The 56,036-nt window shown below is 73.0% G+C and carries 51 protein-coding genes and 3 pseudogenes; 38 read left to right on the top strand and 16 right to left on the bottom strand.

Annotated features, from left to right (window positions below; genetic code table 11):
• From ACFYMP_RS30375 to ACFYMP_RS30365, 3 genes and pseudogenes are all read left to right on the top strand, one after another.
• Positions 1-791: pseudogene (locus ACFYMP_RS30375) on the top strand (hypothetical protein); the annotation flags it as partial.
• Complete coding sequence (locus ACFYMP_RS30370; RefSeq protein WP_388863562.1) at positions 788-1,573, top strand: hypothetical protein; 786 nt, start codon at positions 788-790, stop codon at positions 1,571-1,573. The pseudogene ACFYMP_RS30375 and the gene ACFYMP_RS30370, both read left to right, overlap by 4 nt.
• A 9-nt stretch (positions 1,574-1,582) precedes the next feature.
• Positions 1,583-2,209: an SMI1/KNR4 family protein gene (locus ACFYMP_RS30365; RefSeq protein ID WP_388863560.1), complete on the top strand. Its 627-nt coding sequence runs from the start codon at positions 1,583-1,585 to the stop codon at positions 2,207-2,209.
• A gap of 94 nt (positions 2,210-2,303) precedes the next feature.
• Here ACFYMP_RS30365 and ACFYMP_RS30360 read toward each other — a convergent pair.
• A pseudogene (locus ACFYMP_RS30360) lies at positions 2,304-2,633 on the bottom strand (VOC family protein); the annotation flags it as partial.
• 143 nt (positions 2,634-2,776) lie between these two features.
• On the opposite strand from ACFYMP_RS30360, the gene ACFYMP_RS30355 reads away from it, so the two are divergent.
• Positions 2,777-3,187 carry a hypothetical protein gene (locus ACFYMP_RS30355; RefSeq protein ID WP_388863558.1) on the top strand — a complete coding sequence of 137 codons (411 nt, stop codon included), beginning with the start codon at positions 2,777-2,779 and terminating at the stop codon, positions 3,185-3,187.
• A gap of 153 nt (positions 3,188-3,340) precedes the next feature.
• Here the strand turns inward: ACFYMP_RS30355 and rph are convergent, their stop codons facing one another.
• The gene (gene rph / locus ACFYMP_RS30350; RefSeq protein ID WP_388863568.1) at positions 3,341-5,989 is read right to left on the bottom strand and encodes a rifamycin-inactivating phosphotransferase; all 2,649 of its coding nucleotides are present in this window, start codon (positions 5,987-5,989) and stop codon (positions 3,341-3,343) included.
• 635 nt (positions 5,990-6,624) lie between these two features.
• Between rph and ACFYMP_RS30345 the strand changes: the two genes are divergently transcribed.
• The 4 genes from ACFYMP_RS30345 to ACFYMP_RS30330 are packed head-to-tail and all read left to right on the top strand — an operon-like array spanning position 6,625 to position 8,594.
• Positions 6,625-7,041: a sortase-dependent protein gene (locus tag ACFYMP_RS30345; RefSeq protein ID WP_388863556.1), complete on the top strand. Its 417-nt coding sequence runs from the start codon at positions 6,625-6,627 to the stop codon at positions 7,039-7,041.
• Positions 7,038-7,670, top strand: a complete 633-nt coding sequence (locus tag ACFYMP_RS30340; RefSeq protein ID WP_388863554.1) for a class F sortase — start codon at positions 7,038-7,040, stop codon at positions 7,668-7,670. Before ACFYMP_RS30345 ends, ACFYMP_RS30340 begins: the two co-directional genes overlap by 4 nt.
• Positions 7,667-8,152 (top strand): RNA polymerase sigma factor, encoded by a 486-nt coding sequence (locus ACFYMP_RS30335; protein WP_388863552.1) that lies wholly within the window; start codon positions 7,667-7,669, stop codon positions 8,150-8,152. The genes ACFYMP_RS30340 and ACFYMP_RS30335 overlap by 4 nt, the downstream gene beginning before the upstream one ends.
• Entirely contained in the window at positions 8,136-8,594 is a 459-nt protein-coding gene (locus tag ACFYMP_RS30330; protein ID WP_388863550.1) for a hypothetical protein, read from the top strand. The genes ACFYMP_RS30335 and ACFYMP_RS30330 overlap by 17 nt, the downstream gene beginning before the upstream one ends.
• A 147-nt stretch (positions 8,595-8,741) precedes the next feature.
• On the opposite strand, the gene ACFYMP_RS30325 is transcribed toward ACFYMP_RS30330, so the two are convergent.
• Positions 8,742-9,860 carry an FAD-dependent oxidoreductase gene (locus ACFYMP_RS30325; RefSeq protein ID WP_388863548.1) on the bottom strand — a complete coding sequence of 373 codons (1,119 nt, stop codon included), beginning with the start codon at positions 9,858-9,860 and terminating at the stop codon, positions 8,742-8,744.
• 171 nt (positions 9,861-10,031) lie between these two features.
• Here ACFYMP_RS30325 and ACFYMP_RS30320 point away from each other — a divergent pair, with 171 nt between their 5' ends.
• The 4 genes from ACFYMP_RS30320 to ACFYMP_RS30305 all read left to right on the top strand — a co-directional run bounded on the left by ACFYMP_RS30320 (position 10,032) and on the right by ACFYMP_RS30305 (position 13,490).
• A complete protein-coding gene (locus ACFYMP_RS30320; RefSeq protein ID WP_388863546.1) occupies positions 10,032-10,724 on the top strand; it encodes a TetR/AcrR family transcriptional regulator in 693 nt (230 codons plus the stop codon).
• Positions 10,725-10,958: 234 nt separating this feature from the next.
• Complete coding sequence (locus tag ACFYMP_RS30315) at positions 10,959-11,498, top strand: MarR family winged helix-turn-helix transcriptional regulator (RefSeq protein WP_388863544.1); 540 nt, start codon at positions 10,959-10,961, stop codon at positions 11,496-11,498.
• 382 nt (positions 11,499-11,880) lie between these two features.
• Positions 11,881-12,543, top strand: a complete 663-nt coding sequence (locus ACFYMP_RS30310) for an LUD domain-containing protein (RefSeq protein ID WP_388863542.1) — start codon at positions 11,881-11,883, stop codon at positions 12,541-12,543.
• Positions 12,544-12,563: 20 nt separating this feature from the next.
• Positions 12,564-13,490 (top strand): alcohol dehydrogenase catalytic domain-containing protein, encoded by a 927-nt coding sequence (locus tag ACFYMP_RS30305; RefSeq protein WP_388863540.1) that lies wholly within the window; start codon positions 12,564-12,566, stop codon positions 13,488-13,490.
• Between the two features lie 151 nt (positions 13,491-13,641).
• On the opposite strand, the gene ACFYMP_RS30300 is transcribed toward ACFYMP_RS30305, so the two are convergent.
• From ACFYMP_RS30300 to ACFYMP_RS30270, 7 genes are all read right to left on the bottom strand, one after another.
• A complete protein-coding gene (locus ACFYMP_RS30300) occupies positions 13,642-16,230 on the bottom strand; it encodes an ABC transporter permease (RefSeq protein WP_388863538.1) in 2,589 nt (862 codons plus the stop codon).
• Between the two features lie 55 nt (positions 16,231-16,285).
• Positions 16,286-17,074, bottom strand: a complete 789-nt coding sequence (locus ACFYMP_RS30295) for an ABC transporter ATP-binding protein (protein WP_388863536.1) — start codon at positions 17,072-17,074, stop codon at positions 16,286-16,288.
• 411 nt (positions 17,075-17,485) lie between these two features.
• The gene (locus tag ACFYMP_RS30290; RefSeq protein ID WP_388863534.1) at positions 17,486-18,190 is read right to left on the bottom strand and encodes a HutD family protein; all 705 of its coding nucleotides are present in this window, start codon (positions 18,188-18,190) and stop codon (positions 17,486-17,488) included.
• A gap of 105 nt (positions 18,191-18,295) precedes the next feature.
• Positions 18,296-19,963, bottom strand: coding sequence for a GAF domain-containing SpoIIE family protein phosphatase (locus ACFYMP_RS30285; protein ID WP_388863566.1), 1,668 nt, complete (start codon positions 19,961-19,963; stop codon positions 18,296-18,298).
• A gap of 404 nt (positions 19,964-20,367) precedes the next feature.
• Complete coding sequence (locus ACFYMP_RS30280) at positions 20,368-20,976, bottom strand: DUF4232 domain-containing protein (RefSeq protein WP_388863532.1); 609 nt, start codon at positions 20,974-20,976, stop codon at positions 20,368-20,370.
• A 235-nt stretch (positions 20,977-21,211) separates the two neighbouring features.
• Complete coding sequence (locus ACFYMP_RS30275) at positions 21,212-22,849, bottom strand: amidohydrolase family protein (protein WP_388863530.1); 1,638 nt, start codon at positions 22,847-22,849, stop codon at positions 21,212-21,214.
• An 88-nt stretch (positions 22,850-22,937) separates the two neighbouring features.
• Complete coding sequence (locus ACFYMP_RS30270; protein ID WP_388863528.1) at positions 22,938-24,248, bottom strand: amino acid deaminase; 1,311 nt, start codon at positions 24,246-24,248, stop codon at positions 22,938-22,940.
• Positions 24,249-24,560: 312 nt separating this feature from the next.
• Between ACFYMP_RS30270 and ACFYMP_RS30265 the strand changes: the two genes are divergently transcribed.
• The 6 genes from ACFYMP_RS30265 (at position 24,561) to ACFYMP_RS30240 (ending at position 30,372) form a co-directional block, all read left to right on the top strand.
• Complete coding sequence (locus tag ACFYMP_RS30265; protein ID WP_388863527.1) at positions 24,561-25,724, top strand: sugar kinase; 1,164 nt, start codon at positions 24,561-24,563, stop codon at positions 25,722-25,724.
• A complete protein-coding gene (locus ACFYMP_RS30260; protein ID WP_388863524.1) occupies positions 25,721-26,563 on the top strand; it encodes an IclR family transcriptional regulator in 843 nt (280 codons plus the stop codon). Before ACFYMP_RS30265 ends, ACFYMP_RS30260 begins: the two co-directional genes overlap by 4 nt.
• Before the next feature lie 5 nt (positions 26,564-26,568).
• A complete protein-coding gene (locus ACFYMP_RS30255; protein WP_388863522.1) occupies positions 26,569-26,985 on the top strand; it encodes a RidA family protein in 417 nt (138 codons plus the stop codon).
• 130 nt (positions 26,986-27,115) lie between these two features.
• Entirely contained in the window at positions 27,116-27,835 is a 720-nt protein-coding gene (locus ACFYMP_RS30250) for a hypothetical protein (RefSeq protein ID WP_388863520.1), read from the top strand.
• A 132-nt stretch (positions 27,836-27,967) separates the two neighbouring features.
• Positions 27,968-28,798 carry a DUF4097 domain-containing protein gene (locus tag ACFYMP_RS30245; protein ID WP_388863518.1) on the top strand — a complete coding sequence of 277 codons (831 nt, stop codon included), beginning with the start codon at positions 27,968-27,970 and terminating at the stop codon, positions 28,796-28,798.
• Positions 28,799-28,920: 122 nt separating this feature from the next.
• Positions 28,921-30,372, top strand: coding sequence for an Nramp family divalent metal transporter (locus ACFYMP_RS30240; protein ID WP_388863516.1), 1,452 nt, complete (start codon positions 28,921-28,923; stop codon positions 30,370-30,372).
• Between the two features lie 118 nt (positions 30,373-30,490).
• Here ACFYMP_RS30240 and ACFYMP_RS30235 read toward each other — a convergent pair whose 3' ends face one another.
• A complete protein-coding gene (locus ACFYMP_RS30235; protein WP_388863514.1) occupies positions 30,491-32,227 on the bottom strand; it encodes a chitinase in 1,737 nt (578 codons plus the stop codon).
• 321 nt (positions 32,228-32,548) lie between these two features.
• Between ACFYMP_RS30235 and ACFYMP_RS30230 the strand changes: the two genes are divergently transcribed.
• From ACFYMP_RS30230 to ACFYMP_RS30165, 14 genes are all read left to right on the top strand, one after another.
• Positions 32,549-33,526: a hypothetical protein gene (locus ACFYMP_RS30230; RefSeq protein WP_388863512.1), complete on the top strand. Its 978-nt coding sequence runs from the start codon at positions 32,549-32,551 to the stop codon at positions 33,524-33,526.
• A 96-nt stretch (positions 33,527-33,622) separates the two neighbouring features.
• On the top strand, positions 33,623-34,336 hold the full coding sequence (gene cpaB, locus ACFYMP_RS30225) for a Flp pilus assembly protein CpaB (protein WP_388863510.1): 714 nt from the start codon (positions 33,623-33,625) through the stop codon (positions 34,334-34,336).
• 10 nt (positions 34,337-34,346) lie between these two features.
• On the top strand, positions 34,347-35,957 hold the full coding sequence (locus ACFYMP_RS30220; RefSeq protein WP_388863508.1) for a TadE/TadG family type IV pilus assembly protein: 1,611 nt from the start codon (positions 34,347-34,349) through the stop codon (positions 35,955-35,957).
• A gap of 143 nt (positions 35,958-36,100) precedes the next feature.
• On the top strand, positions 36,101-36,442 hold the full coding sequence (locus ACFYMP_RS30215; RefSeq protein WP_388863564.1) for a TadE/TadG family type IV pilus assembly protein: 342 nt from the start codon (positions 36,101-36,103) through the stop codon (positions 36,440-36,442).
• Positions 36,439-37,812 (top strand): CpaF family protein, encoded by a 1,374-nt coding sequence (locus tag ACFYMP_RS30210; protein ID WP_388863506.1) that lies wholly within the window; start codon positions 36,439-36,441, stop codon positions 37,810-37,812. Before ACFYMP_RS30215 ends, ACFYMP_RS30210 begins: the two co-directional genes overlap by 4 nt.
• Entirely contained in the window at positions 37,809-38,753 is a 945-nt protein-coding gene (locus ACFYMP_RS30205) for a type II secretion system F family protein (RefSeq protein WP_388863504.1), read from the top strand. Before ACFYMP_RS30210 ends, ACFYMP_RS30205 begins: the two co-directional genes overlap by 4 nt.
• On the top strand, positions 38,750-39,652 hold the full coding sequence (locus ACFYMP_RS30200; protein ID WP_388863502.1) for a DUF5936 domain-containing protein: 903 nt from the start codon (positions 38,750-38,752) through the stop codon (positions 39,650-39,652). Before ACFYMP_RS30205 ends, ACFYMP_RS30200 begins: the two co-directional genes overlap by 4 nt.
• 196 nt (positions 39,653-39,848) lie before the next feature.
• Complete coding sequence (locus ACFYMP_RS30195) at positions 39,849-41,117, top strand: sensor histidine kinase (protein WP_388863500.1); 1,269 nt, start codon at positions 39,849-39,851, stop codon at positions 41,115-41,117.
• Positions 41,098-41,835 carry a response regulator gene (locus tag ACFYMP_RS30190; RefSeq protein ID WP_388863498.1) on the top strand — a complete coding sequence of 246 codons (738 nt, stop codon included), beginning with the start codon at positions 41,098-41,100 and terminating at the stop codon, positions 41,833-41,835. The genes ACFYMP_RS30195 and ACFYMP_RS30190 overlap by 20 nt, the downstream gene beginning before the upstream one ends.
• Positions 41,836-41,930: 95 nt before the next feature.
• The gene (locus ACFYMP_RS30185; protein WP_388863496.1) at positions 41,931-42,122 is read left to right on the top strand and encodes a hypothetical protein; all 192 of its coding nucleotides are present in this window, start codon (positions 41,931-41,933) and stop codon (positions 42,120-42,122) included.
• Entirely contained in the window at positions 42,122-42,721 is a 600-nt protein-coding gene (locus ACFYMP_RS30180; RefSeq protein WP_388863494.1) for a pilus assembly protein TadG-related protein, read from the top strand. The genes ACFYMP_RS30185 and ACFYMP_RS30180 overlap by 1 nt, the downstream gene beginning before the upstream one ends.
• Positions 42,722-42,728: 7 nt before the next feature.
• On the top strand, positions 42,729-43,352 hold the full coding sequence (locus ACFYMP_RS30175) for a hypothetical protein (RefSeq protein WP_388863492.1): 624 nt from the start codon (positions 42,729-42,731) through the stop codon (positions 43,350-43,352).
• Complete coding sequence (locus tag ACFYMP_RS30170; protein WP_388863490.1) at positions 43,352-43,981, top strand: OmpA family protein; 630 nt, start codon at positions 43,352-43,354, stop codon at positions 43,979-43,981. Before ACFYMP_RS30175 ends, ACFYMP_RS30170 begins: the two co-directional genes overlap by 1 nt.
• A 401-nt stretch (positions 43,982-44,382) precedes the next feature.
• Complete coding sequence (locus tag ACFYMP_RS30165) at positions 44,383-45,219, top strand: class I SAM-dependent methyltransferase (protein ID WP_388863488.1); 837 nt, start codon at positions 44,383-44,385, stop codon at positions 45,217-45,219.
• A 93-nt stretch (positions 45,220-45,312) separates the two neighbouring features.
• Here ACFYMP_RS30165 and ACFYMP_RS30160 read toward each other — a convergent pair whose 3' ends face one another.
• Positions 45,313-45,714, bottom strand: coding sequence for a DUF192 domain-containing protein (locus tag ACFYMP_RS30160; protein WP_388863486.1), 402 nt, complete (start codon positions 45,712-45,714; stop codon positions 45,313-45,315).
• Positions 45,715-46,307: 593 nt separating this feature from the next.
• Positions 46,308-47,315, bottom strand: coding sequence for an L-glyceraldehyde 3-phosphate reductase (mgrA, locus tag ACFYMP_RS30155; RefSeq protein ID WP_388863484.1), 1,008 nt, complete (start codon positions 47,313-47,315; stop codon positions 46,308-46,310).
• Between the two features lie 112 nt (positions 47,316-47,427).
• Here mgrA and ACFYMP_RS30150 point away from each other — a divergent pair, with 112 nt between their 5' ends.
• The 4 genes from ACFYMP_RS30150 (at position 47,428) to ACFYMP_RS30135 (ending at position 52,673) form a co-directional block, all read left to right on the top strand.
• Positions 47,428-48,189, top strand: coding sequence for an isoprenyl transferase (locus ACFYMP_RS30150; RefSeq protein WP_388863482.1), 762 nt, complete (start codon positions 47,428-47,430; stop codon positions 48,187-48,189).
• Between the two features lie 426 nt (positions 48,190-48,615).
• Positions 48,616-49,938, top strand: a complete 1,323-nt coding sequence (locus ACFYMP_RS30145) for a PhoH family protein (RefSeq protein ID WP_388863480.1) — start codon at positions 48,616-48,618, stop codon at positions 49,936-49,938.
• Positions 49,939-50,398: 460 nt separating this feature from the next.
• Positions 50,399-51,145 (top strand): lytic transglycosylase domain-containing protein, encoded by a 747-nt coding sequence (locus ACFYMP_RS30140; RefSeq protein ID WP_388863478.1) that lies wholly within the window; start codon positions 50,399-50,401, stop codon positions 51,143-51,145.
• Between the two features lie 121 nt (positions 51,146-51,266).
• Entirely contained in the window at positions 51,267-52,673 is a 1,407-nt protein-coding gene (locus tag ACFYMP_RS30135) for an AI-2E family transporter (RefSeq protein ID WP_388863476.1), read from the top strand.
• A 115-nt stretch (positions 52,674-52,788) separates the two neighbouring features.
• Here the strand turns inward: ACFYMP_RS30135 and ACFYMP_RS30130 are convergent, their stop codons facing one another.
• Together ACFYMP_RS30130 and ACFYMP_RS30125 are read right to left on the bottom strand one after the other, a co-directional pair.
• Entirely contained in the window at positions 52,789-53,322 is a 534-nt protein-coding gene (locus ACFYMP_RS30130) for an alkyl hydroperoxide reductase (RefSeq protein WP_388863474.1), read from the bottom strand.
• A 3-nt stretch (positions 53,323-53,325) separates the two neighbouring features.
• Complete coding sequence (locus ACFYMP_RS30125) at positions 53,326-53,880, bottom strand: peroxiredoxin (RefSeq protein WP_388863472.1); 555 nt, start codon at positions 53,878-53,880, stop codon at positions 53,326-53,328.
• 372 nt (positions 53,881-54,252) lie between these two features.
• Between ACFYMP_RS30125 and ACFYMP_RS30120 the strand changes: the two are divergent.
• Positions 54,253-54,435: pseudogene (locus ACFYMP_RS30120) on the top strand (cupin); the annotation flags it as partial.
• Positions 54,436-54,589: 154 nt separating this feature from the next.
• Positions 54,590-55,549: a LysR substrate-binding domain-containing protein gene (locus ACFYMP_RS30115; RefSeq protein WP_388863470.1), complete on the top strand. Its 960-nt coding sequence runs from the start codon at positions 54,590-54,592 to the stop codon at positions 55,547-55,549.
• 19 nt (positions 55,550-55,568) lie between these two features.
• On the opposite strand, the gene ACFYMP_RS30110 is transcribed toward ACFYMP_RS30115, so the two are convergent.
• The coding region (locus ACFYMP_RS30110; RefSeq protein ID WP_388863468.1) for an acyl-CoA dehydrogenase family protein at positions 55,569-56,036 on the bottom strand (468 nt) is incomplete at its 5' end.

Here is a 56,036-nt window from a genome sequence, read left to right as displayed (position 1 = left end):
TCGCCGCCGCCCTCGTCGTCATGGCGGACACGATACGAAAAGTCATCAACGGCGAAGCCGGCTGGAGCGACCTCATCTGGGCCGCCCTCGACTGCGTCCCCGCCACCAAAGGCTTCACCAGCCTCGCCAAACTCGGCAAACTCTGGAAAGCGGGCGGACTCCGGGCGCTGGGCGGCGGGGCACTCAAAGGCATCGGCGGCGGACTCAAGAACACCGCGAACTCTCTTCGAAGCATCGGCAACCGCGTTTCCTACGAAGGAGGAAGGTTCCTGCACGGCCTGCGGGCAGCCGCGAACGCTCCCGCGCCGGGCCTGGTGCCCGCAGGTCCGGGCGTGTTCGCGATGGCCGGAGGCGGCGGTATGGGTGTTGTTTCCCGGGTGGCCGCGTTCCAGAGCGGCACGGCGTCCTACGTGAAGGAGATCAAGCTCACCGCGAAGCGCTGGCCCGAGTCGGCCCAGCACATAGATGAGGCGCAGAACGGCACGATATGGCGCGGTAGGGTCTCGCAGGCGGGACCGGCCAAGCCGGACGTCCTCACCATTGACCGGGCTCTGGCCGACGATCACCGAGCCGATTCGCTCCGGGGGATCGCGGCGCGCGGCGCGGACGACCTGGACCGGGACGAGTACCCGCCGGCCATGTTCCGTGAGGGAGGCACGGGTGCGAGTGTGAAGTACGTCAGGTCCGGCGACAACTCGGGCGCGGGCTCCAGTATGGGCAACCGTCTCCGGGGCCTTCCTGACGGAGCGAGAGTCAAGATAACGCCCACTGATCTGCCAGGAATGCCATGAGCCGCTCTCTGCTCACCAGAGCCCGCCGCGAAGACCGTCGCACCGTCCTGCCCGATCTGGTCGCGGAGGCCACCGATCCGCTGGCCGGGGCTGAGGAGGCCGCGCACGCGGCCGCCGGTGCCGTACAGATCATGTACTGGCAGGACCAGTTCCTTGAGGCCCTCTATCTGGTCGAGACGGTGCTGCGTCTGCACGGCCGTGCGAAGCATGGCCCTGCACGGTTGAACCTCTGGCTCGACGTACCCGCCCTGGCGGCCGCTCAGTATGCGGGGATCGTCCCGCACGCGGGGATTGGGCGTCTGAGTGCCGTCACCCCGTCCGACAGTCCCCTGGCCGAGCGACTGGAGTGGCTGGCTACCGCGGTCACCGAGCGGCCCTTGCCCGAACTGCTGCCCGGTCCGCCGACCTGCCGGAAGCCGGTGGGGTCGCTCACCGACCGTGAGACGCGGCTGCTCGATTCCCCCTACAGCGCGCTCGGCCCGGCTGACCGGCGCTCACTCTGGCTGGGCCTGGAACGTGCCAACCGTTTCGACCTCGCCGCCGGGCTGCACCAACAGGACGCGCCCCGGGACTTCACGGCCGCCATGTGGCTGGCGGGTTGCTACCTCGACTGCGACGACCTGGCCGGCGCGGAGGAATCGCTCCTGTCCGCACGAGAACTGTTCACCCCGCTGGACTACTCGGACATCCTTCCGCCCGTCGCGCCGCTACAGCCCCTGCTGCGGCAGGCCCTGACCCCCCGTGTCGTGGACGCCTACCTCCACCAGCCCCTCCCTTACTAGGCTTGGTCGATGACTTCTTCCCTCGAAGAACTGCTCCGGCGGGCCCGTGGGCCGCTCGGTCCCCGCGTCGACCTCGACTTCGGCGTTGAGGAGGGCCCGCTCGCGGAACTCGCGACGCTGCTGACCCGTACCAACGGCTTCTTCGCCTTCGACGCCGGGGTCCAGGTCTTCCGCGCGGGAGAGGAGGGGCTCGGGCCCGACCTGCTCGAATGGAACGGCGAGGAGTCGTGGAAGCCGGCCTACGGGGGCCTGGCCGACGGCTTCTTCTGCTTCGGGCAGGACATCCTCGGTACGCAGTTCGCCATCGTCGGCGGGACCACGGTCGTCGCAGTCGACCCGGAGACCGCCCAGGCTGCCGCGATCGGTCCGAGCCTGGAGGACTGGAGCGCCTGGCTGCTCGCCGACCCGGCGGTCCACGCGACCGCCAACCTGGCGTACGCCTGGCAGGAGCGAAACGGACCGCTGGAGGCGGACCAACGACTGCTGCCCCTGCGGTTCTTCGTCACCGGTGGCGGATACGACTTCGACAACCTTGTCGCCCGGGACGCGGCTCAGGCAATGCGCATCCGTGGTCCGGTCGCCCAGCAGGTGCGCGACCTGCCGGACGGCGCCCGCATCCGGCTCCACGTGGAATGAGCGGGCTGAGTGAGCGGCCAGTCGGGCGACGCCCGGCCGCAGTAGCCGCGCCATGCAGGCCGGGGGAAGAAGCGCGTCCCTGCCCGTCGTCGCTTCAGGAATCCCCGATCGCGATCCGCTCCGCAGGGCTGCGCTCTACGCAGAACTCGTTCCCTTCGATGTCGGCCATCACCGCCCACCCCGTCCCGTCCGGTTTACGGAAGTCCTCGATCAGCACGGCACCCAGGGCCAGTAGCCGTTTCACCTCCTCGTCCCGTAAGCGGTCCTGTGGCTGAAGGTCCAGGTGCAGCCGGTTCTTGACCGTCTTGTACTCGGGTACGGGGAGGAACAGCAACCCCGGACCACCGCCCTCGCCGGTGCTCACGGAACCTTCGGGTAGGACTGCGCGACGCGATCCGTGCCCGGCAGGGCTTCCAGACGTCGCACCTCCCGGCTGCCGGCCGGGGTACGAAGCTCCTGAAAACCATCAGCGAGAGCCGGCTGACCCGTAATGCCGATGGGCTGATCGTCAAAGTGGACGGGGGCGTCTACGAGGGCATCGACGGATCACACTCGATTGGGACAGCATTGACTGAGCGCGCGAAGTTCGTGGGTTTCTTTCGCGAGATCGGGTTCAACCCGGCGTCCTTTCAGGACAGCATCCGTGATGCGCTGCTGGAAGGCCCTCCGGAGCACCGGGACGAGCTCATCCGGTATCTGCGCGGCGGGATCAAAATCATCGTCGTGGCGGGCGGAGCACCGGACGTGTTGACGCGGGGGCGCTGGATCGGGGACGCGGAAAGCGTGTACACCGATGGGACGTGGGTATGGCGGGCGGACCTCGCGTATTACCTCGCGAACTACCCCCTACGCCTTCCCGGGGAATTCGTGGAGCGTGCCTTGCAAGCGGACTTCGTCGTACCGGACGTCCCCGAGACCCGACTGCGCGAGGTCGACGAATACGTCACGCGTACTCTTTCGGCGCCCTGGAAACCGTGACCGTCAAGCCGTCCCGTCCGTCCCCCGGGGGAAGACGGTCCGCGCTCTGGACGCCGCGGACGGCCGCCGACGCTGAGGGCGCGGCACCGCCGTCGTCACCTCTCCATGTCAGGGCGACCCACGAGGCGAGTCCTGCGAGCGCGGCTCCGCCCGTCAGGACAGGATCTCGACGTACCCGTCCGTCCCGTGCACGCGGACGCGCTGGCCGTCGCGGATGAGGCGGGTGGCGCCCTCCACGCCCACGACGGCCGGCAGGCCGTACTCGCGGGCGATCACCGCGCCGTGGGTCATCTGGCCGCCCACCTCCGTGACCAGGCCCGCGACGCCGACGAACAGCGGGGACCAGCTGGGGTCCGTGAAGGTCGTGACCAGGATGTCGCCCGCTTCGAGGTCCGCCTTGCCCATGTCCAGGACGACGCGGGCCCTTCCCTCGACGGTCCCGGCGCAGACCGGCAGACCGGTCAGGGCCCCGGCCGGTACGTCCTCGCGCCGGTACGCCCCGTTGACCGCCTCACCGTCCGAGGTGAGCACCCGGGGCGGGGTGAGCGCGTGGTATGACCGGAACGCCTCCTTGCGCCGCCGGACGAGCCCCTCGTCCACCACCCGCGCGCGCACGGCCTCGTGGAACTCCTGGAACGTGAGGTAGAAGACGTCCTCCTTCTCGGGGAGCACACCGTCCCGCACGAGGCGCCCGGCCTCCTCCAGCAGGGCCCGCTTGTAGACGAAGTACCGGCAGACGATGCCGTACTTGGGGTACTCCCGGTACCCGATGAAGGTCCTGACCCGGTCGATCACGCGCTGCGTCTCGTCGGCCTTCCGGTCCCCGTCCGGCAGGGCCCGCAGGCGGGACAGCACGTCCCGCTCCTTCTCGCGCGCCTTCCGCAGCCCCTGTTCGAAGCGCCGCCCGGCGGCGCCCGGACCGAAGTTCCTGACGTTGTCGAGGATCGCGGGTACGAGTGCGGAGGGGCGCTCGCGCCACCGCGGCCTCGTGATGTCGATCTCGCCCGCGCAGCGCATGCCGTACCGGTCGAGGTAGGCGTCGAGGGCCGCGCGGGCCCCGGCGCCGCCCGCGAGCTTCGGCAGCTCGTCCAGGAAGGCGTCGTCCGCCGCGTCCCCGACGTCCCGCAGGAACGCCACCACCTCCGGGTGCGGGCGGATCGCGTCGGCGACGTCGAGCAGCGCCAGCCCCATCTGCGAGGTGACGTTGCCGGGGGCGGACAGCGTGAGCGTGTCAGCCGCGTTCTTCTCGCCCAGCCACTCCCACAGCCTGTCGTCGAGCCACCAGCTGGCCTCCATCCCGGCCATGATCGCCTGAATGCTCAACGGGTCACTGAGGACTCGTCCGTGCTCCTCGAAGGCCTCGAGCAGGAAGTCGAACAGCGCCGGGCCGGTCTTGGTCCGGATGTCGCGCTCCAGGGCGGCGACGGACGCCCGGCTGCGCTCGATCAACTCGGTGACGACGGCCGGATCGGTCTCGACCGGGGCGGGGACGCCACCGGCGGGGGGGCCGCCGGCCGCCGGTCCGCCGGCCGCCGGTCCGCCGGGAGTCGCGTCCGGCGGCGACAGGACGAAGTCCGCCCGGTCGAGGACGCTCTCCAGCGCGTCCCTGACCAGCGGATCGCCCTTCCCCATGGCGTCGAGGAGACCGGCGCGGCTCGCGGGCGGGGCCAGGCGCCGGGTGACGTCGACGAACAGCCTCCCCCCGGCCTCGTGCATCGGCACCATGGCCGTCAGCCGCCACATGGAGAGCCCGAGGGGCTTCATGGGGTCGGTCATCATCTGCTGGTGACCGACGGAGACGTACACACGGTTCTCGGGGACGGCCTCCGGGTCGGTCTCAGGGACCGGGAACAGCGTCGTGACAGGCCGGCTCTGGACGATCTCGAAGTCGCCGTCCACCAGACACCACTCGATGTCCTGCGGACCGCCGAAGCGCGCCTCGACGCGCCGCCCGAGCTCCACCAGCCGCAGGACCTGCGCGTCCGTCAGCGCCGGTTCCCGCCGCCGGTCCGCGTCGACCGCGACGTCCCGCGTACCGCCGTCCGGCAGGGCGTGAACGGCACGCTCCTTGGTGGCGATCGCCCGCTCGACGATCTCGGCGCCGCGCACCTTGTAGACGTCCGGGTTCACCAGGCCGGAGACCAGCGCCTCACCGAGACCGAGGCCCGCCTCCACGGTGGCGGTCCTCCGGTTGCCCGTGACGGGGTCCGCCGTGAACAGGACTCCGGCCGCGTACGGGAGGACCATGCGCTGTACGACCACGGCCATGTGGACCGTACGGTGGTCGACGCCGTTGCGCTGCCGGTAGGCCACGGCGCGCTCGGTGAACAGCGAGGCCCAGCACCGGCTGACGTGCCGGAGGACCGCCGCCGCCCCCACGACGTTCAGGTAGGTGTCCTGCTGTCCGGCGAAGGAGGCCGTCGGCAGGTCCTCCGCCGTCGCGCTGGACCGGACGGCGTACGCCGCCTCCTCGCCGAAGCGGGCGAGGGCGCCGGTGACCGCCGCCGCCACCTCGTCCGGGACGGCGACGCCCTCGATCGTCCGGCGCATCCGCGCACTGAGCGCGCGGACCGCCTCCCCGTCCTCCGGGTCCAGGCGCTCCAACTCGTCGAGCAGCCCGCCGAACGAGGGCGCCTCGTCGAGGACCCGCCGGAACGCCTCCGTCGTCACGCAGAAGCCGCCCGGCACCCGGACACCCTCCATCCGCGACAGCCCGCCCAGGTGCGCGCCCTTGCCGCCGACGAGCGCGATCCGGGTCCCGTCGACCTCGCGAAGATCCAGCACGTAGCGCCGGTCGGCCATCTCAGTCGTCCCCGTCATCTCAGTCGTCCCCGCCGCCTCAGTCGTCTCAGCCGCCGCGTCCGTCTCCGTCGCCGCGTCCGTCTCCGTCGTGTCCGTCGTCTCTCTCATCGCGGCACCTTCGGGGCCTCTGGGGCGGGCGCGTTCCCCCGCCGCGCGGCGCCGGGCCCTCGCACCCTCCGTCGCGCGGCCGGCCCGCCCCCTGGACCGACGTCTTCGCGTCCCTCGTGCCTTGACGCCGACACACGCACGTCGTGTCCCTCATTTCCGCTGGTCGTGGCCTCGGCCGACGATTGTGCGCCCTCCTGGGGGCCTTGCGGCAAGCCCCCCGTCGCGCTATAAGTTGAGAGTGGCAAGGAGAGTGTTCTCCTTGCCTTTGTCGTTTCCCGGCGGTCCGGTCGGTCCCCTCGGCGGTCCCTCCGACGGCCCGGTCGCCCTGGCAAGGGACATGTGATGCCGCGTGTGACGCCATGGCGCCGGCCCCGCGCGAGTTTGCCTTCTCTTTACAACCCGGCCGCACCCGCCTCCGTCTCTGTGATCAGTTCCCCGCCGCCGACGCCCGCCCGGCGTCCACCGGCCGGACGGGGAACGTGGCCCGCCGCATCCGGGGCGGGCCTTCCCAGAGCGAAGGAAGAAACGTGCGTCGTACTGTTCTCGGAGCCGCCGCCCTCGCCTGCGCGGCCGTACTCGCCGCGCCGGCGGCCGCGTTCGCCGACTCCGCGCCGAGCCCGGTGCCCGGCTCCGGCACCCCCCGTCCCGCCGCCCCGGAGGCGAACGACGAGGCCGCCAGCCCCGTGCCCTCGGCGGCCGCGAGCCAGGCGCCCACTTCCGCGCCCTCCCAGGGCAAGGAAGAGGCCGCCTCCCCGGCCCCGGCTCCGGCCAAGAAGGACTCAGGAGCCCAGGTGAGCGTCGTCCCCAAGGGTGCCGCCGCCACCGGCGCGGGGAGCCAGGACGGCCACGGCACCACCGTGGCGGGCGGCGCCGCCGCCGCCGTGGTGCTCGCGGGCGGGGCCGGGTTCGTGATCGTACGGAGGCGCCGGGGCGCCACCGCATGAGGTTGTTCTCCAGGCGCGCCCTCTGCTGCGTGCTCGGGCTCGGCGCGCTGCTCACGGCCTGCGGGCAGTCCACCCCGGCCGCCCCGCACGCCGCCGCCCGGCCGTCCCACACGTCCCAGGCGTCCCACCGGTCCCCCACTCCGCACGCGTCCCACGCGCCGGGGTCACCGAGCGGACGGCACGCGCCCGCGCGGCTGCTGATCCCCGGCGCCGGGGTCGACACCCCGGTGATGTCCCTCGGCCTCGCCGCCGACGGGACCGTCCAGGTGCCGCCGGCCCTCGCGCACGATGTCGCCGGGTGGTACCGGTACGGGCCGACGCCCGGGGAGAAGGGGCCCGCCGTGCTGCTCGGGCACGTGACCACCGGACCGCACCGCGACGGCGTGTTCCGGCGGCTCGGGACCTTGCGACGCGGGGCGCGGATCGTGGTGCGCCTGGAGAACGGCTCCTCCGCCCAATTCGTCGTGGACCGGCTCCGAACCGTGGACAAGGACGAGTTCCCCACCGAAGAGGTGTACGGCGACGTGCCCGACGCGCAACTCAGGCTCATCACCTGCGCCGGTGACCGCACGTCCGCCGGGTACGACGCCAACCTCATCGTCTTCGCGCACCTCGCCGGGGCCCCGTGAGGCGCGAGCGGGAGGCCGCCGAGCTGTTCGCCGCGCTCTACCCCCGGCTCGCGGGGTGGGTGCGGCGGCTCGTGGACGACGACGAGACGGCCCACGAGGTCGCCTCCGAGGCGTTCACCCGGCTCTGGGCGCGCTGGACCTCCGTCAACGAGCCGCGCGGCTTCCTCTACGTGACCGCCGCCAACCTCGTACGGGACCACTGGCGCGCCCTGGAGCGGGAACGCGGCGCCGTGCGGCGGGCCACGAACGAGGCGGTCGTGCGCCCACCGGAGCGACAGCCCGATCCCTCCGTGCGGTTGCTCGTCCAGTCGCTGCCCGAGCGACTGCGGGTGCCGATCCTGCTGCACTATTACGCCGACATGCCCGTACGTGAGGTGGCGGCCCGCACCGGGCGCAGGGAGGGCACTGTCAAGGCGGACCTGCACGCGGCCCGCGAACTGCTGCGCGCCCACCTGAGGAGGAGTGTTGACCACGCGGTTTGACGACGAGGGCGACGAGTGGGGGGAGGCCGACGACCCGCTGGTGCGGCTGTTGCGTCCCACCGACGCCGGCCGGCTTCCGCTGCCGCCCGGCCAGTACACCGCCGTGCGCCGCCGGGCCGGGCGGCGCCGGCTCGTCCGTACGGCCGGTGGTGCCGCGCTCGCCACGGCGGCCGCGCTGCTCATCGCGCTGCCCTTCCACGGCGGTACCGGTTCCCCCGCCCCGCAGCCTCAGCGTCCCCTCGCCCCGGCCCCCGCGCACACCCCGCCCCCGTCCGCACCCCCGTCCCCGTCCCCGTCGGTCGCCACGCCCGCCCCGGCCCAGACGTCGCCCGGCCCCTCCGCGGAGCCGTCCCGGGCGAGCCGGTCGCCGGACGGGGAAGCGGCCGGAGTCCCGCAGAGCGCCTCCGGTGTTCCGGCCGACCCGCCCTCCGGGACCCCGTGACGAGCCTCCGGCCCCCCGCCCCTCACCGGCCGGGGGGCCGGGACACGGCGGCGGTGGCCGGTTCCGTGCCGTCCCGGGAATCCGTGGCGCACCGAACCGGCCCTGACGCTCTCGCGTGCGCCGCCTGACGCTCTCGCGGCCCGGTGGTCAGGACGGCTGGACCTGATCGAAGACGGCGATCGCTTCGGCGGGGTCCGGGCTCACCAGGCGTTCCAGGCCGGCCGCCGTCATCCGCGCCCACCGGCCGGCCCGTGCCCACATCCGTTCCTCGAAGGCGCGGACGGTCTCGTCCGGATCGCCGGTGCCGGTGGCGAGGGACTCGGCGAGTTCGGCGCCCTCCAGCATCGCGAGGTTCGCGCCCGCCCCCAGCGGGGGCATCAGGTGGGCGGCGTCGCCCAGGAGCGTCACTCCGGGGACGTGGTCCCAGGTGTGGGACACGGGCAGGACGTAGAGGGGGCGGTGGGCGAACGCGGCGCCGTGGCGGAGGAGGTCCAGGACGGGGGCGGCCCAGCCGTCGAACCGGGCCAGCAGGCTCGACCGTACGGCCGCGGTGTCGGCCAGGTCGAGGTGCGTGTGCCAGTCCAGCGGCGCGCGGAACTGGGCGTACACCTTGACGTGGCCGCCGCTGTTGCGCTGGGCGACGAGCGCCCGGTTCACGCCGTACACCGCCAGGGAACCCTCGCCGACCAGCGCGGCGAGGCCGGGGTGACGGGTGTCCACGTCGTCGAGCGAGGTCTCGACCAGCGTGACGCCGGTGTAGTGCGGCGTCACCGGTGTCAGGGCCGGGCGGACGCGGGACCAGGCGCCGTCCGCGCCGACCACGAGGTCGAACGTCTCCTTCCGCCCGTCCGCGAAATGGACCAGTACGCCGTCCCGGGTCCCCGGCACCACCCGCGTCACGCCCCGGCCCCACCCGACGTCGAGCGGGCCGAGCAGCAGATCGCGGAGCTGTCCCCGGTCGATCTCCGGATTGGCCCGGTCCTCCGGCCCGGGGTGCCAGTCGCGCAGGACCGTCCCGTCCGTGGCCAGGATGCGCATGGCCTGTCCCTCGGGGCGCGCCAGCGCCCGGAACGCGGCCAGCAGTCCCGCCTTGTCCAGCGCGAGCTGCCCCAGCCCCTGCTGTAGGTCCAGTGCGCCGCCCGGGGGGCGGGCGTCCGGGGAGGGGTCGCGTTCGAAAACGGTGACCGGGTGGCCGTGGCGGTGCAGGACCCGGGCGAAGGTGAGGCCCGCGGGCCCGCTGCCGACCACGGCGATACGGTGTCTCATGCCGATACACTGTATTTCCGATCGCGACGCAAGGCAACGGTCGTGAAGAGGCGACAATCGGGCCGGGGGAGTACGACGGTCGCGAGGCAGGGCGGGGCAAGGGACGTCGTCAGGCAAGGCAGGCAAGGCAAGGCAGGCAAGGCGGGGGCAGGGGACAAGGACGGTGTGACCATGACTGTGTGGGACCGGGCGGAGCCGCCGGCGCGCCCCGTGCCGCTCGACCGGGGACGGATCGTCGCCGCCGCCGTCGCGCTGGCCGACGAGGGCGGGCTGGAGGCGGTGTCGCTGCGCAAGGTCGCCGCCCGGCTGAACGCCGGCCCGATGCGGCTGTACGGGTACATCGCCACCAAGCAGGAGCTGTTCGACCTCATGGTGGACGAGGTCCAGGCCGAGATCCTCCCCGATAAGCGGCCCGAGGACTGGCGGGAGGCGCTGCGCGGCCTCGCCCACCGCACCAGGCGGGCCGCTCTCCGCCACGAGTGGCTGGCCGACCTGCTCGGCGGCCGCCCGGCCCTCGGCCCGAACGGCCTCGCGGTGACCGAGGCCACGCTGGCCGCTCTCGACGGCCTCGCGGACATCGACACCGTCATGCGCGCCGTGGAGACGGTCAGCGCCTACTCCACCGGCGCGATCAGGCGCGAGATCGCCAACCTGCGGGCCGAGCGCGCCACGGGCCTGTCCGAGGAGGACTGGCAGCGCGCCTCCGGCCCGCACGTGATGAACATGCTGGCCACGGGCCGCTTCCCGACGCTGTCCAAGGTCGTGCACGACGCCGCCGACGTGGACGCCGGGACGGCCTTCGCGACCGGCCTGGACTGGGTCCTCGACGCCGTGGCGGCCAGACTCCCCCCGCCGACCACGTAACGCCCGGGGCGGCGGGGCCGGAGGCGGCGGCCGCGCGACGGGGGACGATCCTGGGGGCATTCCCCCGCAGACTCACCGCGCTCCACAGCTCGGGGCCCGTGCGCCTGCCGCACGGCCCAGGTCACCCCGCATGTTCCGCTATTAGGTAGCTGGTGAGATAATAACCGGCGTGGGCAGGCGTCCCGGTTCCGGATCGGGCAGCCGGACGGACGTGTGAGGCGAGAGGAGTCCGCCATGGCGGGGAGTGCGCGGGCGAAGGCCGCCCCGGCCGGCCAGGACGAGGCGGCGAGCTGCCCGTCCGAGGAGCAGGTCGAGCTGCTGCGGCAGTGGGACGGAGTGCAGTCGGGCCTGCGCCGCTTGAACGAACAGGTCCTGGAGGACGTCCACCGCGCCACCGGGCTCGCCCCCTCGTCCTTCCAGGTGCTGTGGTTCCTGCTGAACGCGCCGGAGAAGTCCGCCCCGATGGGCCAGTTGTCGCGCACCCTCGGCTTCACGACGGCCGGGACCACCAAGGTGGCCGACCGGCTGAGCGAGGCCGGGCTGATGGAGCGGCGGCCGCACGCGGTGGACCGCCGCGTGACCCTGGCCTGCCTCACCGGGCGGGGCCGGGCGACGGCGACCAAGGCCGCCCTGACGCTCGCCGACGCCCTTCAGGAGCGCGTCGCCGGACCGCTCGGTCCGGGCGGCCTGGGGGTGCTCGCCGAGCACGTCACGCGCGTCGACCCCGAGGCCCCGGAGCCCCGGCCCTGCGCGGAGCGCGAGCGGCCGGCCTGACGTGACCGGGCGCGGCCGGTGACGCGACCGGCCGCACCGGGTCGGCGTGACGGGCCGTACCGGGTCCGGCGTGACCGGTCGCACCGGGTCCGGCGTGACCGGTCGGCGGCCCCGGACCGCGCCCCCTCTAGACCCAAGGCCCTCAAGCCCTCACCCCCCCTAACCCCTCAAGCCCCCTGTTCCCAGGCCCGTCGCTCCCGGTGGAGTGGCGGGCCTCGCTCGTACGCCCGGTCGTGTCGGCGGAGGCGCCGGCGGGCCGGGCCGGGCTCGCTTGCGGCAGGTGAATAACTGGATAGTATGTAGCTAGTTACTGAATGACTGGCTAGGGATCACCCGTCTCCCCTGCCCCGCGTACGAGAAGCCCGAGAGGTTCTGTTTCCCCATGAGTGACCAGCGGCAGACCGCCCAGACCGTCCCCGACGTCCTCCCCGTCGACGAGTCCTTCGCCCGCCCCGCCCCGGAGGCCGACGTCCAGGCCGCGGCCGAGGCGCTGCGCGCGAACGGCTTCACCGTGTCGGTCGTCGACACCCTGGCCGAGGCCCGCGCCACCGTCGGTGCCCTGCTCCCCACCGACCGCTCCGTGTTCACCGCCACGAGCGAGACGCTGCGCGAGAGCGGTATCGCGGCGGACATCGACGAGTCCGGGCGGTTCAAGAGCGTGCGGGCCGAGCAGAGCGACTGGGACCTGGCGCAGCGCGCCGACGAGGTGCGGGTGACCCGCTCGGCGCCGGACGTGGTCGTGGGCAGCGTGCACGCGGTCACCCAGGACGGCAAGCTCGTGATCGCCTCCGCCTCGGGCTCCCAGCTCGCCCCGTACGCCTCGGGGGCCGGCCGGGCCGTCTTCGTCGTCGGCGCGCAGAAGGTCGTACCGGACCTGCCGACCGCGCTGCGCCGCATCGAGACGTACTCCTACCCCAAGGAGGACGTCCGCGCCCAGGCCGCCTACGGGGCCCGCAGCGTCGTCTCGAAGATCCTCGTCTACGGCCGCGAGGTCTTCCCCGGACGCGCCGACGTGGTCCTGGTCCGCCAGGCCGTGGGCTTCTGAGCGCCGTGGTGCGCGCCGTCGTGGCCACCGCCTGGGGCGGGGCCGAGGTCATCGGGCTCACCGATGTGCCCGCCGTACCGCCCGGACCGGGCGAGGTCGTCGTCGCCGTACGGGCCACGGCCGTCAGCCCCTTCGACGTGAAACGGGCCCAGGGGCTGCTGGGCCGCGACCCCGGCGCGCTCCCCCTGCGGCTCGGCAACGAGATGGCGGGCGTCGTCACCGCCGTGGGCCCCGGTCCCGTGAGCTTCGAGGGGGAGCGGCTCGCGGTGGGCGACGAGGTGCTCGGGCACTGGCTGCCCGGTGCGCAGGCCGAGCAACTGACCGTACCTGCGCGGGTGTTGCTCCGGAAGCCGCCGCGGCTCGGCTTCCCCGAGGCGGCCGCGCTGCTCGGCAGCGGCACGACCGCCACGCACGCGCTGGAGGCCGTCGGCGCCGGGGAGGGCGATGTCGTCCTGCTGCACGGTGCGGGTGGGGCCGTCGGCGGTATGGTCGCCCAACTCGCCCTCCTGTGCGGCGCGCAGGTGATCGGCACGGCCTCCGCCGCGCGCCACGCGCGCCTGCGGGCCTCCGGGGTGACGCCGGTCGCCTACGGGGAGGGCCTTGAGGAGCGGGTCCGCGCGCTGGCGCCCGGCGGGGTCACCGCCGCGGTCGACACGGCCGGCACCGACGAGGCCCTGTCCGTCTCGCTGGCGCTCGTGCCGGAGCCGGGGCGGGTCGTCACGATGGTCAACTACGCGGCGGCACAGGCCGCCGGGGCCCGGACGATCGGTCCGGGCGGGGAGACCGAGCGTGTCCGCCCGGCCGCCCGGCCCGGTCTCGTACGACAAGCCGCGGCAGGGGAGTTGACGGTGGAGATCGAGGCGGCCTTCCCGCTGGAGGAGGCGCGGTCGGCGTACGCCCTCCAGGCCGGGGGCCACGCCGGGGGACGGATCGTCCTCCTGCCGTAAGGGGAGACCGTCCTCCCGGGTGTCCTCCCGCGCCCCCGTGACCCGCCCGCCGGTTCCTCCGGACGCGGTACCGTCCCGGGCCGTCCGGAAGATCCGGCGTGCTGAGGACCCGTGGCCGCCTCGGCGTACCGGGGTACGGACTCCCGCCGTGCTACTGCGCGGTGATCGACCCCAGTACGTCGAGACGGGCCGCCCGGCGGGCCGGCCAGATCGCCGCCAGGACGCCGATGGCGAGGCCGAGCAGCAGGAACACGCCGAGCCTGGCCCAGGGCAGGACCGTCTCGTACGCCGGAAGAGAGGAGCCGGTGAGGCTGCCGCCCGTCCAGGCCAGGAAGACGCCGGTGCCGATCCCCAGGACCGCGCCGAACAGGGAAATGACCACCGACTCCAGGCGCACCATGCTCCTGACGCCCCCGCCGTCGAGGCCGATCGCGCGCAGCAGACCGATCTCCCGGGTGCGCTCGACGACCGACATGGCGAGGGTGTTGACGACGCCGAGCACCCCGATGACGACGGCCATGCCGAGCAGGCCGTACATCATGTTGAGCATCGAGTCGATCGCGCCGGACTCGGCCTTCGTCAACTGCTCCTGGTTCTGCACCCGCACCAGCGGGCTGTCGCCGAGGGCCTGGCGAATGTCCCGGTCGAGGGCGCCGGTGCTCGCGCCGGGGGCGGCCTTGACCAGGATGCTGTCGAGCGTCCCGCCGTCGGCGTGCGGCAGGACGTCGTCCAGGGTGCCGAGGGTGTCGCCCACCACGCGGGTCTTCTCGTAGACGCCGGCGACCGTCAGCCGCCGCTTCCCGCCGGTGCCGGTCTCGCTGCCGTACCCCGGAGAGCCTTCGAAGGTGTCTCCCGTCGACAGGCCGGTCCGTTCCGCCAGTTCGTCGGAGAGCGCGACCCTGCCCGGCCCGAGGGCGGCGAGTGAGCCGCTGGTGAACGTGAGGTCGGTGACCTCGCCGAGCCGGTCCGGGTCCGCGCCCGTGAGCACGGTGAACTCGCCGCGGACGTCCAGTGAGGAGGAGGCGAGGGGAGCGGTGTGCGCGACCCCGGCGACCGCCGCGACCTTCGCGTCGAGCGCGGGCTCGATGCCCTGGTGACCGGAGTCGGACACCTTGTAGTCGGCGGTCAGGCCGCTTGTCGCCGCCTCCTTCAGGGCCTCGTCCGTGGAGACGCCCGCCACGCTCAGTCCGGTGATCAGGGTGAGCCCGATCATCAGGGCCGACGCGGTGGCGGCGGTACGGCGCGGATTGCGCAGCGCGTTCTCCTTCGCCAGCTTCCCCGTGATGCCGAAGACCCGGGTGGTGACCGCCCCGGCGACCGAGACGAGCGGCCGGGACAGCAGCGGCGCGAGCACGATCAGGCCCGTCAGGGTGAGCGCCGAGCCCAGCATGGCGATCAGGAGGCCGGTGTCTTTGTCGCCCTCGCGGGTGGTGAGGTACAGCATGGTGAGCACCCCCGCGCCGGTGAGCACGGCGCCGCACGTGTCGCGCAGCACCCGGGCACGCTGCCGCGGCGCCTGGTCGACCGTCCGCAGCGCCTCGACCGGCGCGATCCCCGCCGCCCTGCGGGCGGGCAGCCACGCGGCGAGCACGGTGACACCGACACCGGTCACCAGCGACCACAGGACCGTGTCGGGGGAGACCACCAGCGGGCCGCCCGGCAGGCCCGCGCCGCCCGCGTTGAGCAGCGGCCGCAGGGCGGTCGCGATGCCGAGCCCGAGCGCGAGCCCGGCCGCCGAGGCGCCGAGCCCCAGCAGCCCGGCCTCGACGAGGACCGCGCGCACCACCTGGCGGCGCGAGGCGCCCACGGCGCGCAGCAAGGCCGTCTCCCGGCCGCGCTGGGCGATCAGCATGGTGAAGGTGTTGGCGATGATGAAGACACCGACGAACAGGGCGATCCCCGCGAAGACCAGGAGCATCTGGGTGAGCGCACCGGTGTTCTCGGCGATCCGCTTCGCCTGCTCCTCCGCGAGCCGGGTCCCGCCGGTGACCTCGACGCCCTTGCCGGGCAGCACCCGCCGTACCCGTTCGGTGAGTCGCCGCTCGTCGGTGCCGGGCGCCGAGCCGACGGCCAGCTCGTCGAACCGTCCGTCGCGCAGGAAGAGCCGCTGCGCGGTCCGGGTGTCGAAGAGCGCGAGGGTGCCGCCCGCCGTCACGCGCGGGTCGTCGGTGTCGACCGTACCGACCAGCTTCTTGGTGAGCGCCGGGCCGTCGGTGGCGAGACGGACGGTGTCCCCGAGGGAGTACCCGGCCCTCTCGGCGGTGCGGCGGTCCAGGGCCAGTTCGCCGTCCGAGACGGGACCGCGTCCGGCGCTGAGCGGGTAACGGCCGTCCCGGCCTCCCTTGTCGGGGTCGGGCGCGTAGTTGGTCGCGAGGTTCTGCCAGGTGTTGTCGGCGTTCAGCGGCCGCCCGTCCTTCGCGGCGAGGGTCGCGGTGCCGTTGACGACGGCGCGCACGGACGCGACCCCCGGCAACGCACGTACCTTGTCGGCCAGTTCGCCGGTCAGTGCCGTGGTCCGGCCCTCGCCGGGCCCGGCGTCGCCCTCCGTGTGCGACTCGGCCTGTACGGAGACGGCGACACCCTCCAGGTTCCTGGCGGAGGCGCCGCGCAGGGCCTGGACGACGGTGTCGCCGAAGACGAGGGTGCCGGAGACGAAGGCGACGCCGAGCATGACCGCGAGGGCCGTCATGATCAACCGGGCTTTGTGCGCGAAGACGTTGCGCAGGGCTGTACGCAGCAAGGTGTTCCCACTCCAGGGGTACGTGACGGGGGTCCGGGCCGAAGACGGTGGCGGGTCAGCCCGCGGTGACCGGGGAGCCGGTGCCCAGCAGCCTCATCCGGTGCAGGACGGTGTCGGCGGTCGGCGCGTGCAGTTCGTCGGTGACCCGGCCGTCGGTGAGGAAGACCACCCGGTCGGCATAGGCGGCGGCCACCGGGTCATGGGTGACCATGACGACGGTCTGGCCCAGCTCCCGCACGGAGTACCGCAAGAAGCCCAGGACCTCGGCGCCCGAGCGGGAGTCCAGGTTGCCGGTGGGCTCGTCCGCGAAGACGATCTCCGGCCGGGTCACGAGGGCGCGGGCCACGGCGACCCGCTGCTGCTGGCCGCCCGACAACTGGGCGGGGCGGTGGCCGAGCCGTCCGGAGAGGCCGACCGTCGTCACGACGGTGTCCAGCCACTCCCGGTCGGGCCTGCGGCCCGCGATGGCCAGCGGCAGCGTGATGTTCTCCAGCGCCGTCAGCGTGGGCAGCAGGTTGAACGCCTGGAAGACGAAACCGACGCTGTCCCGGCGCAGCCGGGTGAGCCGCCGGTCGCTCAGACCGGACAGCTCCGTGTCACCGATCCGCGCGGAACCGGCGGACACCGAGTCGAGCCCCGCCATGCAGTGCATCAGCGTCGACTTGCCCGAACCCGAGGGCCCCATGATGGCGGTGAACCGGCCGCGCCCGAACTCCACGGAGACGGAGTCCAGGGCCACGACCCGGGTCTCCCCCTCGCCGTAGACCTTGCTCAGCCCCGTGGCGCGGGCGGCCGCCGGGGGAGCGGGGGCGGGGACGGGGGCGGCGGCTGCCTGCGTCGACATGACGGCTCCAGGGGTGGGGACGGGAACGCGGACGGGAGCGCTCCTCTTCCCTCTCATCCTCGGCACGCCGGACGCCCCGGCGGTCGGCCTCAGGGCGTGAATACGCGCCCCTCCCAGGTCTGGCCCGCGCGGCGCGCGTAGTCCTCAGGACGGAGGCCGGTCTCTGCCTTGGGGCCGACTGCCGCGCCTTGGCGGGGTGTGCCTGCCGCGCCTTGGAGGGGGAGGGGGTGCCTTCGGCTGTCGTGCCCTCGACCGTGACGCCCTCGCCAGTCGTGCCCCGACAGCCGTGTCCTTCGACTGGCCTCCCCTTCGCCAGTCGTGTCCTTGTCGGTCGTGCCGCGCGACCGCCGGTCGCCGCTCCACCCGGGGCGGGGCTGCGACCGCCGGTCGCCGCTCCACCCGGGGCGGGGTTCAGCGCCTCGCGACGACGCGGATCACGGCCGCCGTGCCCTCGCCCCGCAGGAACACGGAACCGGGCCCCGCGTGGCCCACGCGTACGCAGTCGAGCCGGCCGAGCGTGGTCGCGTCCTCGCCCGTGTCCCTGTCGCCGTCCCCGCGCTTGTCCGCCGCGCCGAGGACGAGGCCCTCCGTGGTGGCCATGACGAGCAGGACCTCGTCCTCGGCGCGGGTCAGCTCCGTACCGTCGCCGTCGCCGTCGCCGTCGCCGTCGGTGACGCGGACCACGCGTACGTCCGCCGAGGCCCGGTCCCTGCGCGTCATCACGTTCATGTCGCGGACCGGCCCGGCCTCCAGGCGGCAGTCCGTGACCGCGTCGCCCGGGAAGGCGAAGGGGCTCAGCGGCCCGACCGGCCGGGATGTGCCGTCCACGGTCAGCACCATGCCCGAACCCTCGACCAGGGTGATCACCCGGTCGACCCCGGGGAACGCCGAGAAGGGGCCGCCCGCGTCCACGTCCGCGACACTCACCCGCCAGTCGAACCCGTCGGCGGGCGGGACGGGGGCCGAGGGCGCCGGGGCGGACCCCGCCCGCACGGAACCGGACGCCACCTCCCGTGTCGTGCCGCCGCCGTTCTTCCACGGCATGACGCGGTAGTCACTCCAGCGCAGAACCTCGCCCTCACCCATGCGCCCGCCGCCTCCCTCTTCCTTGATCATCGAGTCCGGGAGCCAGCCTAGGCGGGCGGGCGCCGGGGGCGCACACGCGGGAGACGCGCCGGTGGCCCGCCCGCCGCACCTTCCCCGGCGAGGGCCGCCGGCCCCTCAGGGGCCGCCGGTCACCCGCAGCGCCAGGACCGCCACGTCGTCGCGCTGCGCGGAGTTCTTCACGCCGTACGACAGCGCGTCGAGCAGGCCCGGCAGGGGACGGTCGCCGCATTCGGACAGGGTGGCCATCGTCCGCCCGATACCCACGTCGAGGTCGCTGTCGCGCCGCTCCACCAGGCCGTCCGTGTACAGCACCAGGACGCTGCCCGCGGGCAGTTCGCACGCGTGCTCGTGGCGCTCCAGGCCCGTCGCGGAGTCCAGGAGGAGCAGGTCGTGCTCCTCCAGCGCCGAGACCCGGCCGTCGGGCAGGCGCAGCAGCGGCGGCGGGTGACCCGCGTTCGACCACGTCAGCCGCCAGCGGTGCTCGTGGGCGTCCAGCCGCGCGTGCACCACCGTGCCGCCCGGACCCAGGGGGAGGACGGCGAAGGCCGGGTCCACCGCCGTCAGCGCGGCGGCCGGGGAGTGCGTGGGATGGCCGAGCGTGGCCTGCCGCAGCATGCTGCGGACCTGCCCCATCACGGCCGCCGCCCGCATGTCGTGCCCGATGACGTCGCCGACGGACACCATGAGCGCCGCGTCCCGCCCGTCCGCGCCGTGCGGCACGAGATAGGCGTCGTACCAGTCGCCGCCCACCATGTCCTGGTCGGCGGCCGGCAGGTACAGCGCGGCCATCTCCAGGCCCGGTACGACGGGCAGTTCGGTGAGCATCGCGGCCTGGAGCCGTTCCGCGGCGCTGAGCCGGTTCTCCACGAACAGCGTGCGCTCCACCGCCTGGCTCACGTACCCGGCGACCGCGGTGAGTACCGCCTTCTCGGTCAGCCCGAGGGTGTGCGGGCCGCTCCAGGACCATGTCAGGACCCCGCGGTCGCGGGCCAGCGGGACGCACAGCGCGGAGGACAGGCCCAGCTCCTCGTACCCGGCCACGGCCTGCGGGCTGTACCCGGCGGTCAGCGCCGCGTGGTCGGGGACGAATACGGTGCGCTGCTCGCGCATCGCCTGAGCGCTCGGGAAACCCTCGTTCAGCGCCATGCCGCCGATCGCGCTCTCGACCGGTCGCGTACGGTCCGGGTCGACCACACGCCGCAGCCCCGGCCCGTCGGCGAGCAGCAGGCCCACGTACGAGGGTTTGGCGGGGCCCTCGAACAGGTCGCGCAGCCGGCGCACCACGTCGGTGAGGTCGTGCGCGCGGGCCAGTTCGACCGAGGCGCGCAGCAGCAGATCGGCCTGGTCGCGGTCGCGGCGCAACTGCTCCTTCGCGATCCGCAGGCGCAGCTCCACCGAACAGGCCGCCGCCAGGTCCGCCAGGTCGTGCAGCTCGTCCTCGCTCCATTCGCGGGGGCGGTAGTCGATCGCGCACAGCGAGCCCAGGACGTGTCCGTCGGCGTCCGTCAGCGGCATCCCCGCGTACGCGAGTACCCCCAGCTCCGGGATCGCCATGCTCTCGCAGCTGCGCGGGTCCTTGCGGGTGTCGTTGAGGACGAGCGGTTCCCCGCTCGCGACGACGTGCTGGCAGAAGGACAGGTTCAGCGCCGTCTCCCGGCGGCGCGCCCACGGCTCCTTCAGGCCGAACATGCCGGGGAAGACCTGCCGGTCCGCCTCCAGGAGGGACACCAGCGAGACCGGGGTCCGCAGGAACCGGGCCACCAGCCTCGCGAACCGGTCCATACCCGCGTCCGCCGCCGCGGTCAGGCCCGCCCGCCGCAGCGCGTCCTGCCTGCCGAGTTCGGCCGCCCGGTCGCTCTGCCTCCGCGGGGTGTCCCGGGCTTCCCGCTCTTCCCGGCCGCCCCGGTCCTCCCGGTCGCCTTGGTCTCCCCGGTCTCCCCGGTCTCCCGTCAAAGGTCCCTCCGGCGGTCGTCTGGCGGAGTCACGAAGTGTGCGATTGTCGCGATTATCAAGATATCGGACATGGCGTGTCGTGTCGTGGGCGGCGAGCGGGCCCGTCGTCCCCTCGGCGCGCGCTGATCGCCGGCCGGGGGGGGGCAGGGGTGGCGCGAAGACGAGGGAGGCGGCGCGCCGTCGTCGGCGCGCCGCCTCCCTCGCGGCTCGAACGGGCCCGGGGCCCGCCCGGGTCAGCTCACGACCTTCAGGCTGTACGCCATCGAGGTCACGTTCAGCCGGCCGCTGTCGACCCAGGTGTCGAGCTTGACGCTCTTGTGGGTCTTCGAGGCCGGCGGGGTCACCACGAGGTAGCGGGCGTGGGTGGCGTCGCTCGTGCCGGTGTTCGCGTGGGTCCAGGCGATGACCGCCTCGGCGCTCTGGCCCGCCTTCAGGGTCAGCGTCTTCTTGCCCGGGTCCTTCGCGTAGTACGTGCTGCCCCACGTGGTCTTCGAGGTCAGCGCGTGGTGCGAGGCGTTCTCCAGGCCGAGGCCCGGGTAGCCGCGCAGCAGGCAGGTGTGCTTCGTGGTGTTCTTCAGCTTCAGCACGGTGCCCTCGTGCATCATGCCGCCGCCCAGGCTCTTGCCGAGCGAGGCGGACAGCCCGGAGGTCGCGCAGGTCGGCGTGGCGCTCGTACCGCTGGACGCGGCCTGTGCCACGGTCACCGCGCCCGTCGTGGCGAACAGGGCCGCCGCGGCGGCGACCGGGAAGGCCAGCCTGCGCACCCGCCGGCCGCGCGGAGCCGGCGTCCCCGTGCCGTACGCCTCGGTGGTGCCGGTGGTGTGGAGCTGCTGCTTCGCCATGTCCGTCATCCTCTCTCCGCCGCGACCGGTCACGTCGCGGGTCCCGCTGTTCATGCTGACAACTGGTGCGATGAGCGGACGGACGGGAAAGTTCACGGATTCCGGGAAGTTTTTTCCGCCCTTCCGGGGCCGGTGGCACCTTCCGCAGGTCAGCGGGCCCGTACGGGTCGTGCCGACGCGGTCCGTCCAACGGTCCGGCCCGCTCGGTCCGCCGCAGCGGGCGCCGCCCGCCCGCTCAGGCCGCGATCCGGGTCCCCGGCCCCCGTACCGACCGTCCGGCCAGGACGTCGGTGCGCCTGCCGTCCTCCATCACGAACCTGCCGTCGATCAGGACGTGCGGGATGCCCGTGGGCGGGGTGCGCGGCGCCGCGAAGGTCGAGCCGGCCGCGACCGTGTCCGGGTCGAACAGGACGAGGTCGGCGCGGTATCCCTCGCGGACCAGCCCGCGGTCCGGCAGCCGCAGCCGGGCCGCCGGACGCGAGGTGAGGTGCGCGACGCAGTCCTCCAGCGTCAGCACCCCCAGTTCCCGCACGTACTTCCCGAGGTACTGGGGGAAGGTGCCGTAGGCGCGCGGATGCGGTTTGAGGCCCTGGAGGATGCCGTCGCTGCCGCCGGTGTGCACCCGGTGGCGCATGATCTCGCGGACGTTGTCCTCGTGGCCCACGTGCTGGAGGATCGTGGAGCCGAGCCGGTCCTCCAGCAGCAGCCGCCGCGCCAGCGTCCACGGTGCCTCGCCGCGCAGCCGGGCGCTCTCGGCGACCGTCCGCCCCACGCACGCGGTGAACGCCGGGTTCGCGACGCCCGAGATCTCGATGGTGTCCCACTCGATCGGCACACCGTGGCAGCCGTCCGCGCCGATCTCCTCCATGTGGTGCCGGACACGGGCGGCCGTCTCCGGGTCGCGCAGCCGGGCGAGCGTCGCCTCCGGCCCGCCCTCGCTCGCCCAGGACGGGAGCATCGCGGCGAGCGTCGTCGAACCCGGGGTGTACGGATAGGTGTCCATCGTGATGTCCGCGCCGTCCGCGAGCGCCGCGTCCAGCAGCGTCAGCAGATCAGGCGCCTTGCCCTTGTTGACGCCGAAGTTCATCGTGGCGTGCGCGAGGTGCAGGGCGCAGCCCGCCTCCCGGGTCAGCGCCACCATCTCCTCGTACGCCTCCAGGGCGCCCGCCCCGTACGAGCGGTGGTGCGGGCAGTAGTAGCCGCCGAAGGCGGCCACCACCCGGCACAGCTCGGTGAGTTCGGAGTCCTTCGCGTACATGCCGGGCGTGTAGGTGAGCCCCGAGGACATGCCGACGGCGCCCTCCGCCATGCCCTGCGCGACCAACTGCCGCATCCGCGCCAGCTCTTCGGGGGTGGGCGGGCGGTCCTCCCAGCCCATCGCGTACATCCGGACGGTGCCCTGCGGGATCAGATAGGCCGCGTTCAGCGCGATGCCCTGACGGTCCAGCCGGTCCAGGTAGCCGCCGACCGTACGCCAGTCGAAGTCCAGCGAGTCGTCCTCGGGGGCGCCGCCGTTCCAGCCCGTGATGGCCCGGCGCACCTCCAGCTGCGTACGGTCGTCGACCGGGGCGTACGACAGGCCGTCCTGGCCCAGCACTTCGAGCGTCACCCCCTGCGCGGCCTTCGCGAGGTGCTCCGGATCGCGCAGCAGCGCGAGGTCACTGTGCGCGTGCATGTCGATGAAACCGGGGGACAGGGCGAGTCCCGCCGCGTCCACCACCCGCGCGGCGCCCGGCCGTCGCTCCCCCTCGCGGGCGATCGTCGTGATCCGGCCCGCCCGGACGGCGACGTCCGCGCGGTACGAGGGGCCCCCGGAGCCGTCGACCACCCGGGCGTCCCGGAGAACCAGATCGTTGCCATCGCTGCTGGACATGGTGCTCGGCTTCTCCGTCTGCTCGGTCTGCTCGGTCTGCTCGACTGCTGTGGGTGCGGGGGCTGTTCGGCCCGCAGGGGGGCCCGGGTCAGAAGAAGGTGCGGATGTAGTCCGTCACCGTGCCGTCGGCCTCGACCAGCGGGATCAGCTGCCACTTGTCGAAGGAGGTGCACGGGTGCGACAGGCCCATGCCCAGCCAGTCGCCGACCTCCAGCGCGGTCCCCGGCGCGGTGCGCACCCAGCCGTGCTGGTCGGACAGGCCCGAGACCTCGACGCCCCCGGCCGCCCGCACCTCGCCCGTCCGCGCGTCCCGCACGACCTGCGCGCTCGGCAGGTCCAGGTCGTAGGCGGCGTCCCGCTTACCGGCGTTGACGAAGGCCTGCGCCCGCGTGGGGCGCGACACGACCTGCGCCCACAGCCGGAAACCGGCGTGCAGCGCGCCCTCCTCGGGCACCCGGTTGAACGGCGTGAGGTGCTTGTAGTGCCCGTCGTCGTGCGAGACGTACGCGCCCGAGCGCAGGATCTTCCGTACCGGCGCCGACAGTTCGGGAATCCCCGCGAAGACCTCGGCGACCGCGTCGAACCACGCGCTGCCCCCCGCGCTCACCACGATCTCCTCCAGCCCCGCGAACCGGCCCGCCGCGTCGAAGTCCGCGAGCAGCGCCGTGAGCCCGCGCAGCCAGGCCGTCACCCGCTCCGGATCGGCCTCCGGCACCTCGCCCTCGTAGCCCGCGACCCCGACCAGCCGCAGCGTCCGCGTCGCCGCGACGGCCTCCGCGACCCGCGCGCACTCCTCCTCGGTGCGCGCCCCGGTACGCGCCTGCTCACCCGCGGCCAGCTCCACGACCACGTCCAGCGGGCGCGCGACGCCGCCCGCCGAGGCCCCGGCCGCCGCGCGCAGGGCCGCGTCCATCAGCTCGACGCCGCGCACCGAGTCGACGTAACAGACGAAGGTGAACTCCGGGTCGGCGGCCAGCTCCCCGGCGATCCAGCGCAGCGCCGCCGCGTCCACCAGCTCGTTCGCGAGGAAGATCCGCGGTACGCCGAAGGCCCGCGCGACCCGCACCTGATGCGGCACGGCCAGCGTGATGCCCCACGCGCCGCGTTCCAGCTGGCGCGCGAACAACTGCGGGGCCATCGAGGTCTTCCCGTGCGGGGCGAAGTCGAGACCGTGCCGCTCGGAGTACGTCTCCATGAGCGCGAGGTTGTGCTCCAGGGCCGGGGCCGACAGCGCGAGCACGGGCGTCGTGAACCCGCCCGTGAACAGGTTGCGGCGCTGACCCGCCAGCTCGGCCACGGTCAGGCCCTCGGCGTCCGGCGGCAGCCCCTTGAAACGGCTGTCCACGCGCTCGGTGGCCAGCCGGTCGTAAGCGGCGGGGCGGGTGTGGCCGGCGGTCATCGAGACTCCCAGGGCAGGTCGCGGGTAGGGGACACGGCAGGTGCGGAGCGCGGCGCCCGCACCCGTGCCCCGCACCCGGTGTGCGGCGCGCCGTGTTGCGCAGGACGCAACGCTCATTGCATATGTCGCTCCCAGGTGTCTAACATCCGGGACAAGGCGGGGTCAATGACGCCCCCGCCCGCAGCGGACCGGGACCTGTGCGCCTCCGGACGCGCGAGCCGGCCGAGTACGGCGAGCGCGGCGGGCGCGGCAGTGACCGGGACCCCCGTCTGGCACACCGAGACCCCCATCAGGCACGAGGAAAGGCCGACCGTGAGCGTGACCGAGAACGCAGCCGCCCCGGGCCGTCCCGGTGACGGCCCCGGCAGCGACGTCGTGTGCCTGGGCGAGTCCATGGTCACCTTCGTGCCCTCCACCCCCGGCCGGCTCGCCGACGTCCCCTCCTTCGCGCGCGGCATCGGCGGCGCCGAGTCCAACGTGGCCTGCGCCCTGGCCGCCGCCGGGCACACGGCCCGCTGGGTCAGCCGGGTCGGCGCCGACGGCTTCGGCGAGCATCTGGTCGAGGCGATAGCCGCGTACGGCGTGGACACCTCCGCCGTACGCCGGGACGCCGACCGCCCCACCGGCATCTACTTCCGCACCGCCGCCGACCGGGACGCCGACGCCTCCTTCGAGGTGGTCTACTACCGGGCCGGTTCGGCCGCCTCCGCGATGACCGCGCACAACGTGCCGCTCGACGTGCTGCGCGACACCCGGGTCCTGCACGTCTCGGGGATCACCGCCGCGCTGTCCCCCGACTGCCTCGGCCTCATGCGCGAACTCACCGACCGGCGCCCCGGCCGCCCCCTCGTGTCCTTCGACGTGAACTACCGCGCCGGGCTGTGGAGCGACCAGCGCGCCGCCGGGGAGGTACTGCTCGGCCTCGCGCGCGGCGCCGACCTCGTGTTCGTCGGCGAGGACGAGGCGGAGAGCGCGTGGGGCGTCACCGGCGGCCCCGAGGCGGTGCGCGCCGCGCTCCCCGAACCCGCGACCCTCGTCGTCAAACAGGGCGCCGCCGGGGCCACCGTCTTCACGACGGAGGGCGCCGCCGGGGCCGGGGAAGGCGACGAGGGGGGAGCGGCCGCGAGCGGCGCGCCCCTCGTGCTGCACGTGCCCGCGCCGCGCGTCGACGTCGTCGCGCCCGTCGGCGCCGGGGACGCCTTCGCGGCCGGCTACCTCTCCGGCACCCTGCGCGGACTGCCGCTCGCCGAACGCGTACGGCACGGACACCTCATGGCCGCCGCCGTCCTCACCGTCCCCGCCGACCTGTGCCGTCCGCCCGTGCGCGAGCACGCCGACCGGCTCGTCGCCCTCGACGCCGGGGACTGGGCCGCGCTGCGGCTCGGGCCCGGCTGGACCCCCGTACCCGCGCAGCGCACCGGCGCGGACACGGCGGTGGCCCCGGCCGTCGACGGGACGGAGGCGGGCGCCCCGTGAGCCAGACCGTCGACCGCGCGCTGAGCATCCTGCCGCTGCTCGCCGAGGGCCCCGCCGACCTCGGCGGCGTCGCGGACCGCCTCGACGTGCACAAGTCCACCGCGCTGCGGCTGCTGCGCACCCTGGGCGAACACGGCCTCGTCTACCGGCAGGGCGACGGGCGCTACCGGCTCGGCGCCCGGCTGTTCGCGCTCGCCCAGGAGGCCGTCGAACACCTCGACGTCCGCGAGATCGCCCACCCCCACCTCGTACGGCTCGGCGAGACGTGCGGGCACACCGTGCACCTCGCCGTGTACGAGGAGGGCGAGGTCCTCTACATCGACAAGGTCGACAGCCGCTACCCCGTACGGATGTACTCGCGGGTCGGCAAGACCGTGCCGATGTCGGTGGCCGCCGTCGCGAAACTGCTGCTCGCCGACCTCCCGGAGAGCGAGCGCCGGTCCGTCGTCGAACGCCTCGACTACCCCCTGTACACGCCCCGTTCGACCCCGCACGCCGCCGCCTACCTCAAGGAGCTGGCGACCGTGCGCGAACAGGGCTGGGCCACCGACCTCGGTGGCCACGAGGAGTCCATCAACTGCGTCGCGGCGCCCGTGCGGGGCGCCGACGGACGGGTCGTCGCCGCCATGTCGGTGTCCGCCCCGAACGTCGTCGTGACCACCGAGGAACTCCTCGCGCTGCTCCCCCTCGTCCGCCGTACGGCCGACACGGTGAGCCGCGAGTACGCGGGCACCCCGGGCCCGGCCGAGGCCCCGGCCGCCCACCGTCCCATCACCCAGAACACCCAGAACACCCAGAACACCCTGAACACCCAGCACACCCAGATCAAGGAAGCCTGACGCATATGTCCACGACCGCGAAGACCGCTCTCACCCCCTCCACGCACACCACCCCGCCCGCGAAGTTCTCGCACGGGGTGAGGAAGGGGAACATCCTCCAGGTCGCCGGCCAGGTCGGCTTCCTGCCCGCCGTCGAGGGCCAGGCGCCCACCCCGGCCGGCCCTACCCTGCGCGAGCAGACCCTCCAGACCTTCGCCAACGTCAAGGCGATCCTCGAAGAGGGCGGCGCGAGCTGGGACGACGTGGTCATGATGCGCGTCTACCTGACCGACACCGGCCACTTCGCCGAGCTGAACGAGATCTACAACCAGTACTTCGAGGAGCAGGGCCTCAAGGAGGCCGCCGCCGCGCGCACCACGGTGTACGTCGGGCTGCCCAAGGGCCTGCTCATCGAGATCGACGCGCTCGCCGTCCTCGGCTGAGCCCACCCGCGTCCCGCACGTCGCACGGCCCGGCCCCCGCCCACGGGGCCGGGCCGTGTGACGTGCGGGAACTGTGTGCGTGACACACCCGAACCTGCGTTCCACAGAGACGTCCGCCATACTGCGCCCCGTGGAGCAGAAGCAGACAGCACCGAACCTTCCGCCCATCGGCGCCGCCGCCGATCCGGCGTTCATCCCCGGCCTGACGCTGCCCGGACCAGGCGAGGGAGGTGACAGTGCCCCACGGACGGAGCCGGAGTCCGGCTCGGAGGCCGAGCCCGCGACGGCGACGGAGCCGGAGACGGGGAAGCCGGCCGGCGCGGCCGGACGGGAGCCGGAGCCGGAGCCGGCCCCCGGCGAGGCTTCCCAAGACCCCGAGGACCCCGAGGCCCCCGAGGACGCCCCGCCCGCCAAGGCTTCCGGGGGCTCCGAAAGGACCAAGGGCCCCGAGGGTTCCGAGGCGTCGGAGAACTCCCCGGCCGGGCCGGACGACCCGGGCGCGCCGGACGCGCCGGACGCGCCGGACGACCCGGCGTCCGAGGCCACCGAGACCGCCGACAGGGCTGCCGCCGACGCCGAGTTCACCGCCTCCGACCGGCGCGGCACGATCGCCGTCGACCGGGACGGCGTCCGCTTCACCCTCGACGACCAGGCCGCCGAGTGGCGCTGGGACGAGATCGGCGCGGTCGAGTACGGCACCTCCCGCTGGGGCAAGCGGCTCACCGTCACCGTGCACACCCCCGAGAAGCGCTGGTACCCCACCGACGTCCAGGCTCCCGACAAGGCCACGCTGGAACGCTGGACCCAGGAGCTGGACGCGGCGCTCGACGCGTGGTTCGAGGAGGAGTAGCCCCGGCACCGTCCCGCCCGCCGGCCCGCCGCCCGCCGCGCGGTGAACCCGCCCCCTCCGGGGCACACGCATCCCATGCGGACGACGTCTTCGAGGGACAGGAACAGGACCGGCCGGCCGGATCGCGGACGGGTGCCCCGCCGTTCGCGCCTCGTGGCGGGGGCCGGTTGCGCCCTGCTGCCGCTCCTCGCGCTCACCGCCTGCGGTCACGACGGCGCCGACGACGCCCGCGACGGGAGCTTCGCGGGGCGGCCGGTGTCCGGGACGCGGCACGACGGGCACGACGAACGCGCCGGGCACGAGCGGGACTTCCGGCAGGCCGCACTGCCCTCCGGCGCCCGGCTCGTGATCACCACGCAGGGCGGCGTACGCGTCACCGGGACCAGCGGTGACGTGGTGCGGGTCGAGGACACGACCCTCGCGCACTGGGACGGAGAGGGCGGCACCCGCACCCTCGACCTGCCCTGCGACGAGGGCGACGAACGGGCCCGGGACAACTGCGGCTCCATGCCGCTCGTCCACGTCCCCGCCGGGACCTCGGTCACCGTACGGGCCCGCAACGCCGGGATCGACGTCAGCGACGTCACCGGCGCGTTGACGCTGAGCACCGTCAACGGGGACGTCACGGTGCAGGACTCGGGCGCGAACCGCGCCGAGCACCACCTCGTGACCCGCAACGGCTCGGTCCGCGCCACCGGCCTCAAGGCCCGTACCGTGGGCGCCGAGACGGTCAACGGCGACGTCGACCTGCTGTGCCTCAACTCGCCCGCCGCCCTCGACGGCGTCACCCGCAACGGCTCCGCCCGCGTCACGCTGCCGGCCGGCGCCCCCGCGTACGCGACCGACGCGACCACGGTCAACGGCCGCTCCACGGTGGATCTCCCGGCCGCCGCGCCCGGCGACGCGGGCCACCGCCTGACCCTCCGCACGGTCAACGGCGACACCGAGGCCCACCGGGGCTGACCCGCCGCGCCGCCCCCCCCCCCCCCCCGGCCCGCGGCGCCGGGGCCGGACACGCCGGGGGCCGCTCCCGGCCGACGGGCGCCCCCTTGTGTCCCCGGCCCCTTTACGCTTTCTTGGTCGCCATGGCCGATACCCCGGGTGCCCCCACCACCTCAGGTCCGCTCGCCGCCACGACCGCCGGCCCGCCGGCCCGCGCCTCCCACTGGAGACACGTCGGGCCCGGCATCGTCGTCGCCGCGACCGGGGTGGGGGCCGGGGACCTCGTCGCGACGCTGCTCGCGGGCAGCAAGTTCGGCTACACCCTGCTGTGGGCCGCCGTCATCGGCTGCGTCGTGAAGATCGCCCTCGCCGAGGCCGTCGGCCGCTGGCATCTGGCCACCGGGCACACCTTGTTCGAGGGCTGGCGCACCCTCGGCCGCTGGACCACTTGGTACTTCGCGGTGTACGTCGTCGTGTGGGGCTTCGTGTACGGGGCGACCGCCATGTCCTCCAGCGCCCTGCCGCTCGCCGCGCTGTGGCCCGAGGGCCCCGGCATCAGGACCTGGGGCGTGATCACCGGCCTGCTCGGCCTGCTCTTCGTCTGGTTCAACCAGTACGCCGTGTTCGAGAAGGTCATGACCGTGCTGATCGGCGTCATGTTCGTGGTCGTCGTCTACGTGGCGGTCCGCGTGGCCCCCGACCTCGGCCACGCCTTCGCGGGACTGCTGCCCGTCCTGCCGGACGGCTCGCTGCTCTACACGCTCGGCATCGTCGGCGGGGTCGGCGGGACGATCACCATGGCGGCGTACGGGTACTGGGTCAACGCCAAGGGCTGGACCGGGGCGGGCTGGATGCGGGTCATGCGGGTCGACAACCGCGTCGCCTACGTCACGACCGGGGTCTTCGTCGTCGCGATGCTGATCGTCGGGGCCGAACTCCTGCACTCCTCCGGCATCGCCCTCGCGACCGGCGACCGGGGGCTCGTGGACCTCGGACAGGTCCTGGAGGACCGCTTCGGCGCGGCGACCGCCCGGCTCTTCCTCGTCGGCTTCTTCGCCACCTCCTTCTCCTCGCTGATCGGGGTCTGGCACGGCGTGAGCCTGATGTTCGCCGACTTCGTGAGGCCCTGGCTGCTCGCCCGGCAGGCACCCGACAGCGAGGAGGCCGCGCGGGCCGGGGGAAAGAGCGGTGGCGTTCCCGGGGAGACCGGTGCCGCTCCCGGGGAGACCGGTGCCGCTCCCGAGGGGGCCGGTGCCGTTCCCGGGGAGGCCGGTGCCGTCGCCGGGGAGACCGGCGTGGCCTTCGCGGCGAGCAGGCCGGAGCGGTCCTGGGCCTTCCGGGGCTACCTGCTGTGGCTCACGCTCCCGCCGGTCAGCCTGCTCTTCCTGGACCAGCCCTTCGGCCTCGTCATCGCCTACGGAGCGCTCGGGGCCTTCTTCATGCCCTTCCTCGCCCTGACCCTGCTGTGGCTGCTCAACTCCCGCGGTACGCCCGAGGAGTGGCGCAACCGGCTGCTCAGCAACACCCTGCTCACCGTCTCGGGACTGCTGTTCGTCGTGCTGTGCGTGCAGCAGGTGCGCGACCTGCCCTGGTGAGACGCGCCCCGGCCGGCGTATCCCGGCCGGCCCCGGACGCACGGCAGCGCCGCCGGGGGAGCGGCGGCGCTGCCGGGTCCTCGACCCGTGGACGGACCCCGGGAGGCCCGGAGGCCCGTTACGGAAGGGTGTGCACGTGCGGGCCGACCGCGTTGGACCACGCGTTGCCCGCCTTGGCGTCCCAGTTGGTCGACCAAGTCATCGCGCCCCGGATGTCGGGGTACGTCTTCGCGGGCTTGAAGCTGCCGCAGCCCGTACCCTTCGCGAGGCAGTCCAGGGCGTTGTTCACGACGGACGGCGCGACGTAGCCGCTGCCCGCGCCGCTCGTCGAGGCCGGGACACCGAGGCCGACCTGTCCGGGCGCGAGCCCGCCCTCCAGCTGGATGCAGGCCAGCGCGGTGAGGAAGTCCACCGTGCCCTGGGAGTAGACCTTGCCGTCACAGCCCAGCATCGAACCGCTGTTGTAGTACTGCATGTTGACGACCGTGAGGATGTCCTTCACGTTGAGCGCCGTCTTGAAGTACTCGTTCGACGTGGACTGCATGTCGATGGTCTGCGGGGCCATCGTCACCACGAGCTTGCTGCCGGCCTTCTGCGACAGGGAACGCAGGGCCTGCGACATGTACGTCGAGTTGAGCCCGTTCTCCAAGTCGATGTCGACCCCGTCGAAGCCGTACTGCTGCATCAGCGCGTACACCGAGTCGGCGAAGGCCGTCGCCGAGGCGGCGCTGTTGACCGCGACCGCGCCCTTCTCCCCGCCGACCGAGATGATCACGGACTTCCCGGCCGCCTGCTTGGCCTTCACGTCGGCCTTGAACTGCGCCTCCGTGTAACCGCCCAGACCCGCCGAGTCGAGGGTGAAGGAGACGGCGCCCGGGGTGCTCGTGGCGTCCGCGAAGGCGACCGCGATGATGTCGTACTGCGCCTGCACGTCGGAGAGCTTCTGCACGGTCGCGCCGTTGTTGAAGTTCTGCCAGTAGCCGGTCAGGGCGTGCTTGGGCACGAGACCGCCGCCCCCGCCCCCGCCCCCGCCCCCACCGCTCGCGGCGGTCCTCGCGGTCACCGCCGCCGACTTCACGGACTCGCCCGCCGCGTTGGTCGCGCTCACCTGGAAGCTGTACGAGGTCGAGGCGGTCAGCCCGGTCACGGTGGCCGAAGTGCCGCTGACCGTCTGCGCCTTGGCGCCGTCACGGTAGACCGTGTAGCCGGTCGCCCCCGACACCGCCTTCCAGTTCAGCGTCACCGAGTTGGCGGTGGTGGCGCCCACGGCCAGGCTGCCGGGCGTGCCCGGCACCACGGGGCCGGGGTCGCTCCCGCCGCCGCCGTCCGGGCCGACCAGGGAGATGTCGTCCGCGAAGTAGGCGCTCTGCCCGTACCAGCCGTGGGTGTACAGCGTCACCGAGGTGGTCGAGGGGCCCGTCGTGAAGCTCGTGCTCAGCTGCTGCCAGCCGCTCGACCCCGGCGACCAGTTCGACACGTCCGTCGTACCGGTGCCGCTCACCCCGAGGTAGGCGTAACCGCCCTGGGTCCAGCCGCTCAGCTTGTACGCCGAACCGGGCTTCACCGCGACGGTCTGCGTGCACTGGGCGTTGTCCTGGCCGGAGGGCGTGGCCTTCAGCGCCCCGGAGCCGCCGTGCGTCGGGGAGGAGACGACGGTGCCGCTGCCGGCGGAACAGGTCCAGTTGCTCAGCCCGGACTCGAATCCGGCGTTTTTGGCCACGTTGACGTCGGCCGCCTGGGCCTGGCCGCCCAGGCCGGTGAGGGCCAGCGCGGTGGCGGCGGCCACGGTCAGGGCGCCGCCCTTCCAGGAGCCGCGTCTGTGCGGCCGGGCGGGGGACTGGGGTGCGCGATCCACTGCTGCCTCCGAGCTTTCGGGGGGTGAAGGAGGTGCTGGAGCGGGTGGCCACCGCTGGCGTACAAGGTGGTCCAGACCAATAGCCTTGTCAAGGGTTCCGTCGCGTCTCCCGGAGACCCGAACCCCGGCCTGAACCAGTGCACTTACCGGCCTTTTCCAGCCAAGATCCGACCAACGTCCGTCCTCACCCTGTGTCGTGGTCAAGGCCCACGAACCCTGCGAAGTGGGGTGTTGAGGGAGCGGCGCCTGGATATGGTGCAGGGCGAGAGAACGGCGCACAGCCGTACGAGACCGGGCTGCCCGGGGAAGTGGGGGTGTGGAGTGACCACGGCCATCGCTGTGACGAGCCCCGATCTGGTGCTCCCCTCGCCCGACCGGCACACCCCGGGGGCCGTCGCGCTGCGCGCCGCCACCGGCGCGCCGCTGGCCGAGTCCCTGGAGGAACTGCACGGGTTACTCGAACAGCACGGCTACGTCGTCGTGCTGTACCCCACCAGCGCCGACCCCGAGACCGTGCGCCGCGTCCGCACCGCGCGCGCCGTCCTGGAGGCCGACCGGATCACCCTCGTCGGTCTCGACCTGCCGCCGCTGGGCGTCGCCCTCCTCACCCTGCAACTGCGTCAACTCTCCAGCTGCGACTTCACCCCCGGAGTTCTGGCCTCGGCGGCCCGGCTGCTCGCGCACTACGTGCACGCGGGAGCCGTCCTCGGTTCGGTCGCCCGCCTCGACCGGGTCCCGGTCTCCCTCACCTCGCACGCCAGGTCCTGGATGCCGGGCACCCAGTTCGCCGTACAGGCCCACCCCCGGCCCCAGATCGTCCGGGTCGGCCCCGAAGCCACCCTGACCGGACCGGACTTCGCCACCCGCCTCTTCCTCGCCCACGGCGGACAGCCCTCCGCGTGGCTCGGCGAGGTGCTGGCCGGGGGCTGGCAGGTGCAGTCGGTCACCGAGGTCCCGCTGCCCGCCGACTCGGCCCGCTGGTGGGGCACCGCGAAGCTCACCGAGTTCGCCGCCGGCATCCCCGACATCTCCGTCCTCTACCAGCTCGTGTCCTCCGTGCGCCGCGAACAGTGCCACTGGTGCGGCCTCGAACTCCTCGGGGACCGCTGCGGGTTCTGCGGCTCCCCGCTGTTCCCCGCCGACCAGCGCCCGCCGCGTACGCACAGCGCCCCGCGCGCCGACGTCCCCCGCACCCTCCCCACGGGCCGCGCACCGGCCCCCGCGCTCGCCCCGGTGACCCCGCCGCAGCCCTCGCACGTCCGTCTGACCCCCGCCCGCCTCAGCGCGAACGGGGACTGAAGCCGTACGGGGCGCCCCCGGGCCCGGCCCGCCGCACCCCGACCGAAGACCCCGCCCCCGTCCACCGCACCGCCCCCGAACGAGGTACCCCGGCCCATGAACTCACGTCAGCGTCGCGGCGTCGTCCTGCTGGTCCTGTCGGCCCTGTGCGCCTTCGGCGCCCTCGCCGGGGTGCTCGCGGTGGTCCGCGACGTGAACAGCAAGGTGGGCCCCGAGACGACCGCGTACCGGCTGAGGACCGACATCGCCCCGTACAAGGAGCTGAGCGAGGGCCAGTTCGAGAAGATCTCGATGCCCGAGCGCTGGCTCTCCGGGACCGCCGTCACCGACCTGGCGGCGATCCGCGGCAAGATCGCGGTCACCCAGCTGCGCAAGGGCTCCCTGCTCCAGCAGGACATGATCGTCAAGCGGCCCGAACTCGCCGCCGGCCAGCAGGAGATAGCGATCATGATCGACGCGGCGACCGGCGTCGCGGGCAAGATCGACCCGGGCGCGGCCGTCAACATCTACGCCACCTTCAAGGCCGAGAACGACAAGCAGAAGGACGAGTCCCGGCTGATCGTCCAGAACGCGAAGGTCCTCGACGTCGGCAAGCTCACCCCGCTCGACCCGCAGAACGACGACCGGGGCCGCAGGCAGGCCACGGAGGCCGTCCCCATCACCTTCGCGCTGGCCGGTGAGGACACCCAGCGCGTGGCCTACGCGGAGTCCTTCGCGACCCACGTGCGGCTCGCCCTCGTCGGGCAGGGCGCCGCCGGGGCCCCCGGCCCCACCGGCGACCGCACGTACACCCTGGACAAGGACAAGTGAGGCGACGGCCATGAGTGTGCGCATCCTGCCGGTGGTCGGCGACCTGGACGTCGCCCGCTCCCTCGTCTCCCTGCTGAGCCAGCTCCCCGAGGTCGAACCCGCGCTGCCCGTCCCGGACACCACGGCGCTCCTCGACACGCTCGCCCGGCTGTCCGCCGAGTCCCTCGAAGAACTTCCCGAGGTCGTCCTCGTCCACGCACGCGTCGGGCCGGTCCCCGCACTCGACCTGATCCGTGACGTCGTGCGGCGGTTTCCGGCCATCGGCGTGGTCCTCGTCACCGCGGACACCGGGACCGCCGTCCTGACCGCCGCGATGGACGCCGGGGCCCGCGGCATCCTCCCGCTGCCGCTCACCTACGACGCCCTCGCCGAACGCGTCCGGGCCGCCGCCGACTGGTCCGCCGGGATGCGCCGCCACCTCGGCAGCGGCGGCGACCCCTACGGCGGCAGCGGCGGCCGGCTCGTGACCCTGACCGGAGCCAAGGGCGGCGTCGGCACCACCCTGACCGCCGTGCACCTCGCGCTCGCCGCGCAGGCCTCCGGGCGCAACGTCGCCCTGCTCGACCTCGACCTCCAGTGCGGGGACGTCGCCGGCTACCTCGACGTGCAGTTCCGGCGCTCCGCCGTCGACCTCGCCGGGATCGCCGACATCACCCCGCGCGTCCTCCAGGACGCGATGTTCGTCCACCCCAGCGGCGTCTCCCTGCTGATCGCCCCCGCCGAGGGGGAGCGCGGCGAGGAGGTCACCGACCGCGCCGCCCGCCAGATCATCGGCGCGCTGCGCAGCCGCTTCGAACTCGTGGTCGTGGACTGCGGCTCCCAGCTCACCGCCGCGGGCGCCGCCGCCGTCGAACTCGCCGACCAGGCGCTGCTCGTCGTCACCCCCGACGTCATGGCGGTACGCGCCGCGAAACGCGCCGTACGCCTGTGGGACCGGCTCCAGATCCGCAAGGCCGAGGAGACCCTCACCGTCATCAACCGGCACAGCCGCGGCACCGAGATACAGCCCGCCCTCGTCGAGCGCATCACCGGCACCCGCACCGCCCGCACCACCGTCCCCGCGCACTACAAGGAGTTGCAGGGCGCGGTGGACGCGGGCCGGGTCCACGACCTCGAAGCGAAGAGCACCGTCCGCCAGGGGCTGTGGGCGCTCGCCGGGGAGCTGGGCCTCGTCAAGGCCCCCGAACGCCCCGAGGGGCGCCGCAGAAGCCGCCACGGCGAACGCTCCACCGCCGTCGCCCGCCGCCGCGACAAGGGCGACCGGGGCGCGGTGACCCTGGAGTTCGCGGGCATCTTCCCGCTGGTCCTCGTCGTCATCGGCCTGATGTGGCAGTGCGCCCTGTACGGCTACACCTACAGCCTGGTCGGCAACGCCGCCGACGAGGGCGCCCGCGCGGGCACCGCCGCGGCCGCCTCCGCCGGCGACGGCGCGGGCGCCTGCCAGGCCGCCGCCCGCAGACACCTCCCGGGCGCCTGGAGCGGCGCGAGCATCACGTGCGGCGGCTCCGGCGACGTCTACAAGGCCACCGTGAAGGCCAAGGTGCCCCTGTTCTTCCCCGGCGTCGACGGCGGCTGGACCGTCAACGGCTCGGCGGGCGCGGCCACCGAGGGGGAGCGGTGAACGGGCGCGCCGGGACGCCCCGGGCCACCGCGCGCGGGGCGGCCCGGCGCGGGACGCGCGAGCCGGGGCCGGCCGCCCGCGGGCCCCTCGCGGTCGCGCGCCGCCGGGCCACCGAGGAGCGCGCCCGCGACGCGGGGAGCGCCATCCTGGAGTTCGCCGGCTTCCTGCCCGTCCTCCTCCTGCTGGGCCTCGCCGCGATCCAGCTCGGCCTGGTCGGCTACGCGGTGAACCAGGCGGGCACCGGTGCGCGCGCCGGGGCCCGGGTCGCCTCCCAGGCCGAGGGCGGGGACGGTGTGGCCGCCGCGCACGCCGCGATGAGCGCGGGAATCAACGCCGACGTCAGCCCGGGGGGCGGCGGCGACACCACGACGTACACCGTCGCCGTGCACGTCCCGACCCTGCTGCCGTTCGTCGGCAAGGGCTGGACCGTGACCCGCTCGGCGACCATGCCCAACGACGACGCGGGGGAGGTGGGCGGACCATGAGCCTGCGGTCCAGGATCGCCGTACCGGAGGAACAGAACGGACGCGAGGACGGCCATCTGGTAGCCGGGTACCGCGCGAAACTGCTGGAGGAGATCGACCTCGCCGAGATGTCGGCGCTGTCCGCCGCGGAGCGCCGTGTCCGCCTGGAGCGGGTCCTCGGCCACCTCATCAGCCGCGAGGGCCCGGTCCTGTCCACCTCGGAACGCGCGCAGCTCATCCGCCGCGTCGTGGACGAGGCGCTGGGCCTCGGCGTCCTCGAACCACTCCTCGAAGACGCCTCCATCACCGAGATCATGGTCAACGGGCCCGACGCGATCTTCGTCGAACGCGCGGGCCGCGTCGAGCGGTTGCCGCTGCGCTTCGCCTCCCACGACCAGCTCATGCAGACCATCGAGCGCATCGTCTCCACCGTCAACCGGCGCGTCGACGAGTCGAACCCCATGGTGGACGCGCGGCTGCCCAGCGGCGAACGCGTCAACGTCATCATCCCGCCGCTGTCCCTGACCGGCGCGACCCTCACCATCCGCCGCTTCCCGCGCGTCTACACGCTGCCCGAACTCATCGGCCTCGGCTCGCTCGACGAACCCATGCTGCTGCTGCTCGCCGCGTTCGTGCGCGCCCGCTTCAACGTCATCGTCGCGGGCGGTACCGGCACCGGCAAGACGACCCTGCTCAACGCGCTGTCCGGGCTCATCCCGAGCCACGAGCGCATCATCACCATCGAGGACTCCGCCGAACTGCAACTCCAGCAGGCGCACGTCATCCGCCTCGAATCGCGGCCGCCCAACGTCGAGGGCAAGGGCCGCATCACCATCCGCGATCTGGTGCGCAACTCGCTGCGCATGCGCCCCGACCGCATCATCGTCGGCGAGGTGCGCGGCGGCGAGACCCTCGACATGCTCCAGGCCATGTCCACCGGCCACGACGGCTCGCTGGCCACCGTGCACGCCAACTCGGCGGAGGACGCGCTGATGCGGCTCCAGACCCTCGGCTCGATGTCCGAGGTGGAGATCCCCTTCGAGGCGCTGCGCGACCAGATCAACTCGGCCGTCGACGTCGTCGTCCAGCTCAGCCGCTTCGCCGACGGCTCCCGCAAGATCACCGAGATCGCGCTGCTCACCTCGCACGGCCGCGAGACCTTCCGCACCACCACGGTGGCCCGTTTCGTACCGAACCCCCTCGCCGCCGACCGGATCGTACGGGGCACCTACTACCACCTCCCGGTGCCCCGCGCCGTCGCCGACAAGCTCTACCTGGCGAGCGAGCCCCTCCCGCCACCGTTCGGCGTGGCCGAGGACAACGCACCGGGCCCAGGCGAGGACGCACGCCACCGCCTCACGCCGGACGGGACGAGGGAGGCCGGGGCATGAGCGATCCCACGGTGCTGCTCGCGCTCGGCGCCACCGCCGCGGCGGGCGCGCTGGCCGTGGCCGGTCTGCACACCTGGGCGAGCGGCCGGGCCGGGCGCGAGGCCCTGGTCGACCGGCTGGCCGGGGACTCTCACCTCGGCGGTGGACCCGCCCGCTCCCGGCGCCTGGCCGGACTCGACCGCGCGGTACGCCGCACCCGCCCCGGCCGCTCGATCCACAGGCGCGTGTCGGCGACCGGACTCCCCCTCTCCACCGGCGAGTTCGTGCTCTACACAGTGCTCGCCCTGGCCGTCCTCTGGTTCGCGGCGACCGTGGTCCTCGCCCCGTTCTTCGGCCCGATCGCCGCGCTGACCGGGGCGTGGGCGGCGATGGCCTTCCTCAACTGGCAACGCGCCAAACGCATCGAGGCGTTCATCAACCAGCTCCCCGAGGTCGCCCGCCTGCTGGCCAACGCGACAGCGGCCGGACTCGCCCTGCGCACCGCCCTCGCGATGGCCGCCGAGGAACTGGAGAACCCGGCGGGCGAGGAACTGTCCCGGGTCGCCGACCAGTTGTCCCTGGGCCGCTCCATCGACGAGACCCTGGACGAACTCGCGCGACGACTGCCCTCCCGCGAACTCGTCGTCCTCGTCACGACGCTCGTGCTGTCCAACAAGGCGGGCGGCACGGTGGTCGGCTCACTGCGCAACCTCACGGTCACCCTGGAGGAGCGCAAGGAGACCCGCCGCGAGGTGCGCACGATGCTGTCCGAGGTCAACGCGACGGCCTTCACCGTCCCGGCCCTGGGCCTCGGCTCACTGCTCCTGATCAACTCGCAGAACGACGGCGCCCTGCACCGCGTGACCAGCTCCGCGATCGGGCAGGTACTCATCCTCCTGTCCCTCGGCCTCTACACGGTCGGCTTCTTCGTGATCCGGCGCCTCGGAAGGATCGACGTATGAGCACCGCCACCACGGGCCTCCTGCTCGCCGTCCTGATGGCCGCCGGCGTCGGCGGCATGCTGCTGGGCCTGCGCATGTACCGGGCCGAGACGAAACTCCCCGAGGACCTCGCGGTGGCCCTGGAGGTCGGCGCGAGCCGGGTGCGCGCCACCGAATCGGCCGTGGACCGCCTCGGCATGCGCTTCGCGCCGACCGTACTGCGCCTCATGGGACCGCGCCGCGTCGACGCGAAACGCCGCCGCATCGACATGGCGGGCAACCCGGGCGGGCTCACCATCGACCGGTACGCCGCCCGCCGCGCCGTCTACGGCGTCTTCGGCCTCCTCATGGCGGCTGTCTTCGCGACCTACGGCTCCCCGCTCTTCGCCCTCCTCACCCTCGGCTTCGGACTCCTCGCGGCGGACGCCACGATCTGGCAGGCGGTACGCGAACGCCGCGAGGTCATCGACCGCACCCTGCCCGACTTCCTCGACGTCCTCGCCGTCGTCGTCAGCGCGGGCCTCGGCTTCCGGCAGGCCCTGGACCGGGTGGCCGAGAAGTACGAGGGCCCGTGGGCGTACGAACTGCGCATCACCCTGCGCCAGATGGACATGGGCGTCAGCCGCCGCCACGCCTTCGAGGAACTGCGCCGCCGCAACAGCTCCGAACAGGTCGCCCAGTTCGTCTCGGCGCTCCAGCAGGGCGAGGAACTCGGCTCGCCCATCGCCGAGACGCTCATCCAGATCGCGAACGACATGCGCCGCACCGACGCGCAGAACGCCCGCCGCCGCGCCGCGAAGACGATCCCCAAGGCCACCATGGCCACCCTCGTCTTCATGCTCCCCGCGACCATGGTCCTCATCGCCGCCGGAATGTTCCTCGGCTCCGGCTCCGACCTCGGATCGATCCTCGGCGGGTGAGACGAGCATGAAGACGACCCACGAGCGGGGCCCGCGCACCGGGACGACACCGCCGCCCCCGCGCACCCCCCGGACCGGCGGCGTACCGGCACCGCGCCGCCCGGCACGGCCCGCGCCCCCCGGTGGACCGGGCACGTCACCCCGTGACCGGACCGCGGCTCCCGAGCAGAGCGGACCGCCCGCCCCGAGCCTGCGGGTGCGCACGAACGCCCTGCAGTCCCTGTGCCGGCAGGTGATCGGGGCCCGGCTCGTGGTCGTCGCGATCGGGGTCCCGTTCGCCCTGCGGCACGCGACGGACGGGCTGCCCCGCGCCCTGGTGCTCACCGCCTCCGTCCTCAGCCTCATGGGCTCCTACGCCGTACTGCGCGACTGGGAGCGCGTGGGCCCGCGCGTCCTGCGCCACCCCACCCTCCTCGGCCTGGACCTGGCCCTGGCCTCGGTCCTCCTGCTCACCGCCTCGCCCGACTCGCCGCTCGGCTACGCGACGGTGGCGACGCCCCTGCTCGCGGGCCTGCTGTACGGCTGGCGCTGGGCCGCCGCCTTCACCGGCGCCCAACTCGCGATCCTGCTGACCGTGTTCCGCGCCTGGGACCCGGAGACCGTGACCGTCTCCGCGACCCTCCTCATCGGGGGCTTCTGCGTGGCCTCAGGAGTCCTCGGAGCCACCCTGCGCACCCTGGTCTTCCGGGTCGTGGCGGCCTCCGCCGCCCTCGCCGAGACGGGGGAACGCCTGGCCGTGGCCGAGGCCCTGTCCACCGAACGCGCGCGCCTCGCCAGGGAGATGCACGACACGGTCGCGAAGACGTTGCACGGAGTGGCCCTGTCCGCCGAGGCGCTCGCCAGGACGGACGACCCGGCGACGGTACGCCGCCAGGCGGCCCTGGTGGCCCGCTCCGCCCGCAGAGCGGCCACCGAGTCCCGCACCCTCCTGGCCGACCTCCGCCGCCGCACGGGCGCGGCAGGGGACCACCCGGAGTACGCCGAGGTCAACGTGGGCGAGGAACTGTCCCTCCTGCTCGCCGAGTTCACGGACCGCACGGGTACGCCCGCGACCCTCACCCTCCAGGCACCGGCCCCGCCGCTCCCGGCCTGGGCGGCGAGGCAACTCCTCCAGATCGCCGGCGAAGGGCTGGAGAACGCCCACCGGCACGCCTCGGCGACCCGGGTGGAGATCGCGTACGGCCTGAGCGCGACCGGCGTCCTGTCCCTGACCGTCCGCGACGACGGGAGGGGCCTGCCGCCCGGACTGTCCCTGAAGGACTCCCGAGGGCACGGTCACTTCGGCCTGCTCGGCATGGCGGAACGCGCGCAGGCGCTCGGCGGGACCCTCCGGGCCGGCCGCCCCGGGCAACCCGCCCACAGCCCGGGAACGGAGATCCACGTCGAACTCCCCGTCCCGGTACCAGGCCCGGCCCGCTTTCCTCCCCCGGGAGAGGAGGCGGCCCATGCGCTCCCCGGCCCCTGACCCGGCGGCCCCCGACGGGCGCGGCCCGCTGCGCATCGTGGTCGCCGACGACAACCCCGTGGTCCGGGCGGGCCTCAAGGCTCTCCTGGAGGGCCGCGCCGACCTGTCGGTGGTGGCGGAGGCGGCGGACGGCCGCACGGCCCTCGCGGTGACCACGTCGCACCGCCCCGACGGCGTACTCCTCGACCTCCGCATGCCGGTGGTCGACGGCCTGACGGTCCTGCCCCAACTGGCCCGGGTCGCCCCCGTCCTCATCCTCACCTTCGGAAGGGAACCGGCCCTGCACGCGGAGGCGGTACGACGCGGAGCCGCCGGCTGCCTGGTGCACGGAGACTTCACCGTGGACCAACTGGTCGCCGCAGTACGAGAGTTGACGCACATCCGTCCGCAGCCGGGCCGCCCCGGAAGGCCAGGCGTCTCGACTCCCCCCACCCCCCCTCCAAACCCTTCGCACCTGCAACGCCCCATGAGACTCTCGTACGGAATCGGGAGGCCCGCCCTCGTGGGGCAGCTGAGCGCGCGGGAGGAGGAGGTCATGGACCTGATCGCGGCCGGTATGAACAACCGCCAGATCGCCGCGACCTGCTTCATCAGCGAGAAGACGGTGAAGAACCACATCAACCGCATCTTCGCGAAGTTGCAGACGTCAACGAGGAGCGAGGCGATCGCCCGCTGGCTGGGTACGGCGCACCCGGCCCTGGGAGGCCCCCATGCCTGACACCTCCGGTTGGGCCCACGGGCCCTCCCCGACCCCCACCCCCGGCACTTACGGTCACGGTGCCATGACCGTAAGCACACCGGAAGGCCCCTCCGATGAAGCGACCCACCCTCTGGCTCCTCACCCTCCTGACCCGCCTCAGGCGAGACGACGGCGCGGGCTTCGTCGAGTACGCCGGCCTTCTGATCATCATCGCGGGGATCTTCGTGCTGATCGACGGGCTGGGGCTGGACGGGATGATCTCCGGCGCCATTCTCGACGCGGTGAGCAGCGTCGTTGGAGGCTGATGAGGTGCGGACCCAAGGACGAGGGCCAGGTTCTGCCCTTGTATGTGTGGGTGGCTGGGGCCATTCTTTTCGTCGCCTTCGCGTTCTTTGTCTTTGCTCAGGCCGCTGTTGCCCGTAACTCCGCTCAGTCGGCGGCCGACGCGGCTGCTCTTGCCGCTGCGCAAGAGGGCCGTGACGAACTGATGGACGATTTTATCGATGTAGTTGATGGTGCCCCATTGCAGGACTGGCTGGCGGGGGACGGCCTAACGGGAGCCGGGGCCGAGCGGGCCGCGCAATCATTGGCCGCTACCAATAACTCAAAGGTTACTGATGTCGGGGCAGTCGCAGTCGACGGTTCTCCCGGGTTTCGGGTAGCCGTTCGATCGCTGAAGTCGGTTGGGCGCACGATTTTGCCCGGGACCGAGAGTAAGTACGCCGAAGCGCATGCTACTGCTGTGATCCGGCCTCGCTGTGCAGTGGGTGGGGGTAAGGAGGGCACGGACTCGCTGAGTTTCATCTGTACTGGAGGCCGGTCTTTTTCTTTTGACCCCCGGAAATTTGATCCAGAGGACCTCCCCGATGCATCCACTATATTTGCGGTGCACCTTGCTGAATGAATTGTGTTTGGACAGGAAAAGGATTGTCATGAAAAGGCACAGGAGGAAGTCCGGCAACACTGCGCTCGTGGCGGCGGCCCTCACCGCCGCGATGAGTCTCTCGCTCGGCGCCTGCGGTGACTCCGGCGACAGCGACGGCGGAGCGGAGAAATCAACTGTGCCTTCTTCTTCGGCTGCCAGTGGAAAACAGGGCGCGCCGTCGGAGACGCCGTCAGAATCAACCGGGGACAACATTCTGGCTGAGGTCCGGGGTGAGAACGGGATTACCCTCAAGATCACCGCAGCGACTAGGGACAACTCCGGCTTCGTCACGGTCTCAGGTTCAGTCGCCAACGGCACCGGGAGGGGGTGGACTGGCGCTAACTGGACCGGGGACGAGAAGGAACTCGTCAACAACGGTGGGTCGATGGCGGGCGCCAGCCTGGTGGACGGGGCTGAGAAGAAGAGGTACCTCATACTTCGGGATACCGAGGGAAGGTGCCTGTGCACGAAGTTCACCGGAGGGCTTCTTCGCGGTAGGACCACCGACTGGTACGCCCAATTCCCCGCCCCCCCCAAAGAAACCACCACCGTGACCTTCCAGGTCGGCGCCATGCCCCCCGCCGAGATCCCCCTCACCGAGGCGCAGTGATGAGGCAGGCCGGCGGAGTGACCCTCCTCGCTGCGGTCACCGTGTTCGCCCTCTCCGTCCCCCCGCTCGCCGTGGCCGACGACGGTCCCAGCGTCCCCCCGGGGAGCACCACGACCTCCCCGCCGCCGAAGGTCGACGGGCACAGTCCCGGGCTGAAACTCGCCGACGGGGCCGCCCTCGCCCCCGCCAAGGTGCTGGACATCAAGTCGGTGGTCGAGGACCTCGGCGGTGAGGAGCGCCGCGAGGACACCAACACCGACGTGAAGTTCGCGCTCCAGGCCGAAGTCCTCTTCGACAAGGACGAGTTCGATCTGAACCCGGCCGCCCGGGGACGTATCCAGGCCATCGCCGACGAGGCCAAGGCCCAGCGGGCCCGGACCATCCGCGTCTTCGGCTTCACCGACAACCTCGGCTCGTACGAGCACGGCAAGGTCCTGTCCAAACGCCGGGCCGACGTCGTCCACGACGAACTCGCCGCCGATCTCGGCTCCGACGTCACCTTCGAGGTCCGCGGCTACAGCGAGGACTACCCCATCGCCGACAACTCCTCCGAGCAGGGCCGCAAGAAGAACCGCCGGGTCGAGGTCTCCTTCCCGCGCGGCGGCGCCGGGGCGGGCCCCGGCAGCTGACTGACCGCCGACGCGGACCGGCGGGCCTCACCCGGGACGCGCGGGCAGCCGCCTGCCTCCGAGCTGCCTCCGAGGTGACGTCTCGTCCCACTTCGAGGTCGACGCCGAAGGCCAGGCGTTTCGCCTGGCCTTCGGCGTCGGCCCCGGACGGCCTCCGGTCGCGGCCGCCTCCCCCGCCGATCACGGGACCCGGTACGGGATCACCGAGGAACCGTCCGTCCAGGAGGGGGAGGGACGCGATCCGGCACCACTCACGGGCGAGGAGTGCGAAGCGGTCCGGACGAGCGCGCGGCGGCGGCTCACCGCTCAGCCACCCTCAGCCACCCTCCGACCCCCGGCGGGCCCCGGCGGCCCCCCGGAAAGCGGTGGAGCCCGGAACCGCCCGGTGTGACCATGGCCCCATGGCCGAACCGACACCGACGCCCGCACGGACCCCCGCACCGCCACCCGCGCCCACACCGGCGACGTCCTCCTCCCGCGCCTTCGAAAGCCTCGTCGCCGAGGCGGATGCCGCGCCCGTCGACGGCTGGGACTTCTCGTGGTTCGAGGGGCGGGCCACCGAGGCGCGGCCGTCCTGGGGGTACGCGCGGCTGATGGGGGAGCGGCTGGCGCGAGCCGGTACCTCGCTCGATCTGGAGACCGGCGGGGGAGAGGTGCTCGCCTCGGCGCCCGCCGTCCCGCCCCGCGCGGTCGCCACCGAGTCCTGGCCGCCGAACCTCGCCCGCGCCGCCGCCCGGCTCCACCCCCTGGGCGTCACCGTCGTCGGCACCTCGGGTGACCGCCACGCGCTGCCGTTCGCGGACGGTGCCTTCGACCTCGTCACCTCGCGGCACCCCGTCAGTACGGACTGGACGGAGATCGCCCGCCTGCTCGCCCCCGGCGGTACGTACTTCTCGCAACAGGTCGGGCCGGCCAGCGCCTTCGAGGTCGTCGAGTTCTTCCTCGGGCCCCAGCCCGCGCGCGTACGCGAGGCGCGCGATCCCGGGGTGGCCCGGCGGGAGGCGGAGGCGGCCGGGCTGGAGGTCGTGGAGCTGCGGTCCGAACGGCTGCGCATGGAGTTCTCCGACGTCGGCGCCGTCGTGTACTTCCTGCGCAAGGTCGTCTGGATGGTGCCCGGCTTCACCGTCGAGCGGTACCGGTCCCGCCTGCGCGACATGCACGAGCTGATCGAGCGCGAAGGGCCCTTCGTCGCGTACAGCGCGCGGTTCCTCATCGAGGCCAGGAAACCGCACGTCTGAGCCCGCCGCCCCGGAGCGGCGCCGCGCCCGGGTCCCGGCCACCGCACCGATGTCTCATCGTTGTCCCGCCCCCTTCCCCCGGGCCCCGGCACCTCATAGGTTCAGACCACCCGCGATCTCCACACTCGCCCCCCGCTCCAGTCCCCAGACCGCCATCGCGCCCGCCTCCGCCTCCAGGACGTGGCGGGCGGCCGGGCGGGGCAGGCCCAGGCGGCCCGGACGCATCGTGCGGACGGCGAGGACGCGCAGGTGGGCGTCCAGGAAGGCCACGTCGATCGCGAAGCGCATGCCCAGGGTGTGCACCCCGTGGGCCGGGCTCAGCAGCAGGGCGCCGTCGATCCCGTCCCGGCCCAGCAGTCCGCGGGCGCGGGCGCGGGGGCTCGCGGCGATCTCCAGCGGGACGAGCGGGCCCGCCGCGCCGGACACCCGCCGTACGCGCAGGGTCCCCTCCGTCGCGGCGCCCGACGGTCCGCCGCCGTCCGTGCTCCTCGTCATGCGGCGACCGTAGCGAGCCCGGCGCGCCCCCGGCGGCCGCTTCGGTCAAGTCGGACGCCCTCCGGTCCCCCGTGTGGGTGCGTGGACGGCGCGCCGGGGCTCCGCGGCGGCCATGTGGCGGAAAAACGGCAGAAACGTGCGGGTAAGGGCTGAGAACGGCGCGAAACGCACAGCCCGGGGTCGTCGGGCGAACTCGGAGAGTAGTTCCCGGGTGTCGATGTCCCCGTCTTCCCTCACGAAGGGTTATGGTGGAACACCCCCCCTCGGGCCGGTCCGTACCCCCCCACGGACCGGCCCGTTTTCTTTACCGGGGTCGCGTTCCGCATCCACGCGCATCCGCGTCCGCGCGCATCCGCGTCCACGCGCATCCGCGTCCACGCGCATCCGCATCCGCGCGTTTTCCGCGTTCGTACGCACCGGTGCCCGGCGCACCGGTGCCCGGCGCACGCCGGAGGGCCGGACCCCGCATCGGGGTCCGGCCCTCCGCTCGTCTGCCGCCGCCGTCACCGTCGCCCGGGGGCGGCACTCCGCGACGCCCCCGAGGTCCTGCCCTCGCGCGGCCTCAGGCGGTCGGTGCCGTCACCAGGCCGGCGTCACCAGCTCAGCGTCAGCTCGTCGATCTTCTTGAGCTCGTCCCCGGTCAGCTCCGGCGCCGACAGCGCCGCGACGTTCTCGTCGAGCTGCCGCGTGCTGGACGCGCCGATCAGCGCGGAGGTCATCCGGCCGTCCCGCAGGACCCAGCTCAGGGCGAGCTGCGCGAGCGACTGCCCGCGTCCCCGGGCGATCTCGTCGAGCGCGCGCAGCTTGCCGACCCGCTCCTCGTTGAGGGTGGCCGGGTCCAGGGACTTGCCCTGGGTGGCCCGCGAGCCCTCCGGGATGCCGTTCAGGTACTTGCCGGTGAGCAGCCCCTGCGCGAGCGGCACGAAGGAGATGCAGCCCATCCCCGCCGTCTCCAGCGTGTCGAGCAGCGCGTCCTTCTCGGTCCAGCGGTCGATCATCGAATAGGCCGGCTGGTGGATGAGCGCGGGCACGCCCATCTCCTTCAGCAGCCGCGCCGCCTCGGCGGTCCGCTCCGCGCTGTACGAGGACACGCCGACGTACAGCGCCTTGCCCTGCTGGACGGCCGTGGCCAGCGCGCCCATCGTCTCCTCCAGGGGAGTGTCCGGGTCGTAGCGGTGCGAGTAGAAGATGTCGACGTAGTCCGTCCCCAGGCGCTTCAGGGAGGCGTCGAGGGAGTTGAGCAGGTACTTGCGGCCGCCCCACTCGCCGTACGGCCCCGGAGTCATCCGGTAGCCGGCCTTGGTGGAGAGGACCAGCTCGTCGCGGTACGGCGCGAAGTCCTGGGCGAAGAGCTTGCCGAAGTTCAGCTCGGCCGAACCGGGCGGCGGGCCGTAGTTGTTCGCCAGGTCGAAGTGGGTGATGCCGAGATCGAAGGCGTGCCGCAGGATCTCGCGCTGCGAGTCCAGCGTGCGGTCGTCGCCGAAGTTGTGCCAGAGGCCCAGGGAGACGGCGGGCAGCAGCAGCCCGCTACGTCCCGTGCGACGGTACTGCATGGAGTCGTACCGGCCTTCAGCCGCACGATAGAAAGCGTTGTCTGACATGCGGGGAGCCTAAGCCAGGGCCCCGGCACCCGACGTCCTGACCCCCTTCGAACGGCGGTAGGGTGTCGCCTTCGGGAGTGCCTTTGCATGCCGCACGGAGGGGCTGACAGACGTGAACATGCGCGACCTGGTGTACCGACTCTACGCGCGCCGGGTGGGAGGGCGGCTCGATCACGAACAGGTCCCCAAGCACATCGGGCTCATCCTCGACGGCAACCGGCGCTGGGCCAAGGCGTCCGGCGGCACCACCGCCCAGGGACACCAGGCGGGCGCCGAGAAGATCGAGGAGTTCCTCGGCTGGTGCGCCGAGACCGACGTCGAGGTCGTCACCCTGTGGATGCTCTCCACGGACAACTTCGACCGCCCCGAGTCCGAGCTGATCCCCCTGCTCGGCATCATCGAGAACACCGTACGGGCGCTGGCCGCCGACGGCCGCTGGCGCGTCCACCACGTCGGCACCCTCGACGTCCTGCCCGACCGCACCCGCACCACCCTCAAGGAGGCGGAGGCGGCCACCCACGACAACACCGGGATACTGGTCAACGTCGCCGTCGGCTACGGCGGGCGCCAGGAGATCGCCGACGCCGTGCGCTCCCTCCTGCTGGACGCCGCCGCCAAGGGCACCACCTTCGAGGAACTCGCCGAGGCCGTCGACATCGACCTCATCTCCGAGCACCTCTACACGCGCGGCCAGCCCGACCCCGACCTCGTCATCCGCACCAGCGGGGAGCAGCGCCTCTCGGGCTTCATGCTCTGGCAGAGCGCCCACTCGGAGTACTACTTCTGCGAGGTCTTCTGGCCCGCGTTCCGCAAGGTCGATTTCCTGCGCGCCATGCGCGACTACGCCGCCCGGCACCGCCGCTACGGCGGCTGAGCCCCCGCGCCCCTCCCCGAACCTCCCCTCACGGTTCCCCCGGCCGCCGTACCGGCCCGGGGAGACGTCACCCGAGCGCGCCCGGACATCACTCGTTCACCCACGCGCCGTCAGCCCGTCGCGCATGACCGGGCTCCGCGCCGGGAATAGCTCCCCCAGGCCGGTATCCGACCCACGGACACCGGATCTCAGCGGGCGGCACCGCGCCGTCCGCCCGGGAGGCCCGTTGCGCCAGGACGACCGAGCGGTGCTCACTCTCACAGCCGGCCGCGCGCCGGCCGGTCGCCCCACCCGCGCCCAGGCGGCGCCCTCCGGTCCCCTTTCCCACGGGAGCCCCACGACGGCCGCGCCGTGCCCACGCACGCCCGCCGCCGCTCACCGCGGTGCTCCCGCTCCCCGTCCTCGTCCGAGGGGGTATGTCCTTCCGTGGTGACCAGCACGCAGCGCCGTAAGCCCGACCGGCGCACCTATGTAATCGACACCAGCGTCCTGCTGGCCGACCCCAACGCCGTGCACCGCTTCGACGAGCACGAAGTCGTGCTGCCGATCGTCGTGGTGACAGAACTGGAGGCCAAGCGGCACCATCCGGAACTCGGCTACTTCGCCCGGGAGGCCCTGCGCCTGCTGGACGACTTCCGGGTCAGGTACGGAAGGCTGGACACCCCCCTCCCGGTGGGGGACATCGGCGGCACCCTGCGGGTCGAGCTGAACCACTCGGACCCCTCCGTGCTGCCCTCGGGCTACCGCCTCGGCGACAACGACTCGCGCATCCTCGCCGTGGCGCGCAACCTCCAGGCCGAGGGGCACGACGTCACCGTCGTCTCCAAGGACCTCCCGCTGCGCATCAAGGCGTCCTCGGTCGGTCTGCTCGCCGAGGAGTACCGCGCCGAACTGGCCATCACGGACTCCGGCTGGACCGGGATGGCCGAGCTGAACCTGCCCGCCGAACAGGTCGACCTCCTCTTCGAACAGGAGACCGTGCACGTCCCGGAGGCCGCCGGCCTGCCCGTGCACACCGGGCTCACGCTCCACTCCGAGCGCGGGAAGGCCCTCGGCCGGGTCACCGCCGAGGGGGACGTGCGCCTGGTCCGCGGCGACCGCGAGGCCTTCGGCATCAAGGGGCGCAGCGCCGAACAGCGCATCGCCCTCGACCTGCTCCTCGACCCGGACATCGGCATCATCTCGATGGGCGGCCGGGCCGGCACCGGCAAGTCCGCGCTCGCGCTGTGCGCGGGCCTCGAAGCCGTACTGGAGCGCCGGCAGCACAAGAAGGTGATGGTCTTCCGCCCGCTGTACGCGGTCGGCGGGCAGGAACTCGGCTACCTGCCCGGCTCCGAGTCGGAGAAGATGAGCCCGTGGGCGCAGGCCGTCTTCGACACCCTGTCCGCCGTGACGAGCCGTGAGGTCATCGACGAGATCGTCGCGCGCGGGATGCTGGAGGTGCTGCCGCTCACCCACATCCGGGGCCGCTCCCTGCACGACGCCTTCGTGATCGTGGACGAGGCGCAGTCCCTGGAGCGCAACGTGCTGCTCACGGTGCTCTCCCGGATCGGCGCCGACTCGCGCGTCGTCCTCACCCACGACGTGGCGCAGCGGGACAACCTGCGGGTGGGCCGGTACGACGGAGTGGTCGCCGTCGTGGAGAAACTGAAGGGCCATCCGCTGTTCGCCCACGTCACCCTGACCCGCTCGGAGCGCTCCCGGATCGCCGCGCTGGTCACCGAGATGCTGGAGGACAACCGGATCTGACCGGCCCCGGCGGGAGCGACGACTCCCGTACCGGCCACAGCAGTTGAAGAAGCCGCCCGGCAAAAGGCAAAGAGCCTAGCCGGGCGGCTTCGTGTTGCGCCCCCGTATCCAGGAAAAACACGCCGCAAACTGCGTGTGACCTATCCCACGCAACGGGGAATTGCCTACCGGCGTCTGCTTCCGGCAGAGTCTTCAGCCGTCAGGCCCCGCACACAGCAACTGCCTCAAACGGCACGTGAATCTCCCCCCGCCCACCAGCGGAACGAGCGTCACGGGCCCCCCAACTTCACAGAGACGGCTGTGTGCCACCCGTGCGACAGGGGGCGGTTTCCTCGCGAGGACGCGGTGGAGGCGCCCATCGGGTCCGTGCCTCCCGTGACCACGAGCGAGGGAGGCCAGCGCCAGGGGCAAGATCGCGCCCGCGAGGTCACCTATGCGGGCGACGCTGGAAGGAAACCGTGTGAGCCGGATCTCGGTCCGGGGATTCGCGGTGGCTTCGGCCACCGCGGTCACCACCGTCGGAGCCGTAGTCGGTGTCGCCGCGGGCGACACCGGTCAGCAGCAGCCCTCGAACGACTTCGAGGCGGCCTCGGCAGGTGACGCGACCCTCCTCGCAGACATTCCCTCGGGCCAGCAGGCCCGGGTCCAGACGGCCACGCTGACGCAGCAGGCGGACGCGCAGGCCGACGCCGCGGACATCGCGGCCCGTAAGTCGGCGGAGGAATCGGCCCGCAAGAGCGCGGCGGAAGCGGCGACGGCCAAGAAGGAAGCGGCGGTCAAGCAGGCCGCCGCCGAGGCCAAGGCCAAGAAGGAAGCGGCGGAGAAGCTCGCCAAGGAGCGCGAGGAGGCCAAGAAGCAGGCCGCCAGCCGCTCCGCGACGCGCGACGCCTCGTCGTTCCCGGTCCAGGGCTCCTACAGCACCGCACAGGTCCAGGCGATGGCCCGGCAGATCGTGCCGGCCGACCAGTTCCAGTGCTTCAGCAACATCGTGAACCACGAGTCCTCGTGGAACTACCGTGCCACCAACGCGGGAAGCGGCGCCTACGGGCTCGTGCAGGCGCTGCCCGGCTCCAAGATGGCCTCGGCCGGAGCCGACTGGCAGACCAACCCGGCCACCCAGATCAAGTGGGGCCTGAACTACATGGACGGCCGCTACGGCAGCCCCTGTGGAGCCTGGTCCTTCTGGCAGGCCAACAGCTGGTACTGAGGCCGCGGCGTTCACCGTTCTGGCCGTCCGAAACCCCTCACCGGTCCGGTGGGGGGTTTCGGCGTGTACCGTCAGGGGTCGGCCTCGGGGTGCCACGCGATTAACGGGGAACAAGGACGCCATGCCAAAACCGCCGGCCTGGATGGGGCACTTCGGTGACCGCATCACGCACATAGGCAAGCAACTGGACGAGAGACGTGCCGCCGCGCGGCGAGCCGAGGACGAGGACGGATACGTTCCTCCGCCACCCGGTCACGCCGTGGTCGCCACGACCGCCCAGGTGCCGCCGCCGCCCGACTACGCGCCCGCGGTACGGCCGCGCCCCGATCCGGTGGCCGCCGTGCCCTGGGGCGTACGGGTCGCCGCCGAGGCCGGCTGGCGGCTGCTCGTGCTGGCGGCGACCGTCTGGGTCCTGATGAAGGTCATCAGCGCGGTCCAGCTGGTCGTGCTCGCCTTCGTCGCCGCACTGCTCATCACGGCGCTGCTCCAGCCCACCGTCGCCCTGCTCACCCGCAGGGGGGTGCCCCGGGGGCTCGCCACCGCGCTGACCGCGCTGCTCGGCTTCATCGTCATCGGGCTGGTCGGCTGGTTCGTGGTCTGGCAGGTGATGGAGAACATCGACAACCTCTCGGATCAGGTCCAGGACGGGATCGAGGAGTTGCGGCGCTGGCTGCTCGACAGCCCGTTCCACGTGACCGAGGACCAGATCAACGACATCGCCAAGAGCCTGCGGGAGGCGATCGGCAGCAACACCGAGTCGCTGACCTCCGCCGGCATCGAGGGCGTGACCGTCGTCGTCGAGGCGCTCACCGGCATCCTGCTCGCCGCCTTCTCCACGCTGTTCCTGCTCTACGACGGCAAGCGGATCTGGGCCTGGTGCCTCAAGCTCGTGCCCGCCGCCGCCCGTCCCGGGGTCGCCGGGGCGGGGCCGCGCGCCTGGCACACCCTCACCGCGTACGTGCGCGGCACGGTGATCGTGGCGTTCATCGACGCCGTCTTCATCGGCATCGGGATCTACTTCCTGCACGTGCCGATGGCGGTGCCGCTGGCCGTCTTCATCTTCCTGTTCTCGTTCATCCCGCTGGTCGGCGCCGTCGTCTCCGGAGCGCTGGCCGTCGTCGTGGCGCTGGTGACCCAGGGCGTGTTCGCGGCGCTCATGACGCTCGTCGTGGTACTCGCCGTGCAGCAGATCGAGGGCCACATCCTGCAACCCTTCATCCTGGGCCGGGCGGTGCGGGTGCACCCGCTGGCCGTGGTGCTGTCCGTCGCGGCGGGCAGCATGATCGCCGGCATCGGCGGGGCCGTCGTCGCCGTACCGCTCGTCGCCGTCCTCAACACGGTCGTCGGCTATCTGCGCAAGTACGCGCGGGAGGCCCACCCGCTGCCCGTGGACGGCGGGGGAGAGGTACCGCAGCAGGCGGTGGCGGCCACCTCCGTCGCCGCGCCGTCCCCGCAGCCGCAGCCGCAAACCGCGCCGGAGGCGCGGGACACGGACGCCGAGCCCGGCGCGCGCGCCGGGTCGGACTGAGGCGGCCGGCCCCCGCGCACACCGAGAGAGCCCCGGACACACGGTCCGGGGCTCTCTCGGTGGTACGGGCTCCCGCGGCCGCCGCGACGCGCGGGCGGCACACGGGGGGCGGGGCTCAGCCGGCCAGGACGTCCTCGGAGTCGAGGGTCACGCCGACGGCCTGGATCACCGAGGCGACCTTGACGGCCTCCTGGATGGTCTCGCGCTCGACGCCGGCCTTGCGCAGCACCTGCTCGTGCGAGTCGAGGCACTGACCGCAGCCGTTGATCGCGGAGACCGCGAGGCACCACAGTTCGAAGTCGGTCTTCTCCACGCCCGGGTTGCCGATGACGTTCATCCGCAGACCGGCCCGCAGGTTCCCGTACTCCGGGTCGGAGAGCAGGTGGCGGGTGCGGTAGAAGACGTTGTTCATCGCCATGATCGCCGCGGCGGACTTGGCGGCGGTGTACGCCTCGGCCGACAGCTTCTCCCGGGCGGCCGGCTCCAGCTCGCGCAGCACCCGCGGCGAGCGCGAGGCGATCGCGCAGGCCAGGACGGTGCCCCACAGCTGCTGCTCGGGCAGGTCGGAGTTGCCGATGACCGAGCCGAGGTTCAGCTTCAGGTCCTTGGCGTAGTCCGGTACGGCGGACTTCAGTTCATCGAGGGCCATGGGTCACTCACCGGCCAGCAGCGCGACCGGGTCGAGGGTCTCCTCGCCGGACTTCCAGTTGCACGGGCACAGCTCGTCCGTCTGGAGGGCGTCGAGGACCCGCAGGACCTCCTTGGGGTTACGGCCCACGGAACCGGCGGTCACCATCGTGAACTGGATCTCGTTGTTCGGGTCGATGATGAAGACGGCGCGCTGCGCGAAGCCGTCCTCGCCCTCGACACCGCACTCGCGCATCAGGTCGTGCTTGGAGTCGGCGAGCATCGGGAAGGGCAGGTCGGTCAGGTCCGGGTGGTCCTTGCGCCAGGCGTGGTGCACGAACTCGGAGTCACCGGAGGCGCCGAGGATCTGCGCGTCACGGTCGGCGAACTCGTCGTTCAGCTTGCCGAAGGCCGCGATCTCGGTCGGGCACACGAAGGTGAAGTCCTTCGGCCAGAAGAACAGCACACGCCACTTGCCCTCGTAGGACTTGTGGTTGATCTGCTCGAACTCCTTGCCCTTCTCGAGCGAGACACACGCGGTGAGGTCGTAGGACGGGAACTGGTCACCGACGGTCAGCATTGCACTCCTTGACGTCGCATGCCCCGATATGGGGCTTACGTAGAGGTTGGGCTGCGCCCACCTTCGCACGGAGGTCATTCATCACGGAAATTAGGGAGGGTGGTGTCATTGATCGAGTTTGCCTATCGCCGTGGCGGGTGCGGGTGCGGGTGCGGTGCGAGCGCCGGGGCTCATCGCCGCGCCTCCCCGTCCCCGCGCGGTCCCGCGTCCCGGGCCGCCCCGGCCAGGGCGCGGACGAGGGCGGTTTCCGCGGCGGTGGGCCAGATCAGGGCCCAGCTGCTCGTGGTCGTCCTGATCTCCGCCGCCCTTCTCTTCGCGGCCTGATCCCCCGCCCGGGACGGGCACCACCCCGCAGCCCCGGGAGGCACGCCCATGTCCTTCGTCCACCCCGGCTCCGGCCGGTCCCACGTCGTGCGCGAGGCCGAGGCCGAGGTCGTCGGGCACGCCCCGGCCTCCGTGCGCCTGCTGGCCGACAGCCGCGCCACCGGCGGCGCCCTGTCCACCCAGCGCGTCACCCTCGGCAAGGGCGCGGACGGCGTGAGCCCGCACCGTCACGCCGGGGCGCGGGCGCGGACACCGGGCGTACGGGGGTGAGCGCGTGAGGTGGGGGGCGCGGGATTGATCGTGCGCGCCGGTTAGGATCGGGCGGGATTAATCGGCCCGGCCTATTAACCCCGCCCCAGCCCCCACCGATACGGAACGCGCACCAGTGAGTACGGGAGCAGCCCTCACCGCCGGAAACCGCAGGCGGCAGCCGAGCCTCGCCCAGTTGCGGGCCTTCGCCGCCGTCGCGGACCACCTCCACTTCCGGGACGCGGCCGCGGCGATCGGGATGAGCCAGCCCGCGCTGTCGGGTGCGGTCTCCGCGCTGGAGGAGGTCCTGGGCGTCACCCTCCTGGAACGCACGACCCGCAAGGTGCTGCTCTCCCCGGCCGGTGAGCGGCTCGCCGTACGCGCCCGCGAGGTGCTCTCCGGGGTCTCCGCGCTGCTGGAGGAGGCCGACGCGGTGCGCGCGCCCTTCACCGGGCCGCTGCGGCTCGGCGTCATACCCACGGTCGCGCCCTACCTCCTGCCGGCCGTGCTGCGGCTGGCCGCGGAACGCTATCCGGACCTCGACCTCCAGGTGCACGAGGAGCAGACCTCCTCGCTGCTGGACGGACTCGGCGCGGGCCGCCTCGACCTGCTGCTGCTCGCGCTCCCCGTACCCGGTCAGGGGCACGTCGAACTCCCCCTGTTCGACGAGGACTTCGTGCTCGTCACCCCGCGCGGCCACTGGCTGGGCGGCCGGGAGGGGCTGCCGCGCGAGGCGCTGCGCGAACTGCCCCTGCTGCTCCTCGACGAGGGGCACTGCCTGCGCGACCAGGCCCTCGACGTCTGCCGGGAGGCGGGCCAGGACCGCGGCCCGGTGACGACGACGGCTGCGGGGCTCTCGACGCTCGTGCAGCTCGTCGCGGGCGGCCTCGGCGTGACCCTGCTCCCGCACACCGCCGTCCAGGTGGAGACGGCCCGCAGCGAGCGGCTCCTCACCGGCTACTTCGCCGACCCGGCCCCCGGGCGCCGGGTCGGTCTCGTGATGCGCGCCGGCTCCGCGCGGACCGAGGAGTTCGCGGCGCTCGCCGAGGGCCTGCGGGAGGCCCTGTCCGCGCAGCCCGTACGGATCGTGCGCTGACCGCCCGTCCGCCGGGTGGTTACGGCAGGTTGCGGGCCATGACGATGCGCTGGACCTGATTGGTGCCTTCGTAGATCTGGGTGATCTTGGCGTCGCGCATCATGCGTTCGACGGGGTAGTCGCGGGTGTAGCCGTAGCCGCCCAGGAGCTGGACGGCGTCGGTGGTGATCTCCATCGCGGCGTCGGAGGCGTAGCACTTGGCGGCGGCGCCGTAGAAGGTCAGGTCGCTGTCGAGGCGTTCGGACTTGGCGGCGGCGGCGTAGGTCAGCTGGCGGGCGGCCTCCAGCTTCATGGCCATGTCGGCGAGCATGAACTGCACGCCCTGGAAGTCGCCGACGGGCTTGCCGAACTGCTTGCGTTCGCGCACGTAGCCCTTGGCGTAGTCCAGCGCTCCCTGCGCGATGCCCAGGGCCTGGGCGGCGATGGTGATGCGGGTGTGGTCGAGGGTCTTCATCGCGGTGGCGAAGCCGGTGCCCTCCGCGCCGAT

Source organism: Streptomyces sp. NPDC007088 (assembly GCF_042869355.1).
GTDB lineage: Bacteria > Actinomycetota > Actinomycetes > Streptomycetales > Streptomycetaceae > Streptomyces.
This window is presented reverse-complemented; position numbering and strand designations above follow the sequence as displayed.

Coding starts and splice junctions, on each gene's coding strand:
- ACFYMP_RS30370 (WP_388863562.1), top strand. CDS start 788: ATGAGCCGCTCTCTGCTCACCAGAGCCCGCCGCGAAGACCGTCGCACC.
- ACFYMP_RS30365 (WP_388863560.1), top strand. CDS start 1,583: ATGACTTCTTCCCTCGAAGAACTGCTCCGGCGGGCCCGTGGGCCGCTC.
- rph (WP_388863568.1), bottom strand. CDS start 5,989: ATGGCCGACCGGCGCTACGTGCTGGATCTTCGCGAGGTCGACGGGACC.
- ACFYMP_RS30340 (WP_388863554.1), top strand. CDS start 7,038: ATGAGGTTGTTCTCCAGGCGCGCCCTCTGCTGCGTGCTCGGGCTCGGC.
- ACFYMP_RS30325 (WP_388863548.1), bottom strand. CDS start 9,860: ATGAGACACCGTATCGCCGTGGTCGGCAGCGGGCCCGCGGGCCTCACC.
- ACFYMP_RS30320 (WP_388863546.1), top strand. CDS start 10,032: ATGACTGTGTGGGACCGGGCGGAGCCGCCGGCGCGCCCCGTGCCGCTC.
- ACFYMP_RS30315 (WP_388863544.1), top strand. CDS start 10,959: ATGGCGGGGAGTGCGCGGGCGAAGGCCGCCCCGGCCGGCCAGGACGAG.
- ACFYMP_RS30310 (WP_388863542.1), top strand. CDS start 11,881: ATGAGTGACCAGCGGCAGACCGCCCAGACCGTCCCCGACGTCCTCCCC.
- ACFYMP_RS30295 (WP_388863536.1), bottom strand. CDS start 17,074: ATGTCGACGCAGGCAGCCGCCGCCCCCGTCCCCGCCCCCGCTCCCCCG.
- ACFYMP_RS30290 (WP_388863534.1), bottom strand. CDS start 18,190: ATGATCAAGGAAGAGGGAGGCGGCGGGCGCATGGGTGAGGGCGAGGTT.
- ACFYMP_RS30285 (WP_388863566.1), bottom strand. CDS start 19,963: ATGGACCGGTTCGCGAGGCTGGTGGCCCGGTTCCTGCGGACCCCGGTC.
- ACFYMP_RS30280 (WP_388863532.1), bottom strand. CDS start 20,976: ATGGCGAAGCAGCAGCTCCACACCACCGGCACCACCGAGGCGTACGGC.
- ACFYMP_RS30275 (WP_388863530.1), bottom strand. CDS start 22,849: ATGTCCAGCAGCGATGGCAACGATCTGGTTCTCCGGGACGCCCGGGTG.
- ACFYMP_RS30270 (WP_388863528.1), bottom strand. CDS start 24,248: ATGACCGCCGGCCACACCCGCCCCGCCGCTTACGACCGGCTGGCCACC.
- ACFYMP_RS30255 (WP_388863522.1), top strand. CDS start 26,569: ATGTCCACGACCGCGAAGACCGCTCTCACCCCCTCCACGCACACCACC.
- ACFYMP_RS30240 (WP_388863516.1), top strand. CDS start 28,921: ATGGCCGATACCCCGGGTGCCCCCACCACCTCAGGTCCGCTCGCCGCC.
- cpaB (WP_388863510.1), top strand. CDS start 33,623: ATGAACTCACGTCAGCGTCGCGGCGTCGTCCTGCTGGTCCTGTCGGCC.
- ACFYMP_RS30220 (WP_388863508.1), top strand. CDS start 34,347: ATGAGTGTGCGCATCCTGCCGGTGGTCGGCGACCTGGACGTCGCCCGC.
- ACFYMP_RS30210 (WP_388863506.1), top strand. CDS start 36,439: ATGAGCCTGCGGTCCAGGATCGCCGTACCGGAGGAACAGAACGGACGC.
- ACFYMP_RS30205 (WP_388863504.1), top strand. CDS start 37,809: ATGAGCGATCCCACGGTGCTGCTCGCGCTCGGCGCCACCGCCGCGGCG.
- ACFYMP_RS30200 (WP_388863502.1), top strand. CDS start 38,750: ATGAGCACCGCCACCACGGGCCTCCTGCTCGCCGTCCTGATGGCCGCC.
- ACFYMP_RS30190 (WP_388863498.1), top strand. CDS start 41,098: ATGCGCTCCCCGGCCCCTGACCCGGCGGCCCCCGACGGGCGCGGCCCG.
- ACFYMP_RS30185 (WP_388863496.1), top strand. CDS start 41,931: ATGAAGCGACCCACCCTCTGGCTCCTCACCCTCCTGACCCGCCTCAGG.
- ACFYMP_RS30180 (WP_388863494.1), top strand. CDS start 42,122: ATGAGGTGCGGACCCAAGGACGAGGGCCAGGTTCTGCCCTTGTATGTG.
- ACFYMP_RS30170 (WP_388863490.1), top strand. CDS start 43,352: ATGAGGCAGGCCGGCGGAGTGACCCTCCTCGCTGCGGTCACCGTGTTC.
- ACFYMP_RS30165 (WP_388863488.1), top strand. CDS start 44,383: ATGGCCGAACCGACACCGACGCCCGCACGGACCCCCGCACCGCCACCC.
- ACFYMP_RS30160 (WP_388863486.1), bottom strand. CDS start 45,714: ATGACGAGGAGCACGGACGGCGGCGGACCGTCGGGCGCCGCGACGGAG.
- mgrA (WP_388863484.1), bottom strand. CDS start 47,315: ATGTCAGACAACGCTTTCTATCGTGCGGCTGAAGGCCGGTACGACTCC.
- ACFYMP_RS30135 (WP_388863476.1), top strand. CDS start 51,267: ATGCCAAAACCGCCGGCCTGGATGGGGCACTTCGGTGACCGCATCACG.
- ACFYMP_RS30130 (WP_388863474.1), bottom strand. CDS start 53,322: ATGGCCCTCGATGAACTGAAGTCCGCCGTACCGGACTACGCCAAGGAC.
- ACFYMP_RS30125 (WP_388863472.1), bottom strand. CDS start 53,880: ATGCTGACCGTCGGTGACCAGTTCCCGTCCTACGACCTCACCGCGTGT.